Source organism: Paracoccus sp. NSM (assembly GCF_052379855.1).
Taxonomy (GTDB): Bacteria; Pseudomonadota; Alphaproteobacteria; order Rhodobacterales; family Rhodobacteraceae; genus Paracoccus.
Window position 1 is genome coordinate 1 of record NZ_JBQTCG010000013.1, and the last position, 55390, is coordinate 55390.

Below are 55390 nucleotides of genomic sequence, written 5' to 3' on the forward strand. Positions count from 1 at the left end.
AAATCGGTGCGCAATCGGCCCGAAAATTCATCGACGAGCTCTGGAAGATTTGGCGTTGGTTTGGCATCGGAGTTCTTGGTCTTCGCACTTTCGATGCGACCGGTTCTACCCAAGCGCTTGTATTTGGCATCGGCATGACCGCAATCGGTGTGGCAGCTCTCGCGAGCTGGATATTTGGCAGTATCACACCCGGCGTCACTGATAAGGGACGAACATCTGGCGTCCTGCTCAGTGTCGCACTCGGATTTGGGATATTTGTCTCATCAATCTACTTCGCCATCCAGCTTTGGGCCATGGTGGCAATGTTGGCGATACCCGTGCTGTCATCGCAATAGCCTGCGACCAAGGAATCGAGAAACGGATTAGCATCGCTCCATTGGCGGTGCCTTTTTTGTGCTTTCCGTCAACTACGCTTGTCAAAATGGACAGAACTTCTGCCACAAATGGACAAAACGGCGTCACTCATATTGATCCTTATTTAATAATTTCAAATACTTACCGCATTTCGAATGGACAAGTTATCCGTCACCCAACACCTCTGGAAATGATCGAAACACACCGCTGAGGCGCGCCTAGGGCGCCCGCATCAGCGTGATGCGCGGCTTGCCGCCCTTGGTCAGCAGAACCTCTCCGTCAGGCCCGGCGACGATGCTATCGACGGCCTCCAGCGCGGCGAAGAATCCGCTTTCCGCGCTCATCCTTTCATCATCCAGACAGGCCATGCGCGTGGCCCCCGCCGGGCCGATCCGCAGGGTGGCGGCGTCCTGATTGAAGTTGGCGAACCAGCGGTTGCACGGCGCCTGACCGGCCAGACGCCCGGGCTCGACCACTTCCAGCGTTACGCCTTCGGGGGCGGGCTGACCGTCGATGGCGGTGACGGCGAAGCTGTGGCCCGCTTCCAGCGCGAAGGGCGCGGGATCAGAGATCCGGCAGGCAGGCAGGGCGGCGATGGCGACCAGAAGCGGCAGGGACAGGCGGGACATGGCAAACCTCGATACGGGGACCGCGCCCGCAGGATGCCCCGCCTTGGCCTATGCCGCAAGGCGCGAGAACAGTTGCAAAACACCCGCGCCCGCTAGACATTCGTCCCAAACCACGGAGCATGCCATGTCCAGCCTGACCGACCGCAAGAACGCCGCCATCTCTCGCGGGGTGGGGATGACCACCCAGATCTATGCCGAGCGCGCCGAAAACGCCGAGATCTGGGACAAGGACGGCAACCGCTATATCGACTTTGCCGCGGGCATCGCCGTCGTGAATACCGGCCACCGCCATCCCCGCATCGTCGAGGCCGTGCGCGCCCAGCTGGACCGCTTCACCCATACCTGCCATCAGGTCGTGCCCTACGAGAATTACGTCTCGTTGGCGGAACGGCTGAACGCGCTGGTGCCGGGGGATTTCCCGAAAAAGACGATCTTTGCCACGACCGGCGCCGAGGCGGTCGAGAACGCGATCAAGATCGCCCGCTACCACACCCGCCGCCCCGGCATCATCAGCTTCGCGGGCGGTTTCCACGGGCGCACCTTCATGGGCATGGCGCTGACCGGCAAGGTCCAGCCCTACAAAGCGGGCTTCGGGCCGATGATGCCCGATATCTGGCACCTGCCCTTTCCGAACCCGCTGCACGGCGTTTCGGCCGAGGATTCGATGAAGGCGCTGCACCAGCTGTTCAAGGCCGATCTGGAACCCGCCCGCGTCGCCGCGATCATCGTCGAGCCGGTTCAGGGCGAGGGCGGCTTTTACGAGGCGCCCGCCAGTTTCATGGCGGAATTGCGCGGCCTTTGCGACGCGCATGGGATGCTGCTGATCGCGGACGAGGTGCAGACCGGCTTTGCCCGCACCGGCAAGCTGTTCGCGATGCAGCACCACAACGTCGAGGCCGATCTGGTCACGATGGCCAAGGGTCTGGGCGGCGGCCTGCCGATCAGCGCCGTGACCGGCCGGGCCGAGGTGATGGACGCGCCCCATCCCGGCGGGCTGGGCGGCACCTATGCCGGCAATCCGCTGGCGGTCGCGGCCGCCCATGCCGTGCTGGACGTGATCGAGGACGAGGGCCTCTGCGAACGCGCCACGCGCCTTGGCAACCGGCTGAAGCAGCGTCTGGCGGGCATCCGCGACGTCGTGCCGGAAATCGTGGACATCCGCGGCCCCGGCTTCATGAACGCGGTCGAATTCAACCTGCCCGGCACCGACAGCCCCGCCCCCGATTTCGCCTCCCGCGTCCGCGAAGAGGCGCTGGCGCGCGGCCTGATCCTGCTGACCTGCGGCGTTCATGGCAATGTGATCCGCTTTCTGGCGCCGTTGACCATCCCCGATCCTGTCTTTGACGAGGCGCTGGACGTGCTGGAAGCCTCGCTGATCGCGGCACGCAACTAGGCGCGACTGGTAAAGCTTGGTCGGGCGACATAGATGTGCCCTCGGGTTTCAGAAAGGGCGCGGCATGGCTGCCATCATCGAGATCGACCGGCTTTCCAAACAATATGGCAGCGGCACCAAGGCGCTGGACGATGTCAGCATGTCCATCGACGAGGGCGAGATCATCGCCCTCTTGGGGCCGAACGGCGCGGGCAAGACCACGATGATCTCGATCATCTGCGGGCTTGTGGTGCCGACCGGCGGCACGGTCCGGGTCGGCGGCCATGACATCCGCACCGACTGGCGCGCCGCGCGCCGCCTGATCGGGCTGGTCCCGCAGGAAATCGCGCTGGAGCCGTTCGAGAAGGTGATGAACTGCGTCCGCTTCACGCGCGGCCTCTACGGCATGCCGCCCGACGACGCCTATATCGAACGCATCCTGCGGGCCCTGTCGCTGTGGGACAAGCGCGATGCCGCCACGCGCGAATTGTCGGGCGGCATGAAGCGCCGCGTCCTGATCGCCAAGGCACTGGCCCATCAGCCGCGCGTCCTGTTCCTGGACGAGCCGACGGCGGGCGTCGATGTCGCGCTGCGCCGCGAGATGTGGGAGGTCGTGGCCGATCTGCGCCGCGAGGGCGTGACGATCATTCTGACCACCCATTACCTGGAAGAGGCCGAGCAGATGGCCGACCGCATCGGCGTCATCGCCAAGGGGCGTCTGCTGCTGGTCCGCCCGACTGCCGAACTGATCGGCGAGTTCGGCCGCAAGACGCTGACGATCGAACTGGACCAGCCGCTTGCGGCCATTCCCGCCGATCTGGCGGGCCGTGGTCTGACCCTGTCGGATGACGGCAGGCAGCTGGGCTTCGACTACGACACACGCGCCGACCGCACCGGCATCGCCCGCCTTCTGGGGGATCTGGCGGCAGAGGGGATCAGCGTGCGCGACGTCTCGACCCGGCAATCCAGCCTCGAGGACGTGTTCCTCTCGCTTGTTTCGGAGGATGCGGCATGACCGGCATCAACTGGCGCGGGGTGGGCGCGATCTTCCACCACGAGATGATGCGCTTCTTCCGCACGATCTGGCAGTCTCTGGCCTCGCCCGTGCTGTCCACGGTGCTGTATTTCGTGGTCTTCGGCGCGGCCATCGGCGGGCGCATCCAGTCGGTCGAGGGGGTCGAATACGGCGCCTTCATCGTGCCGGGCCTGATGATGCTGACCGTCCTTCAGCAATCGGTCAGCAATGCCAGCTTCGGCATCTACTTCCCGAAGTTCAGCGGCACGATCTACGAATACCTCGTCTCGCCCGTGGGCTGGGTCGAGGTCACGATGGGCTTCGTCGGTGCCGCCGCCGCCAAGGCGCTGCTGATCGCGCTTGTGATCCTGCTGACCAGCTTTGCCTTTGTCGGCGTCCATATCCTGCACCCGTTCTGGATGCTGGCCTTCCTGACCCTGTCCGCGCTTGGCTTCAGCCTTCTGGGCTTCATCATCGGGCTTTGGGCCAAGTCCTTCGAACAGCTTCAGATCGTGCCGATGATGGTCATCATGCCGCTGGTCTTTCTGGGCGGGGCCTTCTACTCGGCCAGCATGCTGCCTCCGTTCTGGGAAGCCGTGGCCAAGCTGAACCCGGTCCTCTACCTGATTTCGGGGGTGCGCTGGTCGTTCTTCGGGTTGGCCGATGTGCCGGTGGGCGTGTCGCTGGCGGCGGTCGGGCTGATGGTGGTGATCTGCCTTGCGATCATCCGCTGGATCTTTGCGACCGGCTGGCGGCTGCGCGACTAGTTGCCGCGCGTGCGCTGCTGGTGCGTGGCGAGGCTGTCGCAGAGCCGCGTCTGCGGGTCCAGCCGCACATAATCGCGCGCCGAGATCACCTGCATGTTGATCGACCGGTTCCAGCCTCCGAACCAGCGGTCGCGGATGCCGTTGCGATAGGTGCTGCCCATGATCTGGTCCACATGCGGCGGAATGATCCGCGTGCCGGGCAGCCGGGGCGCGTGAAAGCCGACGCGCGCATGCGGCCCCAGGCAGGCATTCGGCAGCGTGATCAGCATCGTGCAGGCCGACCGGCAATAGCCGCGGATACGCACCTCGCGGCCGCTGCGGCCCAGATCCTCGCGCGTTTGCAGCATCTGGACGACATTGCCGCCCCGGTGGTTCCAGACGTCGATATAGGGTCCGTTGCGCTGGATGCCCGAAGGTTGGGCAAGGGCCGGGCCGGTTAGAACGCCAAGCGACAGGACAAGGGCGAGGATGCGTGTCATGGCGCGATCATGGTGCCGGACGCGCCGGGGGTGAAATCACGTTCCGGCGACGTCGGGACCCTTGCGTGCCTCGTTGCGTTAAGCCCCGACACAACGGAGAAATGCCATGTTCCGCCTGATCAAGCTGTTTGCGATCTTCAAGCTGTTCCAACGCGCGCGCAAGGGGCGCCGCCGCTAGTTCAAAGCGTCGATATGGCTTTTCCCGCGCGGGCGAATCGCTTATCTGCGGCGGATGCAGCAGAACCCGCCCGATCTTCGCCCCGATCTAGCCCGCGCCCGCATCCCGGATGACCGCCGCGAGGGTCAGCCGACTATCGGCATGGTCAGCCTTGGCTGCCCCAAGGCGCTGGTCGACAGCGAACGCATCCTGACGCGCCTGCGGGCCGAGGGCTACGCGATCAGCGCCGATTATCAAGGCGCGGATGCGGTGATCGTGAACACCTGCGGTTTCCTCGACAGCGCCAAGGCCGAAAGCCTCGATGCCATCGGCGAGGCGCTGCGCGAGAACGGCCGCGTCATCGTGACCGGTTGCCTGGGGGCCGAGCCCGACTACATCACCGGCGCGCATCCCAAGGTGCTGGCGGTGACGGGGCCCCATCAATATGAACAGGTTCTGGACGCAGTTCATGGCGCGGTCCCGCCCCGGCCCGATCCGTTCATCGACCTTCTGCCGGCCTCGGGCGTCAGCCTGACGCCGCGCCATTACAGCTATCTGAAGATCTCCGAGGGCTGCAATCACAAGTGCAAGTTCTGCATCATCCCCGACATGCGCGGCCGTCTGGTCAGCCGTCCGGCCCATGCGATCCTGCGCGAGGCTGAAAAGCTGGTGCAGGCCGGGGTGCGCGAGCTTCTGGTGATCTCTCAGGACACCAGCGCCTATGGGCTTGACCTGAAACACGCGACCGACCGGGGGCATCGCGCCCATATCACCGATCTGGCCCGCGATCTGGGCAGTCTGGGCGCCTGGGTGCGGTTGCACTATGTCTATCCCTATCCGCATGTGCGCGACCTGATCCCGCTGATGGCTGATGGGCTGGTGCTGCCCTACATGGACATCCCGTTCCAGCACGCCCACCCGGACGTTCTGAAGCGCATGGCCCGACCGGCGGCTGCGGCGAAAACGCTGGACGAGATCGCCGCCTGGCGCGCGATCTGCCCCGAGATCACGCTGCGTTCGACCTTCATCGTCGGCTACCCCGGCGAGACCGAGGCCGAGTTTCAGACCCTGCTGGACTGGCTGGACGAGGCGCAGCTGGACCGCGTCGGCGCCTTCCAATACGAAAACGTCAAGGGCGCCCGCGCCAATGACCTGCCCGACCATGTCGCACCCGAGGTCAAGCAGGACCGCTATGACCGCTTCATGGAAAAGGCACAGGCGATCAGCGCCGCGAAACTGGCCGCCAAGGTAGGCCAGCGCCTTCAGGTCATCGTGGACGAGGTCGATCAGGACGGCGCCACCTGCCGCACCAAGGCCGACGCCCCCGAAATCGATGGCAACCTCTTTATCGATGAGGGGTTTGACGGCCTGAAACCCGGCGATATGCTGTCCGTGATTGTGGACGAGGCAGGCGAATATGACCTCTGGGGACGACGCGACTGACGCCACGATGGCGCGGCTTCTGACGGTGCTGGCGATCAGCCCGGCCTTCGACCCCGAGGGCAAGCCCAGAAAACCCGGCGCGCTGTGCATCGGCGCGCAAAAGGCCGGGACCAGCTGGCTGGCGCAGATGTTGGGCCAGCATCCGCAGGTCTGGATCCCGCCCTTCAAGGAGGTGCAGTATTTCAACCACCTGCACATTCCCGAACACCGGCGCTGGATCGGCTGGCATTACCGCAACAAGCCGCAGGAGATCCGCGACCGCCACCAGATGCGAAAGGTCGATCTGGAACCGGCGCTGGACGAATACCTGACCGCGATCACCAGCGGCAAGATGTTCCACAACCAATGGTACAAGCGTGTCTTCGCGCCCGCGCCCGAACACGCGATCCCGATGGATTTCACGCCCGAATACTCGACCCTCCCCGAAGAGGGCGTGGACGCGGTGGCGCAATTCCTGCCGAGGGCCAAGGTGATCTACCTGATCCGCCACCCCGTCGATCGGGCCGTGTCGCAATTGCGCATGAACCTGCGCCGCGAGAAACGCAATCCCGCGACGCTGAACGAATGGATGGCCGAGATCGCCAATCCGGTCCTGTTCGACCGGGGCGATTACGCGACCTATCTGCCGCGCTGGCTGGCGCGCTATCCCGACATGCTGGTCCTGCCCTTCGGCCGCATCGCCAGCAATCCCGGCGCCGTCATGGACGCGGTCGAGGCCCATCTGGGCATCGGCCCCTGTTTCTACACCAACATGAACCAGAAGGTCTTTGCGAACGCCCCGGGCCTCATGCCCCCGCCCGAGGCGGTCGAAGCGCTGGAGGAACGGATGGCCCCCCAGATCCGCGCGATCCGGCAGATCCTGGGCGACGATTTCGCCGCCGATCTCCGCTGACCTTTTCCCGGCCGCCGGAATCGCCTAAAAGACGCCAAATTCACAGGAGTTCCCGATGGCGTCCTATCAGTTCGTCTACCACATGGACGGCGTGTCCAAGACCTATCCCGGCGGCAAGAAGGTGTTCGAGAATATCCGCCTGAACTTTCTGCCCGGCGTCAAGATCGGCGTCGTGGGCGTCAACGGCGCGGGGAAATCGACCCTGCTGCGCGTGATGGCGGGCTGGGACAAGGATTTCACCGGCGAGGCCTGGGCCGCCAAAGGCGCGACCGTCGGCTATCTGCCGCAAGAGCCTCAGCTTGACGAAAGCCTCGATGTGCGCGGCAACGTGATGCTGGGCGTCGCGGCGAAGAAGGCCATTCTGGATCGCTACAACGATCTGGCGATGAACTACTCGGACGAGACCGCCGACGAGATGGCCGCCCTGCAGGACCAGATCGACGCCGAGAACCTCTGGGATCTGGACAGCCAGATCGACGTCGCGATGGAGGCCCTGCGCTGCCCGCCCGACGATGCCGACGTGACGACCCTGTCGGGCGGTGAACGCCGCCGCGTCGCGCTGTGCAAGCTGCTGCTGGAAGCGCCCGACATGCTGCTTCTGGACGAACCGACCAACCACCTCGACGCGGAAACCATCGCCTGGCTGCAAAAGCACCTGATCGAATATCAGGGCACGATCCTGACGGTGACGCACGACCGCTATTTCCTCGACGACATCACCAGCTGGATCCTCGAACTGGATCGCGGCCGTGGCATCCCCTACGAGGGGAATTACTCGGCCTGGCTGGAACAGAAGGCCAAGCGGCTGGAGCAGGAAGCCCGCGAGGACAAGTCCAAGCAGAAGGTTCTGGAACGCGAACTGGAATGGATCCGCGCCGGCGCCAAGGCCCGGCAGGCCAAGTCCAAGGCCCGGATCAACGCCTATAACGAGATGGCCAGCCAGTCCGAACGTGAAAAGCTGGCGCGCGCCCAGATCATCATCCCGAACGGCGAGCGTCTCGGCAACAAGGTGATCGAGGTCGAGGGCCTGAAAAAGGCCATGGGCGACAAGCTTCTGATCGAGGATCTGACCTTCAGCCTGCCGCCCGGCGGCATCGTCGGCGTGATCGGTCCGAACGGCGCGGGCAAGTCCACGCTGTTCCGCATGCTGACCGGCAACGAGACGCCGGATGCCGGCACGATCACCTTCGGCGACACGGTACAACTGTCCTATGTGGACCAGTCGCGCGACGCGCTGGACCCCAATGCCACGGTGTGGGAGGAAATCAGCGGCGGCGCCGAGCAGATCGTTCTGGGCGACGCGCAGATGAACAGCCGGGCCTATTGCTCGGCCTTCAACTTCAAGGGCGGCGACCAGCAGAAGAAGGTCGGCCAGCTTTCGGGCGGGGAACGCAACCGCGTCCACATGGCCAAGCTGCTGAAGTCGGGCGGAAACGTTCTGCTGCTGGACGAACCGACCAACGATCTTGACGTGGAAACGCTGCAGGCGCTGGAGGCCGCGCTGGAAGACTTCGCGGGCTGCGCGGTCATCATCTCGCACGACCGCTTCTTCCTCGACCGTCTCTGCACGCATATTCTGGCGTTCGAAGGCGATGCCCATGTCGAATGGTTCGAGGGCAACTTCCAGGCCTACGAGGAAGACAAGATCCGTCGCCTCGGCCCGGATTCGGTCGAACCGAAGCGCGTGAAATACAAGAAATTCACCCGCTGAACCGCAGCGCGACAAACGGAAACGCCGCCCCGAAGGGCGGCGTTTTGCGTTTCGGGGCGGATGATCCCCGACTTATTCGGGCACCACGCGGACCGCACCCTTGGCGGCGCTGGTCGTCATCGAGGCATAGGCGCGCAGCGCCGTGGTGATCTTGCGCTTGCGCGGCTTGGCGGGCTTCCAGCCCAGGGCCTCGCGCGCGGCGCGGCGGGCGGCCAGCGTGGCGTCATCCACGACCAGTTCGATGGTGCGGTTCGGAATGTCGATGCGGATCAGGTCGCCCTGCTCGACCAGACCGATCGTGCCGCCTTCGGCCGCCTCGGGCGAGACATGGCCGATCGACAGGCCCGACGAGCCGCCCGAGAAGCGGCCGTCCGTCACCAGCGCGCAGGCGGCGCCCAGGCCCTTGGATTTCAGGTAGCTGGTCGGATACAGCATCTCTTGCATACCGGGACCGCCGCGCGGGCCTTCGTATCGGATCAGAACGACCTCGCCGGGCTTGACCTTGCCGGTCAGAATGGCGCTGACGCTGTCATCCTGGCTTTCGAAGATATGCGCCGGCCCCTCGAAGGTCAGGACCGATTCATCGACCCCCGCCGTCTTCACGATACAGCCATCCTCGGCCAGGTTGCCATACAGCACCGCGAGGCCGCCATCCTTGCTGAAGGCGTGTTCGGCGCTGCGGATCACGCCCTTCTCGCGGTCGAGGTCAACGCTCTCATAGCGGCGATCCTGCGAGAATGCTGTCTGCGTCCGCACGCCGCCCGGTGCCGCGCTGAAGAAATGATGAACCTCGGCATCGTCGCTGCGCTTGATGTCCCATTTCGCCAGCGCCTCGCCCATGCTGGGCGAATGGACGCAAGGCACGTCGGTATGCAGCAGGCCCGCGCGGTCCAGCTCGCCCAGGATCGCCATGATGCCGCCCGCGCGGTGGACATCCTCCATGTGGACATCCGATTTGGCGGGCGCGACCTTGCACAGGACAGGCACCTTGCGCGACAGGCGGTCGATGTCGGACATGGTGAAATCGACGCCCGCCTCATGCGCAGCGGCCAGCAGGTGCAGGACGGTATTGGTCGAACCGCCCATCGCGATGTCCAGCGTGATCGCGTTCTCGAAGGCGCGGAAGCTGGCCACGCTGCGCGGCAGGACCGAGGCGTCGTCGCCCTCGTAATAGCGTTTCGCCAGATCGACGATCAGACGACCGGCGCGCAGGAACAGCTGCTTGCGGTCGGCATGGGTCGCCAGGGTCGAGCCGTTGCCCGGCAGCGACAGGCCAAGCGCCTCGGTCAGGCAGTTCATCGAATTGGCCGTGAACATCCCCGAACAGGAACCGCAGGTCGGGCAGGCTTCCTGCTCGATGGCGGACACGTCCTCGTCACTGACCGAATCATCGGCGGCAGCGACCATCGCATCGACCAGGTCCAGCGCCTTGACGGTGCCGTCCTTCAGCACGACCTTGCCCGCCTCCATCGGCCCGCCCGAGACGAAGACGACCGGAATGTTCAGACGCAGCGCCGCCATCAGCATGCCCGGCGTGATCTTGTCGCAATTGCTGATGCAGACCATCGCGTCGGCGCAATGGGCGTTGACCATGTATTCCACGCTGTCGGCGATGATCTCGCGCGAGGGCAGCGAATAGAGCATCCCATCATGGCCCATCGCGATCCCGTCATCGACGGCGATGGTGTTGAATTCCTTGGCGATACCGCCTGCGGCCTCGACCTCGCGGGCGACCATCTGGCCCAGATCCTTCAGGTGGACATGGCCCGGCACGAACTGGGTGAAGCTGTTGACGATGGCGATGATCGGCTTGCCGAAATCGCTGTCCTTCACGCCTGTCGCGCGCCACAAGCCACGCGCGCCGGCCATGTTGCGGCCATGGGTGGTGGTGCGGGAACGATAGGCGGGCATGGGTCATCTCCTGTTGCTGGCAGTCGCGTTTAGCATCCATTTCAGCGGAAGGAAATTGCCCTCAGGCGGCTATTCACGATGTTTTATGTCGCCCATGCAACAATGCGGCATCGCGCGCCCTGCGGGGGGTCCGGGGGGTGCAGCCCCCCGGGGCTTCGCGGGACGCAAAAGGCCCGCTTTCGGTCAGCGCAACCCCAGACCCGCGCGCATCATGAGCCGCCGGACAGGCGCCACGCCGTAAAGCCCGCCCAGTGCCGCCGCGCGCAGGTCGCGCAAGGGGCGCAGGCTGGCCTGGCTCGCGCGGTTCAGCGCGTCGATGCCCAGCAGACGGGCCATCGCCTCGGGGCGGCGTGCGCGCTCATAGCGCGCGAGCGCCGCCGCATTGCCCGGATCGCTGCGGTTCAGCTCTACCAGCAGCGCCAGATCGGCAAGGCTCATGTTCAGCCCCTGCGCGCCGATGGGCGGGACGACATGCGCGGCCTCGGCGATCAGCGCGGTGCGCGGCGCGGTGAAGCGGTCGGCGATCTGGCTGATGATCGGCCATTCCGTCAGCCGGGTGGCCAGCCGCAGATGCCCCAGCACCCCGGCCGAGCGCGCGTTCAGTTCGGCCTCGAACGCCTCGGGCGGCAGGGCGCGCAGGCGGGCGGTCTCGCGGCCGTTCTCCATCCAGACGACGGCGGAGCAGGGGCGCCCCTCGCGGTCGGGCAGCGGCACCAGCGTAAACGGCCCGCCCGAGCGATGCACCTCGGTCGAGACGTTGTTGTGCGGGAATTCATGCGCCACCGCGAAGGCCAGCGCCTTCTGGCCATAGCGCAGCCGCCGCGCGCCGATGCCAAGCGCCTGCCGCACCGGCGAATCGCGGCCATCCGCCCCGATCAGCAGGCGCGCGCGCAGCCGTCGGCCATCCGACAGGGTGACGATCGCCCCCTCGTCGCGGGTCAGGACCGAGGCCGTGCCGATGCGCGACTGAAACCGCACGCATTGCAGCGATTCCAGCCGCGCGACAATCTCGCGGCGCAACAGCCAGTTCGGAAGGTTCCAGCCAAAGGGCTGATCGCCGATCTCGGCCGCGTCGAAGTCGCGGGTCAGCCGTGCGCGGGGCTCGGCGCCGCCCGCATCGACGATCCGCATCACCTGCAGGGGCGTGGCATGGGGCGCCAGCCGGTCCCATAGCCCGATCCGCTGCAACAGCGTGACCGAGGGCGTCAGGATCGCGGTGGTCCGCAGATCGGCGCCCTCGTCGGCCTCGTTCGTCACCGGCGGGGCCGGGTCTATGCAGAGGGTCGAGAAACCCTCGGCCCCGAAGGCCGCCGCAGCGATCAGCCCGGCAATGCCGCCGCCCGACACAAGGATATCGACATCTTCGAAGACTGGTGCGGGCAAGGTGGGCTCCTGTCGTCAATTCCCGGCGGTGAAGGCCAGCATGACGCCAAAGACCAGGAAAGTCGCCACCAGCCCGAAAATCCCCAACCCCGCAGCGCCGAACAGCGCGATGCAGGCCGCGACAAGCGCGCCCAGAACGGCCAGAACCGCCAGAATCAGGCCAAAAGCGGCGCGGTTGGAAAGATCGGTGTTGTCATGCGCAGTCATTGCTTCGGTATCCTCGAACAAGTTGCGCGCGTTCCGGTTCCAGTTAGCCCGTCGCAGGACCGGTTGCAATGCGACCAAGGAACGCGGCCAGATCGTCGGTCTGGTGCTGGACATGGGCGGGCGCGGGCGTGCCCCGCAGGATCGGCTCGGGGCCGTCGAAGCCCTGCCCGACCAGAACCGTCCGCATCCCAAGCGCGTGCGGCACGGCCAGATTGCGGGGATCATCCTCGAAAAAGGCTGCCTCGCGCGGGTTGATCCGGGCGGCGTCCAGAACGCTGTGAAAGGCCTCGGGGCGCGGCTTGGGGCGGAAATTGGTTTCCTCGATGCCATAGACGGCCTCGAACAGGTCGCTTTCCAGCCCTCGCGCGGCCAGAACGCGGCGGGCATAGGCCGCGTCGCCATTGGTGTGGATGATCCGCCGCCCCGGCAGGGCCGCGATGGCATCGGCCAAAGCCGCATCCGGGCGCAGCACCGAAAAGTCGATGTCGTGCACGTCGCTGAGGTAATGGCCCGGATCGACCCGGTGTTCGGCCATCAGCCCCGCCAGCGTCGTGCCATGCAGCCGCCAGTATTCCGCGCGCAGCCGGTCGGCATCGCCCTCGGGCACGCCAAGGACGCGCATCATGTAGGCCGTCATCCGCCGCTCGATCTGGGCGAAAAGCTGGGCCTCGGGCGGGTAGAGCGTATTGTCCAGATCGAAGATCCAGACGCGAACATGCGAAAAATCCATTTGCCCGACATAACGCCGCGCCGCCGCGCTTGCAATTCGCGCCGCCGCGGCCAATCGTGGCGCGATGAAGGACGCCTATTCCCTGATCCTGACCGCGATCGAAAGCGGCACCTATCGCCCCGGCGACCGGCTGGTCGAATCCGAGCTGGCCGACCGTTTCGGCGTCAGCCGCACGCCTGTGCGCGAGGCGCTGCAACGGCTGGAAACGCAGGCCATGCTGGTCCGCGACGGGCGCAGCCTGATCATCGCCTCGCTGGATCACAACCAGCTGGCCGAGCTTTACGTCGTGCGCGCCGAGCTTGAGGCGCTGGCCGCCCGCCTTGCCGCCCGCCATGCCAGCCCCGAAGAGGTGCGCGTCCTCAGCCAGATGGTCGAGGAAGACCGCCAGAACCAGCACGACCCCGAGGCTCTGGCCCGGTCGAACCGGCGCTTTCACCGACAGATCCATCTGGCCTCGCATAACCGCTATCTGGTGCAGCAGCTTGATCTGGTCCATCGCAGCATGGCGCTGATGGAAAAGACCTCGCTGGCCGCCGAGGGACGCAGCGCGGCGGCCCTGTCCGAACATGCCCGCATCGTCGATGCGATCGCCTCGGGCGACGGGGCGGCCGCGGACAAGGCGCTGCGGCAGCATATCTCGATGGCGTGGGAGACGCGGCTGAAGCTGGAAGCCCAGGCCCATGGCTAGGGCGTGATCCGGCTGATCCAGACCGAGGCCGATCTGGCCGAAGGCGCCGCCCATCTGGCGCGCATCTGTCCGGTCTGGGCCAAGGCCCTGCCCCTGATCGATCCCCTGCCGCTGCGCCGCCGCGAGGCCGGTTTCGCCGCGATGGCCGATGCGATCATCGGACAGCAGATATCGGTCGCGGCGGCGGCCTCGATCCGGGCGCGACTGGAGACGGCGGGGCTGATGTCCGAGGCCGCGATCCGCGCCGCCACGCCCGACGACCTGCGCGCGGCGGGCCTGTCGCGCCCCAAGGCGCGCTATCTGGCCGCCATCGCCGAGGCCGGGCTGGATTGGGACGGGCTGTCCGCCCTGCCAGATGACGAGGCCATTGCCCGGCTGACCGCCCTGCCCGGTGTGGGCGTCTGGACCGCCGAGATCTACCTGAAATTCGCGCTTGGCCGCGCCGATGTCTTCGCGGCGGGCGATCTGGCCCTGCAAGAGGGGGCGCGGCTGCTTTACACCCTGCCCGAACGGCCCGGCCCCACCGCGCTACGGGTGCTGGCCGAACCGTGGCGGCCCTGGCGGGCGGTTGCGGCGCGGGGGCTCTGGGCCTATTACCGGCTGGCCAAAGGCCGCGAGGGAGTGACATGACCGACCGACTGACATCCGCCCGCAAGGGTCCGCAACAGGCGGATTCGGCGGTGATCTTCCTGCACGGCTATGGTGCGGATGGCGACGACCTGCTGGGTCTGGCCGATCCGCTGGCGCCGCATCTGCCGCGCACGGCCTTCTTTGCGCCGAACGCGCCCGAGCCCTGCCGGAACAATCCGATGGGCTATCAGTGGTTTCCGATCCCCTGGCTCGACGGTTCGTCCGAGGGGGACGCGCGATCCTCGATGATGCGCTCGGTGGGGATGCTGGACGCCTATATCGACAGCGTGCTCAAGGATGAGGGGCTGCCCGCGAACCGTCTGGTGCTGGTCGGGTTCAGCCAGGGCACGATGATGGCGCTGCATGTCGCGCCGCGCCGCGACAAGGAAGTAGCCGGGATCGTCGGCTTCTCGGGGCGGCTTCTGTCGCCCGAGACGCTGGAGACCGAGGCTCTTGTCAAGCCGCCCGTCCTGCTGGTTCACGGCGACGAGGATCAGATGGTCCCGTTCGAGGATATGGGCCTGGCCGGAAACGCGCTGATGGCCGCAGGCTTCACGGTCTATGGCCATGTGATGAAGGGAACCGGTCACGGCATCTCGCCCGACGGGCTGTCCGTGGCCCTGGCCTTCATCCGCGACCGCCTCGGCGCCTGACAGCCGGCTTGCCATCGCCAGGGCCCGCCCTGCCGGAACGCTGATTGCCGCATTTTCGGGCAGGGCGCGTCATGGCGCTGTTACCTGATGCGGCTATCTGTCCAAGGGGCGGCTATAGATGCAGAGGCTTGCCAGATGGCTTGCACGAGATATAGTCGAGCCATGGATCTGAGGGATGCCCCCGGCCGATCTGCGGGGCAGGCAGGACGGGCGATATGCTGGACGACCATCATCAGACAGAGTTCCGCACCCAGTTCGTGCGAGAGCCAGCCGCGCTGCGTCATCACCCGGCACTGGTCCTGAATGCCGATTACCGCCCGCTGAGCTACTACCCGCTGTCCCTGTGGCCCTGGCAAGAGGCGATCAAGGCCGTCTTTCTGGACCGGGTCAGCATCATCGCCGAATATGACGAGGTGGTGCGAAGTCAGAGGCAGGTGTTCCGGATCCCCTCGGTCGTCGTTCTGAAGGATTATGTCAGACCCCAGAAGCGCGTGGCATTCACGCGCTTCAATCTTTTTCTGCGGGACGAATTCTGCTGCCAGTATTGCGGGGCCAAGGGTGACCTGACCTTTGACCATGTCGTGCCACGCTCGCGCGGGGGTGTGACCAGCTGGGAAAACGTGGTGGCCGCCTGTTCGCCCTGCAACCTGAAAAAGGCCAATCGCAGCCTGCGCCATTCGGGCATGAGCCTGCGCCGCAAGCCGCGCCAGCCCCTGCCCGAGGAAATGCACGCGGTGGGGCGGCGCTTTCCGCCGAACCACCTGCATGACAGCTGGATGGATTACCTCTACTGGGATGCCGAGCTGGAAAGCTGATCAGGCATGCGGGTCGCGATGGTCACGCGGCCCCAGATGCAGGACCAGCGCGGCGCCAAGCGCGACCAGAGCCAGAACCGCCAGCGGCACGCCCGAGGCGAAGGTCGCCCAGAGGGTCAACCCGGCGGCCAGGATGACCATGGCGATCAGCAGAAGGAAATGCGGCAGCGGCATGGGCGACTCCTCTCCTTGGGCTCAATATGAGCTTCGACGAGGGGTTTGAAAAGACCATGCGACAAATGCGCGATATCCTGCCCGAAAGATGATCAGAGCAGGCCCGCATGCTCCATCGCGGCATCAATCTGGCGGCGCACCCCGTCGCTGAGCGGCGTCAGCGGCAGGCGCACCCGTTCATTGCACAGGCCCAGCCGCGACATCGCGTATTTCGCCCCGACCAGCCCCGGTTCAAGGAAGATCGCGTGATGCAGCGGCATCAGACGGTCCTGGTATTCCAGCGCGGTGCGGTAATCGCCGCGCAAGGTCGCCTCCTGGAACAGGGCGCAGAGACGCGGCGCGACATTCGCGGTCACGCTGATGCACCCCACCCCGCCATGCGCGTTGAAGCCAAGCGCGGTCGCATCCTCGCCCGACAGCTGCACGAAATCCGGGCCGCAGGTCATGCGTTGCAGGCTCACACGCTCCAGCTTGCCGGTCGCGTCCTTGACGCCGATGATCGTGGGCAGCTGCGCCAGCACGCCCATCGTCTCGGGGGTCATGTCCACGACCGAACGGCCGGGAATGTTGTAGATCACGATCGGCAGGTCGCAGGCTTCGGTCAGGGCGGTGTAATGCGCGATCAGACCGGCCTGCGTCGGCTTGTTGTAATAGGGCGTGACGACCAGCCCGGCATCGGCGCCGACGCTGGCGGCGTGCTGCAACAGCCCGATCCCCTCGCGGGTCGAGTTCGACCCCGCCCCCGCGATCACCGGGATGCGGCCATCGACGGCGCGCACGACTTCCTCGATGACCAGGCGGTGTTCGTCATGGGTCAGGGTCGGGCTTTCGCCGGTGGTGCCGACCGGCACGATGCCGTGGCTGCCCTGGTCGAGATGCCATTCGACCAGCTTCACCAGCGCGTCCAGATCCAGCTCGCCGTCCGGGGTGAACGGCGTGACGAGGGCTGGCATAGACCCTTTGAACATGACACGCTCCTTGGTGGAAGATCGGTTTGGTTGCGCCGCTCTCACTAGCGGGGGGCGCGGCACTTGCCAAGGATGTGTATTGCATCGGCGGGCTTTGGCCGCGACACAGGGCGGTGATGCGACTTCTGCGTGACATGATGCTGGCCGCGATGCTGGCGACCCTGCCGCTGGCCGCCCCCGTGCGGGCCGAGGAACCGGGCGCGATGGCGCTGGCGCTGGCCGCAGCCGATGCCCGCGACTGGACGACGGCACGCGCCGCCGCCGCACGCGCGGGACCGCTGGCCGAGGCGCTGATCGGCTGGCAGGCCCTGCGCGCGGGCCATGGCGATTTCAGCGATTTCCTGGACTTCGTCGCCCGCAATCCCGACTGGCCCGGCCTTGACCAGATCCGCCAGCGCGGCGACGCCAAGCTACGCCCGCTGACCCCGGACGAGGCCGCGATCTGGTTCGCCGACCGCCAGCCCGCCAGTCTGCGCGCCCACGAGGCGCTGATCGCCGCCCTGCCCCCCGCCGAGGCCCGGGCCGAGCGCGCGCGCTTTTTCACCGAAACCACGCTGGATGCCGCCGACGAGGCCGCGCTGCTGACAGCCCACCCCGATACGCTGGCCCCCCTGATCCCCGCGCGGATCACGCGGATGCTGGACCGCCGCCAATGGGAACAGGCCGAACGCCTGCTGGAAAGCCTGCCCGAAGAGGACCGCGCCCTGCCCGCCGCCCGCATCGCCCTGCAAGCCGGGCGCGAGGGGGTGGACACGCTTATCCTGGCCCTGTCCGACGAGGCGCGGGCCGATCCCGGCCTGACGATGGACCGTTATCTGTGGCGCGTCGGCGCGCGGATGCACGAGGGCGCGCAGGCCCTGATGCTGGAGGCCTCGACCAGCGCCGAGGCGCTGCGCGATCCGGCGCAATGGGCCTCGATGCGGGTGGATTACACGCGGCTGGCGATGCGGAACGGCGACTGGCAGCGGGCGCTTGATCTGGCCGCGCCGCATTTCCTGACGCCCGACAACCGCCACTATGCCGACCTGGAGTGGCTGGCGGGCTGGGCGGCCCTGAAGACCGGCGATCCGACCCGAGCGCTGGACCATTTCCGCCATCTGGAAACCGTGGTCGGCAGCGCGATCAGCCTGGCGCGGGCGCATTACTGGCAGGGCCGCGCACATGAGGCGCTGGACGACCCGGCCGAGGCCGAGGCCGCCTTTCGCCGCGCCGCCGAATGGCCGGGCGTCTATTACGGCCAGCTTGCCGCCGAACGCGTGGGCGTCACCCTGCCCCCGGACTACGCCATCCCCGGCCCCGCCCATGACAGCCTGCCCGATTGGCGCGGCGCGGCGCTGGCCGATAATGCGGTCTATCGCGCGGGCCTGTGGCTTTTGGGAACCGGCCGCGTCACCGAGGCGCAGCGCTTCTTCCTGCATCTGGCGCAAAGCGCCGCGCCCGAGGACATCGCCCGCATGTCGCGCCTGATGTACGAGGCGGGCTATCCCTGGCACGGGCTGCGGCTGGCCAAGCAATCGGCCAATCAGGGCGTGATCTGGCCGGTCGCGCATTTCCCCCTGACCGGGCTAGAGACCGAGGATCTGGGCCCACCCCCCGAACTGGTCATGGCCATTGCGCGGCAGGAATCCGAATTCAACCACACGGCCTCCAGCCCCGCCGGCGCGCAGGGTCTGATGCAGGTCATGCCGGCGACCGCCGAACAGGTCGCCCGCCAGCTTGGCCTGCCCTATGATCCGGCGCGGCTGTCCGGGGACGCGGCCTATAATGCGCGGATCGGGTCGCAATATCTCATGGATCTGGCGGACCGCTTCGGCCCATCGGTCGCGCTGATCGCGGCGGGCTACAATGCCGGTCCGGGCCGCCCGGCGCGCTGGATCGGCGATTTCGGCGATATCCGCAGGGATGCCGACCCGGTCGAGTGGGTCGAACTGATCCCCTTTGACGAGACGCGCAACTACGTCATGCGCGTGGCCGAGGCGCTGCCGATCTATCGTTCGCGCATCCACGGTCGCCCCGCGCCCATCGTGCCGCGTTGGGATCTGTCGGGCGGGGGCATGATGCCGCCGCCGCCGCTGCGGCTGACGCTGGCCCTGTCGGCGCGGCCCGTGCCGAACCCGGCGCGGCTTATCGGCCCGCCGCTGCCGCCCGATTGGCCTGCCGTGATCTCAGCCGCTGCCGAAGCAGAGTGAAGATCCCCGCCGCGACCACGATCACCGTGCCGACGACGACATTCGGGCGCAGGCTTTCGGCAAAGACCAGCACGCCGATGATGCTGACCCAGACAAGCTGCGTATAGGCGAAGGGCTGCAGGACCGAGGCCTCGGCCATCTCGTAGCTGCGGATCATCAGGTAATGCGAGGTCATCCCGCAGACACAGAGCAGCCCCATCCAGACCCAGTCCATCGGCGCCAGCCATTGCCATTCCCAGATCCCGGCCAGCGTGATCGCCACCGCCCCCGCGATGCCCGTCCAGAAGAAGCTGACGATCGCCGGATCATCGCGCGAGACATGCCGCGTCAGCAGGCCATACAGCGCGAACAGCAGCGCGGCGATCAGGGGCAGCAGCGCCTCGATCGTCAGGACGCCGCCGCCGGGGTTCAGGATCACCAGGATCCCCGCAAAGCCGATGCCGATGGCGCTCCAACGGCGCCAGCCGACGCGCTCGCCCAGAACCGGGCCGCTCAGCGCTGCGACCAGCAAGGGATAGACGGCAAAGACGGCGTGAGTCTCGATCAGGCCCAGGCGCACGAAGGCCTCGACCATGACCATCACCTCGAAGGCCAGGATCACGCCGCGCGCGATCTGGGTCAGCGGGCGCTTGGTGCGGATCGCCCGGCGCAGCCCGCCCGGCTGGCGCGCGACCAGCGCGATCACAAAGACCGCAAAGACCCAGTAGCGGATCATCACGATCAGGACGGGCGGATACTCGCCCCCCAGAATGCGCGAGAACAGGTCCTGAAGCGCGAAGATGAAGCTGACCGCGCACATCAGGATGATCGCCAGACCGGTGCGGTCGCGCGGCGGCTGTGTCACCGGAGGGATCGGAGGCGGTGCCGAGGCCGTGGCGGCCGATGCGGCATAGGGCGGGTGGGATCGGTCGTCGGACATAAGCGCGCCTTTGGGGTCGCGCCCGGTCTGCGCCCCGCCTGCCCCAAGGTCAAGCCGCGCGCCGCCTTGCACGTCATGCAAGGCGGCGCCTGTTGCGGCTTAGTCGCGGGCTCGGATGATCTTGGCGAAAGGCTCAAGCAGGGTCGGGTTCGCGGCGATGATGCGGCCCGATTCCAGCGGATTGTCACCCTCGCGGATGCCTTGGACGAAACCGCCCGCCTCGCGCACCATCAGGATGCCGGCAGCCACGTCCCAGGGCTTGGTGCCGCGTTCCCAGTAACCGTCGAACCGGCCCGAGGCGACATAGGCCAGGTTCAGCGCTGCCGAACCGAAGCCGCGCACACCGGCGGCGGCGGGCATCAGTTGCGCCAGATCCTGGATCATCGCGGGCAAGGGGCCGGTTCCGGAATGGGGAATCCCCGTCGCAAAGACCGAATCGGCCAGCCGCGTGCGTCCCGAGACGCGCAGCCGCTGGTCGTTCATGAAGGCCCCGCCGCCCTTTTCGGCCACGAACAATTCGTCCTTGGCGGCATCGAAGATGACGGCGGCGACGATCTCGCCCTTGTGTTCCAGCGCGATGCTGACGGCCCAATGCGGCAGGCCGTGCAGGAAGTTCGTCGTGCCGTCCAGCGGATCGACCAGCCAGCGGCGGGTGGGGTCCTCGCCATCCTCGGCGCCGGTCTCTTCGCCCAGCCAGCCATAGCTGGGGCGGGCGCCGCGCAGTTCTTCCTTGATCAGACGCTCGGCCTCGCGGTCGGCGCGGGTGACGAAATCGCCGGCGCCCTTGACGCTGACCTGCAGGTTCTCGACCTCGCGGAAATCCTTGACGAGGGCGCGCCCGGCCTTGCGGGCGGCCTTGATCATGACGTTCAGATTGGCGCTTGCCATCACTTGCTCCGGGAATAGGGGTTGGGCGCGTCATAGGGCAGGCGCGCCGGAAAGCCAAGCGGCGCGTCCCGCCCTAGCTGGCGGCGCCGCGCAGCATCCGCAAAGGCTCGGTCCGCGACAGGCGCAGGACATGCGCCATGTAGGGCTGCGCCAGATCACCGGTCCGCACCGCCGCGTAAAGCCTGCGCCGGATGCCCTGCGGCCCAAGCGGCAGCAGCGCCAGTTCCGGGTTGGCCGCCTCGCGCCGCAGCACCCAGTCGGGCATCACCGCCACCCCGCGCCCCGAGGCGACCAGCATCAGCGCCACAGCGGTCAGCTCGACCGTGCGCTGGCGGGCGGGCTCGATCCCCGCGGGGGTCAAGAACTGGCTGAACACGTCCAGCCGCGCGCGGTCCATCGGATAGGTGATAAGCGTCTCGGCCGCCAGATCGGCGGGGTCAGCGTAGCCCTTGGCGACCAGCGGATGCCCGGCAGGCACGACCAGCGTCGGCGCGTAATCGAACAGCGCCTGAAAGGTCACGTCGGGCAGATCCTCGGGGTCGGAAGAGATGACCAGATCGACCTCTTCGCGCACAAGGGCGGGCAGCGCGCCGAAGGCGAGGCGCTGGCGGATATCGACATCCACATCCGGCCAGGCGCGGCGAAAGATGTCCAGAACCGGCAGAAGCCAGTCGAAACAGGCATGGCACTCCATCGCGATGTGCAGCCGCCCGATCCGGCCCGCCTCGACGCCCTTGAACTCGGCCTCGGTGGCGGCGACCAGCGGCAGGACCTGCTCGGCCAGACGCAGAAGGCGCATCCCCGCAGCCGACAGCCGCATCGGCTTGGCGCGGCGGACGAACAACTCGACCCCGGCCTGTTCCTCCAGCGCCTTGATCTGATGGGACAGCGCGCTCTGCGTGATGTTCAGCACCTCGGCCGCGCGGGCCAGACCGCCCTGTTCGTGGATCGCATGGACGGTGCGCAGATGCCGTAATTCGAGATGCATGATGAGCGGAACTCAGGTTGATCTTGAGGATTATGAATTTGTCTCACGCCGCGCCGCGTGGCACAAGAGGTGCCAACAGAAAGGAACTGTCATGTCCGCGCCGAGAATCAGCTTCGAGTTCTTCCCGCCCAAGACGCTGGAGGCATCGTTCAAGCTGTGGGAAACCGCCCGCGCGCTGGCGCCGCTGGCGCCCGATTTCGTCTCGGTCACTTATGGCGCGGGCGGTACGACCCGCAAGCTGACCCATGAGGCCGTGACCACGATCAACCGCCAGTTCGGGCTGGAGGTCGCCGCGCATCTGACCTGCGTCGAGGCCACCCGCGCCGAAACGCTGGAGATCGTGCAATCCTATGCCGATGCCGGCATCCGCGAGATCGTCGCCCTGCGCGGCGACGCGCCCAAGGGCGCCGAGCGCTTCACCCCCCATCCCGACGGTTTCGCCCATTCGATCGAACTGATCGAGGCCATCGCCGCGCGCGGCGACATGACGATCCGCGTCGGCGCCTATCCCGAGCCGCATCCCGACAGCACCGGGTCCGATGCCGACATCGCCTGGCTCAAGCGCAAGATCGATGCGGGCGCCAGCAGCGCGATCACGCAGTTCTTCTTTGAGCCGGACACGTTCTTCCGCTTCCGCGACCGCTGCGTGGCGGCGGGGATCGAAGCGCCGATCATCCCGGGCATCCTGCCGGTGCAAAGCTGGGCCGGCACCAAGCGTTTCGCCGCGACCTGCAACACGACCGTCCCCGACTGGGCGGAACAGGCGTTCCAGCTGGCCGCGCTGGACGGCCCCGAGGCTGAACGCGCGCTGGCCACCGGCCTTTGCGTCGATCTGTGCGAGAAGCTGATCGCGGGCGGCGTGGACCGGCTGCATTTCTACACGCTGAACCGCCCGGAACTGACCCGCGATGTCTGCGCCGCGCTTGGCGTGCGCCCGGCGGGCGGGCTGGAAGCCGTCGCCTGAAGCGGCCTCAGGCGGGGCGGGCGGCCCTGCGGCGGCGGATGCGATGCGTCCGGTCGGCGGCTTCCGACAGATCGCCCGTCAGCAGCGCGGGGCCAGGATAGGGGACAGGAACCGTCGCGTGCAGGCTTTCGGTCGAATAGCGCCCGACCATGCGCGGGGCGCGGGCCAGAAACAGCTTGCCCCACCGCCGCCAGGACCCGATCGGGGGCGCGGTGGCATCAAACGGAAACAGCGCCTGCCAATCGGGCGGCAACGGCAATCCAAGCGCCTGCGCCCGTTCCAGCATCCAGACCAGCGGGATGTTCGCCAAGGGGCGCGCGGGCTCGAACCCTGACAATTGGCCGCCGATATCGGGATGGGCGCCGCGGAACCAGACCTGCTCGATCCGTCCCGCCGCATGATCGTCATCCCACAGCAGCGGCGCAAAGGCCGCCCGCGTCTCGTCCAGCGCCAGCGCCTGAAAGCCGTGCTCGATCCCCTGGCCCAGATGCGCGTCATGAAAGCGGAAACGCGGCTCGGACAGCATCCACAGAAGCGGCAGGCGCAGGCCAAGTGCCATCACCGTGTCGAAGCAACCCAGCATCCGGATCGGCGCGGCATCGTGGCAGCGCCGCCGGAACGCCGCCATCACCTTGGCCGCGCCGCCATTGCGATAAAGGTGCCAGGCCAGCCGGATATTGCGCTCGGTCGCGTGTTCGGGGCGCAAAAGCCCGACCCGGTCGATCATCCCCGCAAGGCTTCGCAGCGCAAAGGCGCCCCGCGAATAGCCCAGCATGAAGATCGGGTGCCCCGGACGCCAGCCCGAGGCCAGCCAGCCATAAGCCTCGGTGATGCGAGCCTCCAGGATGCGCCCCGCTGCCAGTTCGGGCAGCGTGCGCCAGCGATTCCATTGCTGGCCCATCCCGTAATGGATGCGCAAACGCCCCGGCGCGGGCGGCAGGCCCAGCTGCCCCGTCACCAGCCGGTGGATGCGCCCGATCGAACTGCGCTGCCCGTCAAGCAGCGAGGCGAAGGTGCCGTCCATCAGCACAAGATGGGTCGTCGGAAAGGTCACGGTCATGCGCCAAGCCTAGCACAGGACCGTAACCGAACCCTTAGCGCAAAGGCATAAGTCCTAGTCCAGACGCATGACGGTCGCGTGACCCATCAGCCCGAAGCCGTTGAACCGCGTATTCGTCACCGTCGAATAGGCGCCCGCACCGTGGAAGATAACGAAATCGCCCTCGGCCACGTCTTCGGGCAGGCTCAGCTCGCCCGGCAGGCGGTCCACCGAATCGCAGGTCGGTCCGAAGATCACCCGGCCGCCCCGGTCGCCCTGGCGCGGTCGGCCTTGGGGGTCGAGAACCTCGATCCGGTCGATATTGCCGATGATCGGCAGCTCGGCCAGCCCGCCATAGGTGCCGTCGTTCAGGAAGACATGCGCCCCGTCGCGCACGCCCTTGACCCGCGTGATCAGCGAGAACGCATCCGCGACCAGGCCGCGGCCCGGCTCGCAGACCAGTTCGGGCGCGTCGGTGCCGAACATCTCGGTCGTGGTCTCTCCGATTTCGCGGAAGATGGCGTCAAGGTCCGGCTCGACCCCGACGACGCGGTGCGAGGGGAAGCCCCCGCCCACGTTAAGCCTTTTGGCGCGCAGCCCGGCCATGTCGCAGATCTCGCGGGCGACGCGGATATAGCTTTCCCACGCGATCGGGTCGGTGCATTGCGTGCCCGGATGGAAGGTCAACGAGGCGACGTAGCCACGTTCCGCCACGCGGCGCAGGATCTCGGCGGCCAGTTCGGGCGAGGCGCCGAACTTCGAGCCGAAATCATAGGCAGCCCCCAGAACCGGCAGCTTGAAGCGGGGCGAGATCTCGACGCCCTCGCCCTCGACCGTCAGGGGGACCTGCTCGAACAGCTTGTCCAGTTCCGACAGGCTGTCCACCGACCAGGCACGGATGCCCGCCGCCACGCCCTGCGCGATCTCGGCGCGCGAACGGACAGGATTGTGGTAATGACGCGCGGCGCGCGGCGCGAGGCGGCCGATCAGGTCGATCTCGAAGGGCGAGGCCACGTCAAAGCCACGGATGCCCGCCGCGACAAGGTTCTGGATCACGGCCTCTTCGGGGTTCGACTTGACCGCGTAGGTCACAAAGCCCGGAAACCCCTCAAGAAACTGGCGGGCGCGATCCTGCAGCACCGTCGGCGCAAAGACCATCAGCGGATGTTCGGGCGCAAGGCGCCGGACGATGTCGGCGGGATTGTCCCAGACGGTCTTGTGCTGTCCCATGGCAGTTCCTTTCGCGCGCAAGGGTGGCAGGGTCGGGTGAAAACCCAGAATGGCGCGTATGGGTTTCGATTTCACCGATGAAAAGGATAGATTTGCGCGTCCCACCAGATAATATGCCGGGATTCATGTCATTCTGACGAAGGCTGCCCCTTTTGGACGATCTTGACCGCGCGATCATCGCGCAACTCTCGACCGATGCCCGCATGTCCGTGGCGGTTCTGGCCCGCAAGCTGCGCGTCGCGCGATCCACCCTGCAGGCCCGGCTGGAACGGCTGGAGGCCAACGGCACCATCGCGGGCTACACCCTGCGTCTGGGCGAGGCCGCGCGCACCGGCCGCATCCGCGCCACCGTGCTCTTGGGGATCGAGCCGCGCAGCCTGCCCGGCATCCTGTCGCGGCTGAAGGTCATGCCCCAGATCGAGCGCATTCACACGACCAGCGGCCGGGTCGATCTGCTGCTGCAACTGGCCACGGCCTCGACGGCGGAACTGGACGACACGCTGGACCGGATCGGCGCCATCGATGGGGTGCGCTCGTCGGAAAGCCTGATCCACCTGTCGTCCAAGCTGGACCGCGCGCCGTGACGACCGGCTAACATCTATCGGGTTGCCTTCCCGGTCATGGGGGCCGACCATCCCCCCATCACGACAGGAGGCGACCATGACCTATTACACCGGCTTCGTGCTGCCCGTCCTTGCGGAAAACAAGCAGGCCTATGCCGACCACGCCACCGCCAGCTGGCCCATGTTCAAGCGCCTCGGCGCGCTGCGCATGGTCGAATGCTGGGGCGAGGACGTGCCGCGCGGCGAACAGACCGACTTCTACCGCGCCACCAACGCGCGCGAGGGCGAGGTGCCGATGTTCTCGTGGATCGAATGGCCAGACCGCGAGACCGCCGATGCCGCCTGGGTCAAGATCATGGAGGACACCGAAGCCTTCCGCATGACCGACATGCCCTTTGACGGGATGCGGATGTTCTGGGGCGGGTTCTCGCCTCTGGTGGACGAACGCTAGGCCCCGCGCGACAGCGCTTGGCCTTTTCCGCCGCTTTCGCTAATCCCGTCCGCGACAGATGGGGATTTCGCGATGACGATGGACAAGAGCTTTGAGGCAGGGGCCGCCGAGGCCCGGATCAGCGCCGAATGGGAACGGACGAACGCCTTCGCCGCCGGGGCCAATGCCCGGCGGTCCGAGACCTTCACCGTGATGATCCCGCCCCCCAACGTCACCGGCAGCCTGCATATCGGCCACGCGCTGAACAACACGCTGCAGGACATCCTGGTCCGCTGGCACCGGATGCGCGGCTTCGACACGCTTTGGCAGCCCGGCCAGGACCATGCGGGCATCGCCACCCAGATGGTCGTCGAACGCAAGCTGGCCGCCGAGGGCAAGCCCCCGCGCCGCGACTGGGACCGCAAGGATTTCGTGGACGAGATCTGGAAGTGGAAGCAGGAATCCGGCGGTACGATCATCAACCAGTTGAAGCGCCTGGGCGCGTCCTGCGACTGGTCGCGCAACGCCTTCACCATGTCGGGTGCCCCCGGTGCGCCTGCGGGCGAAGATGGCAATTTCCACGACGCGGTGATCCGGGTCTTCGTGGACCTCTACAACAAGGGCATCATCTATCGCGGCAAGCGGCTGGTGAACTGGGACCCCCATTTCGAGACCGCGATCAGCGATCTCGAGGTCGAGAACCGCGAGGTTCCCGGCCATATGTGGCATTTCAAGTATCCGCTCGCCGGCGGCGAGACCTATGAATATGTCGAACGCGACGCGGACGGAAACGTCACCCTGCGCGAGACTCGCGACTATATCAGCATCGCCACGACCCGCCCCGAGACGATGCTGGGCGACGGCGCGGTGGCCGTGCATCCCTCGGACGCGCGCTATGCTCCGATCATCGGCAAGCTGGTCGAAATCCCCGTCGGCCCCAAGGAACACCGCCGCCTGATCCCGATCATCGCCGACGAATACCCCGACCCCGATTTCGGGTCGGGCGCGGTCAAGATCACCGGCGCGCATGATTTCAACGATTACGGCGTGGCGATGCGCAACGGCATCCCGCTGTATACGCTGATGGACACCAAGGCGCAGATGCGCACCGATGGCCTGTCCTATGCCGAAAGCGCCGCCATCGCGACCCGCGCGGCGGCGGGCGAGGATGTGGGCGATGTGTCGGCCGTGAACCTCGTCCCCGAGGACCTGCGCGGCCTGGACCGGCTGGAGGCCCGCAAGCGCGTGATCGAGCAGGTCACGTCCGAGGGTCTGGCCGTCACTTATCTGCACAAGGAGATCGAACCCGAGACCGGCGCCGAACACATGGAGCGCCGCCCGGTCATCGATTCGAAACCCATCATGCAGCCCTTCGGCGATCGTTCGGGCGTGGTGATCGAGCCGATGCTGACCGACCAGTGGTTCGTGGACACCAGGCGCATCGTCGAACCCGCACTGGAGGCCGTGCGATCGGGCCGCACCGAAATCCTGCCCGAGCAGCACAAGAAGGTCTATTTCAGCTGGCTCGAGAACATCGAGCCCTGGACCATCAGCCGCCAGCTGTGGTGGGGCCACCAGATCCCGGTCTGGTACGACGAAGAAGGCAACCAGTATTGCGCCGCCACCGAGGCCGAGGCGCAGGCCATGGCGCCGGGCAAGGCTCTGACGCGTGACCCTGACGTGCTGGACACCTGGTTTTCGTCTGGCCTCTGGCCCATCGGCACGCTCGGCTGGCCCGAGCCGACCGAGGAGCTGAAAAAGTATTTCCCGACCGACGTGCTGGTCACGGGCTTCGACATCATCTTCTTCTGGGTCGCCCGGATGATGATGATGCAGCTGGAGGTCGTGGGCGATGTGCCGTTCAGGACCGTCTATGTCCACGGGCTGGTGCGCGACGAAAAGGGCGCCAAGATGTCCAAGTCCAAGGGCAACGTGATCGACCCGCTGACACTGGTGGATGCCTATGGCGCGGATGCGCTGCGCTTCACGCTGACCAGCATGGCCGCGATGGGGCGCGACCCCAAGCTTGGGCCGAAGCATGTCGAGGTGAACCGCAACTTCGTCACCAAGATCTGGAACGCGACCCGTTTCGCCCAGATGAACGGCGTGCGGGGCGGCGGTGCCCGGCCTCAGCCCGCGCATACCGTGAACCGCTGGATCATCGGGGAAACCGCGCGCATCCTGATGGCAACGGACGAGGCGCTGGCCTCGTATCGCTTCAACGACGCGGCGTCGGGGCTTTTCGCCTTTGTCTGGGGCAAGGTCTGCGACTGGTATGTGGAATTCGCCAAGCCGCTGTTTGACGGCGATCATGCTGACGAGACGCGCGCCACGATGGGCTGGGTGCTGGATCAGTGCTTTGCCATGCTGCATCCGATCATGCCCTTCGTGACCGAAGAGTTGTGGGCGCTGACCGCCGACCGCGACCGGATGCTGGTCCATGGCGACTGGCCCGAACTGGGTGCGGACCTGATCGACGCCGACGCGGATCGCCAGATGAACTGGGTGATCGCGCTGATCGAGGGCGTGCGCTCGGCCCGCGCGCAGATGGGCGTGCCGGCGGGGGCCCGGCTGGATCTGGTCGTGACCGAGGCGGATGATGCCGCGCGCGCGGCTCTGGCCGCCAACGGTCCGCTGATCGAGCGGCTGGCGCGCGTCAATGCGCCGGTGGACGGCGCGGCGGGCAAGGGGATGATCGCGGTGTCGGTGCAGGGGGCAAGTTTCGCGCTGCCCATCGGGGACGTGATCGACGTGTCGGCCGAAACGGCGCGGTTGCAGAAGGCCGTGCAGAAGTCCGGCAAGGATGCCGAGGGTTTGCAGAAGCGTCTGTCGAACCCGAAATTCGTCGAGAATGCCGAGGCCGAGGTGATCGACGAGACGCGCGAGAAGCTGGCCGCGCTGGAGGATGACATCGCGCGGCTTGAGGCGGCCTTGGCGCAGCTGGCGGCGATGTGAGCCTGCGCCGCTGGATGCGCCCGGCCTTGCGGGCGGGTGCCTCCGGCGGGGATATTTAAGTGAAGAAGAAGATGGGGCGCGGTCTGGCTGCGCCCCTCAGGCCCGAGTGATCGTGGCCAGCGCCCGGGGCAATACCTGTTCCAGCACATCGAGTTCGTGCAGGGGCGCGGCGCTGATGCGGATGCAGCGGTCGAGAGGTGCTACGCCGGGCATGCGGGCAAAGACGCCTTCGGTTGCCAGCGCGGCGATCAGGGCGCGGGCATGGGCGCCGTCGCGATGCGTGTCCAGCGCCACGAAATTGGTGGCCGATGGCAGCGCGGTCAGGCCGTTGGCAGCGCCTATCGACGCGATGCGGTCGCGGGCGGCGGCGACTTCGGCCACGACATGGGCGAGCCAGCCCTGATCGGCCAGCGCGGCCAGCGCCCCGGCCTGCGCGATCCGGTTCACGCCGAAATGGTTGCGGATGCGGTCGAACCCCGCAATCAGGTCTGGCGCGCCGAGTGCATAGCCGATCCGCGCGCCGGCCAACCCGTAGCCCTTGGAGAAGGTGCGCATCCGGATCACCCGGGGATCGTCCGCGGCGATGGCGGGGATGGCCGAGGCGGGGGCGAATTCGGCATAGGCCTGGTCCAGCACCAGCAGGCAATCGGGGGGCAGGCGGTCCAGCATCGCCTCGATCACGGCGCCGTCGTGCCAGCTGCCCATCGGATTGTCGGGATTGGCCAGATAGATCAGCCTTGCGCCGGTGGCATGGGCGCTGTCCAGCAGGGCCTCGGGGTCTTCGGCGTCGTCGCGATAGGGGACCTTGTGCAGAACGCCTCCGAAGCCCGAGACGTGATAGTTGAAGGTGGGATAGGCCCCGTCCGAGGTCACCACCGCATTGCCCGGCGCGATCATCAGCCGGACCAGATTGCCCAGAAGCCCGTCGATCCCCTCGCCCACCATGATGTTCTCGGGCGCGACCCGGTGATGGGCGGCCAGCGCATGGGTCAGGTCATGGCTGGTCGCATCGCCGTATTTCCAGATCTGGCCCACTGCCTCGCGCATGGCACGGGCGGCCAGCGGGCTGGGGCCGAAGGCGCTTTCATTCGCGCCCAGACGGGCGGCGAAGGGCGCGCCGCGCTGGCGCTCCAGTGTTTCGGGGCCGACGAAGGGCACGGTGGCGGGCAGGCCCGCGGGCAGGGGTGCGAAGCGCATCAGAAGGCGCGGAAGGTCATCGTGGTCAGGGTCCGGCTGATATGCGGGATGTCGAACAGCCGATCCGAGAGGAAGCGGCCGACATCCTCATCCTCGGGGATGTAGACCTTGGCGATCAGGTCGTAATCGCCCGAGGTCGAGAAAAGCTCGGAGACCACCTCGCGGTCATAGATGGCTTCGGCGACCTGATAGGTCTTGCCGGGCTCGCAGCGGAACTGGACGAAGACGGCGCGCATGGAACCTCCTGTTGGCGGGGCAGGTTAGACCGGGGCGGCGGCGGCGGTCCAGTCCCCCCGCGCATGGCCCCGCCAGAAGCGCCGCATCAGCAGGATCGCCGCGACCGTCAACCCGACGCAGAGGCCCAGCCACAGCCCCGCCGGGCCAAGGCCAAGCGGAAAGGCCAGCGCCCAGGCGGCGGGCATGCCGACGACCCAGTAGCTGAAGCCCGCGATCCACATCGGCACCTGCGTGTCCTGCACGCCGCGCAGGAAGCCAAGCGCGATCACCTGGAAGGCGTCGGTCAGTTGGAACAGCGCGGCATACATCAGCAGCATCGCGCCAAGCGCCACGATGGCGCCCGCCTGCGGATCGGCGGGGTCGAGATAGAGCCTGACCAGCGGCTCGGCGAAAAGCAGGTAGATCGCGATGGCGAAGACCGCGAACATCAGCGACAGGCCGATCACGGTCAGCGCCGCGTCGCGCATCCAGTCCCGGTCGCCGCGTCCCATCGCCTGCCCCACGCGCACCGTCGCCGCGTTCGACAGGCCCATATGCGCCATGAAGGTGATCGAGGTGATCTGCAGCGCGATCCCGTGCGCGGCCAGTTCCGCCGTGCCGATCCAGCCCATCATGATGTTCGAGGCGACGAACAGCCCGCCCTCGGCCACCATGGTCAGCCCGATGGGCCAGCCGATCCGGGCCACCTGCGCCATCGCCTGCCAGTCGGGCCGCCAGAAGCGCTGGAACAGGTGATAGCGCCGCGCCTTGGGTAGCCAGCGCGCATAGGCGATCAGCAGGACAAGCTGGCTGGCCTGCACCACCACGCTGGCGGTGGCCGCACCGCGCACGCCAAGCTCGGGCGCGCCCAGATTGCCGAAGATCAGCACCCAGTTCAAAAACAGGTTCAGCGGCAGCCCCGCCAGCGTCACCCACATGACGACCTGCGTGCGCTCCAGCGCGGCCAGATAGGATGACAGCGTGACTTGCCACAGGATCAGGGCCAGTCCCCAGCCCGCGATCCGCAGGTAATCCTGCGACAGGGCCGAGACGACGGGGGTCTGTCCAAGCGCCAGCAGGATCGGTTCGGACCACCACATCAGCGGCATGACCATCCCGGCAAAGCCGACCGACAGCCACAGCGCCATGCGGGCGCCGCGGCGCACCTCGGTCTCGCGGCCGGCGGCGACATGGGCGGCGATGACGCCCATCACCCCGATGCCGAAGCCCATGCCCAGAAAGAACAGGATGTGAAAGAACGAGGTGGCGATGACCAGCGCCGCCAGAGGCTCGACCCCATACCAGCCGATCATCACCGTATCGCCCACCCCGATGGCCATGCGCGCAAGGTGGCTGCCGATCAGAGGCAGACCCAACGACAGGGTCGCAAGGACATGGGGGCGATAGCGGCTTTTCAACATGATCCGCCCATAGCCTGCGCCCGTGAACCGGGCAAGGGGGCGCCTTGCACGTCCTGCAAAATCCCGCTGCTGGCTGGCAGCCGCGCCACGATGCCCCGCTTGCCGCCCTGCACCCCATCTGCGATAGATCGCGCGACCCCTGACGCAAGAGGCCGCCATGAGCTTTCGCGCCCGCCATCTGCTGGGCATCGACCATCTCAAGCCCGACGAGATCACGACCCTTCTCGATCTGGCCGAGGATTACGTCGCCCTGAACCGCCGCACCGTGAAACATGCCGATGCGCTGGCGGGCATGACCCAGATCAACATGTTCTTCGAGAACTCGACCCGCACACAGGCCAGTTTCGAACTGGCGGGCAAGCGGCTTGGGGCGGACGTGATGAACATGGCCGTCGCGCAGTCGTCGGTGAAGAAGGGCGAGACGCTGATCGACACGGCGCTGACGCTGAACGCGATGCAGCCCGATCTGCTGGTCGTGCGCCATCCCCATTCCGGCGCCGTGAACCTGCTGGCGGAAAAGGTGAATTGCGCCGTCATCAACGCCGGCGACGGGCGGCACGAACATCCGACGCAGGCGCTGCTGGACGCGCTGACGATCCGCCGCGCCAAGGGCCGGCTGCACCGCCTGACCATCGCGATCTGCGGCGACATCGCCCATAGCCGGGTGGCGCGGTCGAACCTGATCCTGCTGGGCAAGATGGAGAACCGCATCCGCCTGATCGGCCCCGCGACCCTGATGCCCTCGGGCGTCTCCGAGATGGGGGTCGAACTGTATGAGGACATGCGCGAAGGGCTGAAGGGCGCCGATGTCGTGATGATGCTGCGCCTTCAGAAGGAGCGCATGGATGGCGGCTTCATCCCGTCCGAACGCGAGTATTTCCACCGCTTCGGGCTGGATGCCGAAAAGCTGGCCTTGGCCGCGCCGGATGCGATCGTCATGCATCCCGGCCCGATGAACCGGGGCGTCGAGATCGACGGCACCATCGCCGACGACATCAACCGCAGCGTCATCCAGGATCAGGTCGAGATGGGCGTCGCCGTCCGCATGGCGGCGCTGGACCTGCTGGCCCGCAACCTCCGCGCCGCCCGAGGCCGCGCCGCCGCAGGAGAGCCGTGATGGACCTGATCTTCCGCAATGCCCGCCTGATCGACCCCGAGGCCCAGACCGACGCCCCCGGCAGCCTGCGCGTGACCGATGGCCTGATCGCCGGACGCGGCGCCCCCGAGGAAGCCACCCCCGAAGGCGCGACCGTGATCGACTGCCGGGGCCGCGCGCTGGCGCCGGGCCTGATCGACTGGGGCGTCAAGATCGGCGAGCCGGGCGAACGGCACAAGGAAAGCTTCCGCAGCGCCGGTCAGGCGGCAGCGGCTGGCGGCGTGACCACGATCATCGCGCGCCCCGACACCACGCCCCCGATCGACACCCCCGAGGCGTTGGAATTCGTCGCCCGCCGCGCCAGCGACGCGCCGGTGAACATCCGCCACATGGCCGCCCTGACCAAGGCCCGCGAGGGGCGCGAGATGACCGAGATCGGCTTTCTGACCGATCTGGGCGCCGTGGCCTTCACCGACGGCGTGCGCGTGGTGCGCGACGCGAAACTGCTGGGCCGCTGCATGACCTATGCGCGCGGTCTGGACGCGCTGATCATGGGCCATCCGCAGGAACCCAGCCTGTCGCATGGCGCGGCGGCGACCTCGGGCAAGTTCGCCTCGCTCTACGGCATCCCCGCCGTGTCCCCCATGGCCGAGGTGATGGGCCTCGACCGCGATCTGGCGCTGGTCGCCATGACGCGCGGGCGATTCCACGCCGACCAGATCACCACCGCCGCCAGCCTGCCTGCGCTTTCGCGCGCGCGCGAGGCGGGGCTGGACGTGACCGCAGGGATCTCGATCCACCACCTGACGCTGAACGAATTCGACGTGGGCGATTACCGGACCTTCTTTCGCTTCACGCCACCCCTGCGATCCGAGGATGACCGGCAGGCGATGGTGCAGGCCGTGGCCGACGGCCTGATCGACGTGATCGCCAGCTTCCACACGCCGCAGGACGAGGAATCCAAACGCCTGCCCTTCGAGGCCGCCGCCCCCGGCGCCGTCGGCCTGCAGACGCTGCTGCCCGCCGCGCTGCGGCTTTACCATCAGGGCGGGCTGAGCCTGCCGCAACTGTTCCGGGCGATGGCGCTGAACCCCGCCCGCAGGCTTGGCCTGTCCGCGGGCCGCCTGACGGATGGCGCGCCCGCCGACCTGATCCTGTTCGATCCCGACGCGCCCTTCGTGCTGGACCGCTTCGCGCTGCTGTCAAAGTCGAAGAACACCCCCTTTGACGGCGCGCGGATGCAGGGCCGCGTGCTGGGAAGCTGGGTCGCCGGACACCCCGTTTTCGGAGAACATGCATGATCCTCTGGGCAATCTTCGGCTATCTTCTCGGCTCGGTTCCCTTCGGGCTGGTCATCGCCCGCGCCTTGGGCCTGGGCGATCTGCGCCAGATCGGATCGGGCAATATCGGCGCGACGAACGTGCTGCGGACGGGGAACAAGCCCGCCGCGCTTGCGACCCTGTTGCTGGATTCCGGCAAGGGCGCCATCGCGGTTCTGCTGGCGCGCCATTTCGGCGGCGAAAGCGCCGCGCTGGTCGCAGGGGCGGCGGCGTTTCTGGGCCATTGCTACCCGGTCTGGCTGCGCTTTCAGGGCGGCAAGGGCGTGGCGACCTTCCTAGGCACGCTGATCGCGCTGAACTGGCCGCTTGGCCTCATCGCCTGCGCGACATGGGCCGCCACCGCCGCGATCAGCCGCATCAGCAGCCTCAGCGCGCTGCTGGCCGCCGCGCTGGCGCCAGTCTTTGCCTGGGCGATGGGCCGCACCGACATCGCGGCGGCGGCAGCCTTCATGGCGATCCTGATCTTCGTGCGGCACAAGGCCAACATCGCCCGCCTTCTGGACGGGTCCGAACCCCGGATCGGCGCCGGCAGGAAACGCTAGCGGGTCGCGACCAGCACCCGGCCCGTGCGGACGGGCCGCGCGGGGGCTTCGGGCGCGGCCTCGTCCTCGACCGGCTCGTCTTGCGCGACCTTGGCCTGCGGCGCAAGCGCCTTCGCCGCGACCGGCAAGGCAATCCCCTGCCGCAGCGACACCGCGATCGAGATCAGCGCAAGGCAGGCCCCGGCCAGCAGGATCAGCACGACCAGCCCCATCAGGCCCATAAAGACCGGCAAAGGCGGGACGCCCTCGGCCGCGCGGACCAGCATGGTGACGGCCCCGATCAGGGCGATGACGCCTAATCCGAAGACAGCGGCCACAAGCCAGCCGATCCACCGCATCACATCACCCCGCATCGCTCTGCCCCGGCATTGGTTCTTTTCCCCGAGGTGCCAGCACCCGCGCCCCGGATCAAGCCGGACGCTGCTCACAGTCGCGTGCGCGCGGCAGCTGTGCCACGCTTGGGCCGTCGCGCGGGCAGGGGGGTGCGGGGGGACGGCGTCCCCCCGCCGTCGCGGGACGCAATCCGCCGTCAGTAGCTGTATTCGCCGTAGATCCGGCTCAGGTCGCCCGCCCAGTCGCCATGATAATGCGCCAGCAGATCATCCGCCGGCACGCGCCCGGTATCCACGCTCTCCTTCAGCGCGCTGAGGAAATGGGTCTCGTCTGGCACCAGCCCGCCCTGCCCCGGACGCGCCCGCGCCTTCAGCCCGGCCTCGGCGATGGCCAGAACCTCGCGCGCCAGATCGTGCATGCGGATGGCGCCGACCTCGGCCTGCAAGCCGTCCCGGCCCGCGGCGACGCGCAAGCCCTCGCGCGTTTCCGCATCCCAGCCCTTGACCAGATCCCAGGCCGCATCCAGCGCGCCCTGATCATAGGTCAGCCCGACCCACAGCGCAGGCAGCGCGCAAAGACGCCGCCACGGCCCGCCATCGGCGCCGCGCATCTCGATGTATTTCTTCACCCGCGCCTCGGGGAAGACGGTGGTCATGTGATCGGCCCAGTCCGACAGCGTCGGCACCTCGCCCGGCAGGGCGGGCAGGCGGCCATCCAGAAAATCGCGGAAGCTCTGGCCAAGCGCGTCGATATACTTGCCGTCGCGATAGACGAAATACATCGGCACATCGAGAACGTAGTCCACCCAAGCCTCGTAGCCGAACCCGTCCTCGAAGACGAAGGGCAGCATGCCCGTGCGCGCCGCATCCAGGTTCTGCCAGATATGCGCCCGCCAGGATTTCATCCCGTTGGGCTTGCCGTCCAGAAAGGGCGAGTTCGCAAACAGCGCCGTCGCCACCGGCTGCAACGCCAGCGCCACGCGCAGCTTCTGGACCATGTCGGCTTCGCTGGCGAAGTCCAGGTTCACCTGAACCGTGCAGGTCCGGTACATCATCTGCGTGCCAAGCGTGCCGACACGGCCCATGTAATCGGTCATCAACCGATAGCGGCCCTTGGGCATCATCGGCATCTCGTCCTGCGACCAGATCGGCGCGGCGCCCAGCCCGATGAAGCCCGCACCGATGTCATGGGCCACGGCCTCGACCTCGGCCAGATGGCTGTTCACCTCGTCGCAGGTCTGGTGGATCGTCTCCAGAGGTGCGCCGGACAATTCCAGCTGCCCGCCGGGTTCCAGACTGATGTTGGCGCCGTTCCGCTCCAGCCCGATCAGGTTGCCGGCCTCCAGCACCGGCGACCAGCCGAAACGGTCGCGCAGCCCCGTCAGCATCGCCGTAATCGAGACCGGCCCCTCATAGGGCAAGGGTTTCAACCCGGCGCTGTCATAGCCGAATTTCTCGTGCTCGGTCCCGATGCGCCAATCCGCCTTCGGCTTCTCGCCGCTGGCGATATAGGCGGCAAGCTGGTCACGATGCTCGATCGGGCCGCCGCCCTGCTGGGGAATTGACATGGGGGGTCTGGCCTTTCGTGGTCCCTCGGTCGGTCACAGGTGGCAAGCGCGCCGGGTCAAGTCAAGCCGCCTCGGTCGCGTCTCAGCCAAACGGCGCGCATGGTCGCATCCCCGTCGGCCACCGCCCGCAGCGCCTGCGAGACATGACCAAGATCCAGCCCCGGCAGCGCCGTGAAGGCATCGGCCAGCGCCGCGGCACCCGCCGCCTCGACCGGGATCAGCAGCGCCTCGCCGCCAAGGCTGCGCAGACGCCAGCAGGCATGGCCCTCGACCCGGATCAGCCGGATCTCGGCCAGATCGCGCAGCGCCAGCTCGGCGCCGATGGATTGCGCCCCGTAATAGCGGATCGCGCCCTCGACCACCTCGACCACGCCCTGCGCGGCGACAACCCGGCGAAAGACCAGCCGCCGTAACGCGCCGACCAGCAGCACCGCCCCCGCCAGCGCGACGATCCCGCCCAGAGCCAGCAGCACCCAGCCGCCCCGCAAGGCGAGCCAAAGCCCGGCCAGGGCAACGCCGGCAAAGCTAAGCACTTCGCCATGGACGGAAAGCCAGCGCAGAATCTCCGGGCGAATCAAGGCCGCCTCGGGGAAAGCACGCCTACCATCGCGCCAGCGAGGTCTCGTCCTCGTCCCTGGCGGCGACCCAGGCGGACGATCCGTCTCGCCGGATCTCGCGCTTCCAGAAAGGCGCGCGCGATTTCAGCCAGTCCATCAGGTAATCGGCCGCGTCAAAGGCCGCCCGACGATGCCGCGCGGCGGTCGCGACCATCATGATCGGCTCGCCCACGGCCAGCCGGCCATAACGGTGCACGACGCGCCAGCCGGTCAGGCCGAACCGCTCGGCCGCTCCATGGCCGTAATCGGTCAGGGCAGCCTCGGTCATGCCGGGATAATGCTCGATCTCCATCGCGGCCAGATCGCCGTCATCGCGCACGATGCCGACGAATGTGACCTGCGCGCCCGCGCCATCGCCCAGACCAGCCACCACCAGCGCCGGATCGAACGGCTCCGCCTGTACCCGCGCCGCCATCAGCCACCCGTCATCGGCGGAAAGATCGCGACCTCGCGCGCCCCCGCCAACGGCGCGTCCAGCCCCGCCAGCTTCTGATCAATCGCGCATCGCAGGGCCGCGTGATCCTCCAGCGCCGCCGCATGTCCGGGCGAGCGCAGGGCCAGCTCGGCCAACAGATCGCGCATCGTCGCAGCACCTGTCTCAACCCGCTCACGCGGCACCCCGACCCGCTCGCGCACCCAGGCGAAATAGAGAACATCAACCGTCATGACGCTGCTCCTTCAGATGCGGCAGAGCCTTGCGAAAATAATCCCAGCCGGTGATCGCCGTCAGCAGCGCGGCCAGCCAGATCAGCGCCAGCCCGGCATGGGTCGCCAGGGCAGCCCAGCTGCCCGACCAGACCAGCCCCGCCTCGCCCACCCGCGGAGGGCGCCCATGCTCGACAAAGGTCAGCCCGGTCCCCAGAAACAGCACCGCGATGGCCACCATCTGAAAGGTGGTCTTCCACTTGGCCAGACTGGTGACCTTCAGGCTGCGCGAGCGGTCGCCCAGATACTCGCGCAGGCCGGACACAAAAACCTCGCGGAACAGGATCACCGTCACCGGCAGGATCAGCCAGGGATTCATCCCCGAATAGCCGGTGATCACGACCAGGGCGATCACGACCATCGCCTTGTCGGCGATCGGGTCCATCGCGGCGCCGAACCGGCTCTCCTGATTCCAGGCGCGGGCCAGGTAGCCGTCGAACCAATCGGTGATGGCGGCCAGCAGAAACAGCGTCAGCGCCGCCCAATCCGCCCAGGGGCGATGAAAATACAGGAACATCAGCGGCACGCCGGGCGCCGCCAACAGCCGCATCAAGGTCAGGATATTGGGCAATGTCCAGCGCATGGCGGCAAGCTAGTCCCTGCCGCGCCTCTTGGAAAGGGGCCGTGGCGAAAAGCCCTTCTTCTTCATCCAAATATCCCGGGGGTCCGGGGGCTGGCCCCCGGCGCTTTCCTCCGGGCGCGTTCAGTCGCGGGCATTGAAATGGTCATGGACCTTCTGCGCCATCGCGGCCGAGATCCCCTCGACCGCCAGCAGATCCGGCAGCCCTGCCCGGCTGACCGCCTTTGCGCTGCCGAAATGCGCCAGCAGCGCGCGCTTGCGCGCCGCCCCGATCCCCGCGATCTCGTCCAGAGGGTTCGCCATCGCCGCCTTGGCGCGCCGCGCGCGGTGGGTGCCGATGGCCCAACGATGCGCCTCGTCGCGCAGGCGCTGCACGAAATACAGCACCGGGTCATTCATCCGCAGCGCAAAGGGGCGCGCGCCGTGGCGGTGGAACTCCTCCTTGCCGTGGTCGCGGTCCTCGCCCTTGGCGACGCCGATCATCGGAATGTCCTCGACGCCCAGCTCGGCCATGATCTCATGGACCGCCGAAACCTGCCCCGCGCCACCGTCGATCAGCAGCAGGTCGGGCCAGGCCTCGGTCTGGCGGTCGGGGTCGTCCTTGAGCAGCCGCTGGAAGCGCCGCGTCAGGACCTCTTTCATCATGCCGAAATCGTCGCCCGGCGTGATCTCGGTCCCCTTGATGTTGAACTTGCGATACTGGTTCTTCATCCAGCCCTCGGGGCCCGCCACGATCATGCCGCCGACCGCGTTCGTGCCCATGATGTGGCTGTTGTCATAGACCTCGATCCGGCGCGGGGGCGCGGGCAGGTCGAAGGCCTCGGCCAGACCCTCCAGCAGACGCAGCTGCGTCGCGCTTTCGGACATGCGGCGCGCCAGGCTCTCGCGGGCGTTGCGCAGGGCGTTCGTGACCAGATCGGATTTCTCGCCGCGCAGGGGCACGGCGACCTCGACCTTGCGGCGGGCGCGTTCCGACAGGACCTCGGCGGTCAGGTCCGGATCCTCGGGCGGGTGCGACAGCAGCACCTGCCGGGGCGGCGGCTTGTCGTCGTAGAACTGCATCAGGAAGGCCTGCATCACCTCGTCCGGGCTCTCGGCGCCGCCGAGGCGGGGATAGAAGTCGCGGTTCCCCCAGCTTTGATTGCCGCGGATGAAGAAGACCTGAACGCAGGCCTGTCCGCCCTCCATGTGCAGGGCGACGATATCGGCCTCGGCCACGCCCTTGGGGTTGATCGCCTGCACCGATTGCACGGCGGTCAGCGCCTTGATGCGGTCGCGCAGCGCGGCGGCGCGTTCATATTCCATCGCCTCGGCGGCGGCGGCCATCTCGCGCGCCAGATCAGCCTGGATCGAGGTCGTCTTGCCCTGCAGGAAACGCTCGGCATCCTCGACCAGCGAGGCGTAATCCTCATGGCTGATCCTGCCCGTGCAGGGGGCGCTGCAGCGCTTGATCTGGAACAGAAGGCAGGGCCGGGTCCGGCTTTCGAATGTGGCGTCGGTGCAGTTCCGCAGCAGGAACACGCGCTGCAACTGGGTCAGCGTGCGGTTGACCGCGCCGGCACTGGCGAAGGGGCCGTAATAATCGCCCTTTTCCGACTTGGCGCCGCGGTGCTTCTTGATCTGGGCAAAGGGGTGGGACTTGGCCACCAGGATGTTCGGAAAGCTCTTGTCGTCGCGCAGAAGCACGTTGTAGCGCGGCTTGAGCTGCTTGATCAGGTTCTGCTCCAGCAGCAGCGCCTCGGTCTCGGTGCGGGTGGTCAGGAACATCATGCTGGCGGTTTCGCGGATCATTCGCGCGATGCGCGCCGAATGACCCGAGGGCCGGGCATAATTCGACACCCGCGCCCGCAGATCGCGCGCCTTGCCGACGTAAAGCACCGCCTGCTGGGCATCCAGCATCCGATAGACGCCGGGGCTGCTGTCCAGCGTGCGAAGGTAGTCCTGAATCAGCGCGTGGCCGGTTTTCTGGGTCATGGCTCAAAGAAAGTGATTCTGGGGCGTCGCTGCAAGTTTCAAAGGGTGGGCGCAAGGCCGAACCTGTCCACGGAATCTGTGGATAATTCTGTGGGCGGCCTGTGAGGCAGAGCCGCCCGGGCCAGCAATCGTTAAGGTTTCGTGAAGATGCCTATTATTGAGGCAATAATCAAGGCCGTTGATTTTACTGGATTTTTATTTTTGTCGCGGGCGATGTCGCGGAAAATCCAGCAGAATCCGCGACATCCTCGGGGGTCTTGGTGCCCGGACCCCGGCGGGGGACAAGATATGGTGGTCGCGCTATTCCGGGCCCAGAACGTCGGGCGTCTGCCAGGCCAGATGCTGTCCGCCATCGACGCAGATCAGCTGCCCCGTCACGGCCCGCGCATCCAGGAAATAGCCTAGCGCCTGGGTGATCCCCTGCGGGTCCGCGCCCCGGTTCAGGATGGTCGCAGCGCGCTGGCGGGCGAAATGGGCGGCGCTTTGCCTTGCGCCCTGCATGGTCGGGCCGGGGCCGATTGCGTTGACCCGGATCGCGGGGGCCAGCGCCTGCGCCGCCGTGCGGGTCAGCGACCACAGACCGGCCTTGGCCAGCGAATAGGTCATGAATTCCGGCGTGGGCTTCAGGACGCGCTGATCGACCATGTTGATGGCCAGCGCCTGTGCCTGCGGCTCGGCGTTCTCATCGGTCAGGGGGGCCGGGGCCTGCGCGGCCAGCGCCTGCAACAGCTGGAACGGCGCCCGCAGGTTCGAGCCGAAATGCCGGTCCCAGCTTTCCATCGTGGCGCTGCGGATATTGTCATATTCGAAGATCGAGGCGTTGTTGATCAGCACCGTCACCGGCCCCATCGCCTGCGCGACCTGCGGCAACAGGGCGGCGGTGGCTTCGGGGTCCAGAAGGTCGGCCTGAAAGCAGGCGGCGCTGACGCCCAGGGCGCGGGCCTCGGCGGCAGTCGCCTCGGCCTCGTCCCGCGATCCGGAATAGTGGATCGCGACGTCATGGCCGCGTTCGGCCAGATACAGCGCCATGGCGCGGCCCAGCCGCCGCGCACCCCCGGTGATCAGCGCGACGCTCACAGCAGCACCCAGGCATAGGCGGCATAGGCCGCAAGGAACAGCGCCCCGGTCACACGCCCGATGGTCAGCGCGCGGAACAGGAACGGCGCCAGCAGGGCCGAGCTGGCCAGCATCACCCACAGGTCGAACCGCATCAGTTCGGAGGGGATCGGCAGCGGCGCGAACAGCGCGGTGACGCCCAGGATCGACAGGATGTTGAAGATGTTCGAGCCGACCACATTGCCAAGCGCCATGTCCGACCGCCCCCGCAAGGCCGCCGCGACCGAAGCCGCCAGTTCCGGCAGCGAGGTCCCGATGGCGACCAGCGTCAGGCCGATCACGACCTCGGTCACGCCAAAGGCGCGCGCGATGTCGGTGGCGCCGCGCACCAGCAGGTCGGCCCCGACCGGCAGCAGCACCAGGCCAAGGACCAGCCACAGGATGATCTGCTTCCAGCGGGCGCCAAGGGCCGCGCCCTCGATTTCCTCCACGTCCTCGGGGCGGGCGGTGGACAGCTGGCGCCAGATGATCAGCGCCAGCACCGCCAGCAGCACCATGCCGTCGATCCGCCCGAGCGATCCGAAATAAGCCAGCCCGATCAGCAGGACCGAGGCCGCCATCATCATCGTCCAGCTTTCGCGCAGGTCATGACCGCGCGTCACGATGGGCGAAAAGATCGCCGTCGCGCCAAGGATCACCAGCACATTGGCGATGTTCGACCCCACCACATTGCCAAGCGCCAGATCGGTCGCCCCGCGCCATGCGGCGGACAGCGACACGATCATCTCGGGCGCCGAGGTGCCGAAGGCGACCACCGTCAGACCAACCACCAGCGGCGTGATGCCAAGGCGCAGCGACAGGTTCACCGCCCCCTTGACCAGCATGTCGCCACCAAACACCAGCAGGGCAAGGCCCGCCACCACGAACAGGATGTCAACGATCACGACGAATTCCCAGATAACGCGCAAGGGCCCTGCGAAAGGCGGGGCCGCGCAGGACGGCCATGACCACCATGACCAGCAAGAAGATCAGAACGACGCGAATGCTCATCCGCGGGCGCCGAAACGTTGAAAGGCCAGACGATCCTCGGCCGCGTCGATCAGCGTCTCGGCCGACAGGCCAAGGCGGCGGAACAGCGGGCGGCGCAGGCCGTGCACCTCGAACCGGGCCTTGTCGCCGTAAAGCGCGCGCATCTTTGGCACCAGATGGGCGATGCCGTCGGCCAGCCCCAGCTCGACCGATTGACGGCCCGCCCAGAATTCGCCGGTGAAGAGGTCGCGCCCCTCGGCCAGTCGCCCGCCGCGCCGTGCGGTGACGTGATCCTTGAAGGCCTGGTGAATCGGCTCAAGGATCGCGTGCAGGCGGGCGACATCCTCGGGGCTTTGCGGGCGGAACGGGTCCAGCGTCGATTTCGACCGACCGGCCGTGTGGACGCGCCGCTCGATGCCCCATTTGTCGATCAGCTCGTGAAAGCCGAAGCCCGCCGAGATCACCCCGATCGAGCCCAGGATCGAGCTGTCATCCGCCCAGATCCGGTCCGCCGCGCAGGCCAGCCAGTAGCCGCCCGAGGCCGCTACATCCTCGACGAAGGCGTGAACCGGGATCTCGGTCTCATCGGCAAGGCGCCGGATGCGCGCCGCGATCAGCGAGGATTGCACCGGCGATCCGCCGGGCGAATTGATCGCCAGCGCCACGGCCGCGGGCTTGCCGCGGCGAAAGGCGCGCTCGATCACGGGGGCGAGGGCGGCGTCGTTCAGCCCTCCGCCACGGCCCGCGCCGCCGATGGTGCCGGACAGGCGGATCACCGCGATACGCGGCGGCTTGGACAGAAGGCGGGACAGGATCGGGATGCGCATGGACCCCATCTAGGCGCGCCCGCGCGCGGCGACAAGATGGCCACGGAACAGGGCCGCGCCCTCAGCCCTCACGGATCGTATCGCCGGGCATGAAGGTGGGCGTCAGCGCGATCACGCGGCCCTCGGGGGCGGGGTCCTTGCCCGCGACCAGCCGCGCCGCGCGGCGGCCCACATCGACCCGGCGGGCATCGGTCGTGGCCAGCCGGACGGGCAGCCCGTCCAGCAGATCGACCCCGTTGAAGCCCGCAAGCCCGATCCGGCCCGGAATGTCATAGCCTTTGTCCAGACAGTAAAGCAGCCCGCCCGCACCAATCATGTCGTTGGAATAATACAGAAAATCCAGATCCGGCGCGCGCGTCAGGATGCGTTCGGTCAGTTCGCGCCCCTTCAGCAGCGACGAGCCGCCCTGATAATATTCGCGCGCCTCCAGCGGCACGCCGGCGGCCAGCAGCCCCTCTTCGAAACCGGCAAGGCGTTTGCGGGCGCGGTGATCCTCGGGCATGTGGGTGCCGACAAAGCCGATGCGGCGATAGCCCGCAGCCAAGATGCGCGCCGCCATCTCGCGGCCCGCCCGGATATGCGAGATGCCGACCAGCGTGTCGATCCCCTCGCCATCGACATCCATGATTTCGACGACCGGAATCCCGGCATTTTCCAGCATCGCGCGCGAGGCCTTGCTGTGTTCCAGCCCCGCAAGGATCACCCCCGAGGGGCGCCAGGACAGCATATCATACAGCACCATCTCCTCTCGCGCGGGCGAGTAGTTGGTGACGCCGATCACGGGCTGCAGCCCGGTATCGTCCAGTTCCGCCGAGATCCCGCCCAGCACGTCGGGAAAGACGAGGTTCGACAGCGAGGGGATGACCACCGCGACCAGATTGACGCGCTGGCTGGCCAGCCCGCCCGCGATCTTGTTCGGGACATAGCCAAGCGCCTTGGCCGCCGTCAGCACCTTTTCGCGCGTGGCCGCCGAGACATCGCCCCGGTTCCGCAGGACGCGGCTGACGGTCATTTCCGAGACGCCCGACGCCTCGGACACATCGCGAAGGGTCAGGGGGCGGCGGGGGCGGATCGGGTTCATCGGGGGGCCGGGGCAAGGGTCATGATCCGCGAATGTTAGCGGAGCACACTCGCCGCCACAACGCCCATCGCGGGCCGCGCCGAACGGATCGGCCCGGCGCGCAACGGGGTGTTGCGGCGGCGTGCGTTGCGCGGTGGCGGGCGGGGGGCACGCGGATGCGCCGGGCCAGCATTTGCTGGGGTTTTCGGCCTCACCACGCATACAGCGGGGATGCACCGGGCGTGCACAGGACGTACACCGCTTGCGGGCGGTGGGTTCAGGGTGCGTTATCGGCTTGGCTTGGGCAGCGAAATGCAGGGGGTGCCGCACCGGCCCCGAACCACCCTGTCGCATGATGCAGGACAAGTGCGGGGGCGCACGGTATACCGCTGACGGACGATGACGCCAGCTGTGGAGTTGGAGACGTGGACCTCTACATCAAGTCGCTTCGCCCGATTCAGCTTCGTCTGATCGCCGCCATCGACCGGCTTGGCAAGCTCAAGCTGGCGGCGGATGCCTGCGGCATGACGGTGCCGGCGGCTTCGCGGATGCTGTCCGAGATCGAAGGCAAGCTGGGCGTCGCGCTGTTCGAACGGGACGCCAAGGGGATGAAGCCCACGCCGCTTGGCAAGGTGCTGGGGCGGCACGCGCGCAAGGTCGTCCACGACCTGGATCAGCTGGCGCAGGACTTCGTGGCGCATCACGCCGGGACCGCCGGACTGGTCCGCATCGGCGCCGTGACCGGCGCCGCGCTTGCAGCCGTCATCCCTTCGATCCTTCAGCTCAAGCGCAAGGCGCCGCTGCTGAAAGTCTCGCTGGACGTTTCGTCATCGTCGCGGCTGATGTGGGGGTTGGAGCGCGGCGAATACGACTTTGCCATCTGTCGCCTCGAACGGGGCGTGAGCGCGGGCGATTTCGACATCTCGCCCGCGCGGGATGAAGCCGTGCTGCTGATGGTCCATAGCGGACATGAGCTGGCGCACCGGGATCATCTGCTGCTGGCCGAGGTCGCGGACTATCCCTGGACGATGCAGGAGCAGGGCGCCCCGATCCGCCGCGCCATCGAGATGGCCTTTCGCCACGAGGGCGCGGAATTGCCCCTGAACCTGATCGAGACGGCATCGGTCGTCGCGATCATGGCGCTGATCCGGGATTCGGATGTCGTCGCCGCCGTGACGCAGGAGGTCGCCGACCTGCTGCTGGCGCCGCCCTTTTCGGCCGATCTGGTGCTGCTGAAGACGCGCCATCCGATCGCGATCGAGCCGTATCACGTCCTTCGGCCGCGCGATCGCAGTCTTTCAGCCGGAGCAGAGCAGATGCTGGCCTTGGTCAAGGAGTTCCTGACCCTGCCTTCAGTTACCAAAACTGACAACACGGACCCCGATTAACTCAATTGCCTGGCAAGAGGCATCGCGCATACCGTCCCCTGGACAGATCCGAGGGAGGGACATGTGAAGGGCCGCGCAACAATCCATCGGGATTTCACCATCGCCCGCATCGACGACCGCCTGTATTCGGCGTTCATCGAGCATATGGGCCGGGCGATCTATACCGGCATCTACGAACCCGATCACCCGACCGCGAATGCGCAAGGCTTTCGCAAGGACGTGCTGGAACTGGTGCGGGCGCTGAAGATCCCGGCGATCCGTTACCCCGGCGGCAACTTCGTGTCCGCCTATAACTGGGAGGACGGGATCGGGCCAAAGGATCAGCGCCCGGTCCGGCTGGACCTTGCCTGGCGCTCGCGCGAGACGAACCAGGTCGGGATCAACGAATTCGCCGGATGGGCCAAGGATGCCGGGATCGAGATGATGCTGGCCGTCAACCTCGGGACCCGCAGCATCGAGGAGGCCCGCAACTTCGTCGAATATTGCAATCACCCCTCGGGCACCTATTGGAGCGATCTGCGCCGCCAGCATGGCGTCGCCGACCCCTACAATGTGCAGATGTGGTGCCTGGGCAACGAGATGGACGGCCCCTGGCAGATCGGCCACAAGGAGGCCAAGGAATACGGGCGCCTGGCGGACGAGACGTCCAAGGCCGTGAAGGCCTTTGGCAAGGGGATCGAGACCATCGTCTGCGGATCGTCCAACGACCAGATGGCGACCTATCCCGAATGGGAACGGCAGGTGCTGGACGAGTGCTACGAGAACGTCGATTACATCTCGCTGCACAAGTATTTCGGCAATTCCAGCCACAACACGCTGAACTACTTTGCCAAGATCGACGAGACGGGGCGCTACATCCAGGCCATCGGCGGGGTGATCGACTTCATCAAGGCCAAGAAGCGCGCCAAGAACGACGTCTATATCTGTTTCGACGAATGGAACGTCTGGTATCACAACCGCGAGCAGGACAGCCGCAACTGGCGCGAGTGGGACTGGCCCGAGGCGCCCGAGCTGCTGGAGGAGGATTACAACCTTGAGGACGCGCTGCTGGTCGGCGGGCTGTTGAACGAGTTCATCCGCCGCTCGGACCGGGTCAAGATCGCGGCGATCGCGCAGCTGGTGAATGTCATTGCGCCGATCCGGGCGGAAAAGGGCGGCAAGGCCTGGGCGACCTCGATCTACTTCCCCTACCAGTTCGCCAGCCTCCATGGGCGCGGCACGGCGCTGAATGTGGCGGTGGACGGTCCGCGCTATGACGCGGATGCGGCGCAGGATGTCAGCTATCTGGACATCGCGGCGGTGCGCGCGGCGGATGGCAGGACGGTGACGATCTTTGCCATCAACCGCAGCCCGGACGAGCCGATGGAGCTGGACCTGGCGCTGAACGGCTTTCCGAACGCGACCCTGATCGACCATCAGGTGCTGGGCGGCGACGGCACCGGCGCGCGCGAGGCGAATACCAGCGCCAATCCCGACCGGATCAGGCCGCGCAAGGGCGACAGGCTGTCGGTCTCGGACGGCGCCATCACGGCAGAGCTGCCGCCCTTGTCCTATCACCTGATCCGTCTGGCTGTGGAATGACATGGCAAGCGCGGGGCAGGACATGACCATGACCGCGACGGGCGTCCAGCTTGAGGCGGTGAAGAAGGCCTTTGGCGCGGTCGAGGTGATCCGCGGCGTGGATATCCGCATCGACAAGGGAGAGTTCGCCGTGTTCATCGGCCCCTCGGGTTGCGGCAAGTCCACGCTGCTGCGGATGATCGCGGGGCTTGAGGACACCACATCGGGGGCGATCCGGATCGGCGCGCGCGATGTGACGGACGAGGACCCGTCGAGGCGCGGCGTGGCGATGGTCTTTCAGTCCTACGCGCTCTATCCGCATCTGACGGTGTTCGAGAACATGGCCTTCAGCCTGCGCCTCGCGCGCGAGAAAAAGGACGTGGTGAAGCGAAAGGTCGAGGACGCGGCCCGCATCCTGCGGCTGACCGACCAGTTGCAGCTGAAGCCCGGCCAGCTGTCGGGCGGCCAGCGCCAGCGCGTCGCCATCGGCCGCGCCATCGTCCGCGCGCCCGAGGTGTTCCTGTTCGACGAGCCGCTGTCGAACCTGGATGCCGAGCTGCGCGTGCAGATGCGGCTGGAACTGGCGCGCCTGCACAAGGCGCTTGGCGCGACGATGATCTATGTGACGCATGACCAGGTCGAGGCGATGACGCTGGCCGACAAGATCTTTGTGCTGCAGGGCGGGCACGTCCAGCAGTCGGGCAATCCGCTGGACCTCTACGAGGACCCCTCGAACCGCTTCGTCGCGGGTTTCATCGGTTCTCCGGCGATGAACTTCTTTCAGGCGACGGTGGTCGCGCATGACGCAGCCGGGATCGTCCTGCGCCTGAAGGATCAGGGCGATCTGGATCTGCCGGTGGCCGTCGCCGCCCGGCCCGCCACCGGATCGACCGTCACCATCGGCATCCGCCCCGAGCATCTGGCGCTGACCGACGGCCCGGGCCTGCGCGTGGCGGTGGACGTGGCCGAGGAACTGGGCGGGGTCTCCTACCAGCATGGCGCGCTTGAAGGCGGCGCGGCGGTCGTCTTTCAGCAGGACGGCATCCGGCACGGGATGCGCGGGACGGTTCAGAATGTCGCGCCCGAGCGTGGGCGCATCTACCTGTTCGACAGCAGCGGAGAACGGCTGCGCTGATCATCCACACCATTTCTGTCTTCTGGAGGAGGAGAAACAAAATGACGGGCATCATCAGAAAACTGGCAGCCGGCACCGCCCTGGCCATCGGCCTTTCCGGCCCCGCAATGGCGCAGGTGCAGCTTGAATGGTGGGATTTCCTTGCCGGCGGCGACGGCGTCAGGATGAAGGCGCTGATCGACCGCTTCAACGAAGAGCATCCCGACATCAACATCACGGCGACCACGTCGGAATGGGGGCTGCCCTTCTACACCAAGGTGCGGACCGCCGTTGCCGTCGGCCAAGGCCCCGACATCATGACCTATCACCTGTCGCGCCTGCCGCTGGCGATGCAGGAGGGCACGCTGTCGCCGATCACCGACGATGATCTTGAGGTGGCGGGCCTGTCGAAGGACGATTTCATCGCCTCGGCCGCCGAGGCGGCGACCAGCGATGACGGGCAGCTGATGGCCGTGCCCTTCGACATTCACGCCATCGTCGCCTATTACAACCGCACCGCGCTGGAAGGGACCGAGTGGCTGGACGAGAACGGGATGCTGACCGGGCTCGATTCGGTCGAGGACATGACCGCGCTGCTGAGCTGGGCCAAGGAAAACGGGTTCTCGGACCCGCTGAGCTTTCAGACCGAGGGCGGCGGCGGCACCTGGCGGATGTTCTACACCCTTCTGCGCCAGCAGGACGGCGAGCTGATCACCGATGGCGAGGTGCTGGCCGGCGACAACCTGGACAAGGCGGTCCGCGCCATCGAGATCATGGCCGAGTGGCGCAGCGCCGGCCTGATCCCCGAGCAGGCGGCCTATCCGGCCTCGGTCGCGCTGTTCCAGGGCGGCCGCGCCGTTCTGCACATCAACGGCGTGTGGGAGGTGCCGACCTTCAAGGACGCGGCCGAAGCCGGCACGCTTGGCTTTGAATGGTTCGCCAACGAGGTCCCGACGCTTCTGGACCAGCCCGCGACATGGGCCGACAGCCATGCGCTGGCCATCCCGAACGATGCCAATATCACGCCCGAGGAACGCGAGGCGGCGCTGACCGCGATCGGCTGGATGCAGCGAAACTCTTTGGCCTGGGCCGATGCGGGCCATATCCCCGCCTATCTTCCGACCGTCGAGTCCGAGGAATACCAGGCGCTACAGCCGAACGCGACCTATGCCTCGCTGCGCGAAAACGCGGCCTTCGATCCCCGCTCGACCATCGCCGGGGTCGCCTCGCCGCTTTACAACGCGATCGACAATATCGTGGCCCCCGCGGTGCACGGCTTCATGGCGCCCCAGGACGCGGGCGAGCAGATGAAGCAGGAACTGCAATCGCTGCTGGACTGACATTCCGGGCCGGGGGCGCCGCGTCCCCGGCCCTCTGACGTGAAAGGCCCCCATGTCACGCATCAGACGCAGGCAGCGCGAAATACGCTCGGCGATCATTCTCGTCGCACCGTTCATGGTCATCTTCGCGGTGTTCTTTCTGTATCCGACGATCAAGGTCGTGATGCTCAGCTTCACCAACGCGCCGCTGATCGGCCAAGGTGAATGGGTGGGCCTTGACAACTACGCGAAACTGCTGACGGACCGGCTGTTTCGGACCTCGCTGTGGAACAACCTCTATTTCGTGTTGCTGACGGTCATCCCGACCACGGTGATCGCGCTGCTGATCGCGCTGGCGGTCGGCAGGCTTCGCGGGCGGTTGCAGGCGCTGGTGCTGACGCTGTTCTTTCTGCCCTATATCCTGCCCGTATCGGTCGTGACGCTGATCTGGGCGTGGATGCTGGATTTCCAGTTCGGCATCCTGCAGCCCCTGATCGCGGCCGTGACAGGCCGCCCGATCGCCGTGTTCCGCGACCCGCACTGGGTCATGCCCATGATCGCGGTCGTGACCGTCTGGTGGACCAACGGCTTCAACGTGCTTCTGTTCATCGCCGGATTGCGCAACATCCCGCAGGACCTTTACGAGGCCGCCGCGCTGGACGGCGCAACACCTTGGCAGCGCTTTCGCCGGATCACCTGGCCGCTTCTGTGGCCCGTCACGACGCTGGTCCTGACGCTGCAACTGATCCTGCAACTCAAACTTTTCGACCAGGTCTACCTGTTATCCAGCGGCGGGCCGTTCAACCAATCCTATGTCGTCCTGCTGCAGATGTATCGCGAGGCCTTCCAGATGAACAACGGAGGCTATGCCTCGGCCGTGGCGATGACGCTTTTCGTGATCATCGTGATCCTCTCTGTCCTGCAATTCCAGATCCTCAAGATCCGAGGCCGCAGATGACCGCCAGACGCGCCCGCAACATCGCCTTTGTCACGCTGGTCCTGATCGCCGCGTTCATCTGGATCTTTCCGCTCTACTGGGCGCTGACGACCTCGCTGCGCACGGAATCGCGGATCGTGTCCGACGCGGGCGTGCTGATGGACGAGGTGAACCTGGCCTCTTACATCTCGGTCCTGCAGACCTCGCAGCTGCCGCGCTGGTACCTGAACTCGGTCGGAACGTCGCTGATCATCACGATCGCCGTCCTCGTCACCGGGATGATGTGCGCCTATGCGCTGTCGCAACTGCGCTTTCCGGGGCGCAAGCTGCTTTATCTGCTGATCGTCGCCAGCTTCATGGTGCCGATCCCGGCGCTTTATGTCGCGCAGTTCATCCTGATGAACGATCTGGGCCTCGTGAACAGCTGGGGCGGGATCATCATGCCGCAGCTGGTCGTTCCGGTCGTGATCATCGTCTACAAGCAGTTCTTCGACGCCATCCCCCGCGAGATGCGCGAGGCGGTCCTGCTGGACGGCGGCGGAGAATTCACGCTGCTGTTCAAGCTGTACCTGCCGCTGAACTGGGGCATCACCGCCGCGCTGGCGATCATCACCTTCATCAGCGCTTGGAACAACTTTTTCTGGCCGTTCCTGATCGCCAGCAGCGAAAGCATGATGACCATCCCCGTCGGCATCACGCAGGTCTATGACACGTTCGGCATCGCCTATGGCCGGATCATGGCGCTGGCGCTTCTTGCAGCGGCGCCTGTCGTGCTGGCCTATCTGGTGTTCCAGAAGCGCGTGACCGAAGCGGTGATGATCTCGGCCGGGGTGAAAGGCTAGCGGAAAGGGCCGTCTGATGGCTGGGCACGGCGGGATCGTGCCCCCCGAAAGCCGCTTTGCCGTTCAGGCGGGATCGGCGATCGGGCAGTCCCCCTCGCATATCAGAGGCCCTTGCAGGCGCAAAAAGCCCCGCCATGCGGACATGGCGGGGAGGTGGTCCCGGCCCTCGGGGCGCGGGACTGGCGAAACGAATGCAGGCAGGATCAGTTCGGGCGGGGGGCGTCGCCCTCCAGTTCGGCGCGGATCTGCTGGCGCAGGATGTCCAGCGGGATCATTTTCCCCTCGCGCCGGAAGTGCCAGTAGGTCCAGCCGTTGCAGGAGGGCGCGCCCTCCAAAGCCGCGCCGACCTGATGGATCGAGCCCTTCACGTCATTGCCGATCAGCGAGCCATCGGCGCGGACCTTGGCCTTGTGGCGGTTGCCGATGGAGTAGAGTTCCTCGCCCGGACGCAGCATGCCGCGCTCGATCACCTGACCAAAGGGGATGCGCGGCTCGGCGCGTTTGGCGCGGGTCGTGGCCAGGGCCTCGGCGTCCAGCGGGCGGACGCGCGACAGGCGGCGGGCGGCGACCTCGCGGTAAGCCTCTTCGCGCTCGATCCCGATATAGTCGCGGCCCAGCATCTTGGCGACCGCGCCGGTGGTGCCGGTGCCGAAGAACGGGTCCAGCACCACGTCGCCGGGATTGGTCGTGCCGATGATGACCCGGTGCAGCAGGCTTTCGGGCTTTTGCGTCGGATGGGCTTTTTCGCCCGCCGCGTCCTTCAGCCGCTCGCCGCCATTGCAGATGGGCAGAACCCAGTCCGAGCGCATCTGCGTGCCCTCGTTCAGCGATTTCAGCGCCTCGTAGTTGAAGGTGTATTTCGACGATTCCGATTTCGCGGCCCAGATCAGCGTCTCATGCGCGTTGGTCAGGCGCTTGCCGCGGAAATTCGGCATCGGGTTCGATTTGCGCCAGATCACGTCGTTCATGATCCAGAAGCCCTGGTTCTGGATCTCGGCGCCGACGCGGAAGATGTTGTGATAGCTGCCGATCACCCAGATCGCGCCGTTCGGTTTCAGCAGCCGGCGCGCGGCGGCCAGCCAGTCGCGGGTGAAGGCATCGTAGCTGGCGAAGCTGGAGAACTGGTCCCAGTGATCGTCCACCGCATCGACGCGGCTGTTGTCGGGCCGGTGCAGGTCGCCCTTGAGCTGCAGGTTATAGGGCGGGTCGGCAAAGATCAGGTCCACGCTGCCCTCGGGCAGGCTGTTCATGATCTCGATGCAGTCGCCGCCCAGGATCTGGTTCAGCGGCAAGGGTCGCACGGGGACCGCGCGTTTTTGGGTGGTTTTCGTCATGCTCTGCCTCTGGGGTCGCCGGCTTTTTTGCCGGTCTGATCTGCCCCCAAGGATGATTCAGAGCCGATTCGGCGTCAATTTCTTTTTTGAATCAGTCACTTACTGATGAGGCTTTACACAAGATATTGTGGACGGGTGCGAAAGAGCGCCTATGATGTGGGGTTACACCAAGATCTAGCAGCGCCTGTTTATGCGCGGGCGTGGGATAACCGGCATTCGCCTCCCAGCCATAGCCGGGGTGCTGTTGCGCCAAATCCACCATGATGCGGTCGCGCATCAGCTTGGCCAGGATCGAGGCGGCGGCGATGGACAGGCTGCGGCCGTCGCCCTTGACGATCGCCTCGCCGGGGCAATCCAGCCCGGCGGGCAGACGGTTGCCGTCGATCAGCGCAATACAGGGGCGCTGGCGCAGCCCGGCAAGGGCGCGGCACATGGCGGCGTGGCTGGCATGATAGATGTTGAGGGCGTCGATCTCGGCCACGTCCACATGGGCGACGGACCAGTCGCAATGGGCCATGATCCATTCGCCCAGCACCTCGCGCCGGGCGGCGGTCAGCTTCTTGCTGTCATCAAGGCCTAGGGGCAGAACGCCATCGGGCAGGATCACGGCGGCGGCGGTGACGGGACCGGCCAAGGGGCCGCGCCCGACCTCGTCCACCCCGGCGATCAGGCGCGCACCACGGGCGCGGGCGGCGTTCTCAAAGGACAGGTCGGGCATCAGGCGGTGATCCGGACGGGGGGGATGGTGACTTCCTCAAGGTTCACGCCCGCGCCCTCGCGGTCGATCACGAGGAAATCGGCGGGGCGGTCCAGCGGCGTCAGGACACCGTGCCATGTGCCCGCCCGCAGGTTCACGCCAACGCCGGACGGGACCAGAAAGGCGCGCAAGGGGCCGGGGCGCCCCCCGTCGTCCGGGGCCACGACCGAAAGCCACGCATCCGGCCCCATCGGCATGAAGGCCTGAGAGCCAAGCGGGTGACGCTCCAGCAGGTCGCAATCATAGGGCAGGCTGACCGGGTCGCTGCGGAAGATCGAGATGATCGCCTCGCCGCCCGCGCGTTCGACGGTGGCCAGCGCGTGATGCCGTTCGCAGCGGCCCGCATTGATCATGCGGTCGGGGGCGGGTTTCGGGGCCAGCACCTCGCCAAAGGGGGCAAAGGCGGCGGCGGTCAGGGGTTCGATGCGGATCGTGCTCATGGCGCCTGTCTAGCGCGCGGCGGCCAGCCCGTCGAGGATCAGCCGCATCAGCGCGCGCCTTGCGTCGGGGTCGCGCAGGTGCCGCACCTCGGCGCGGGCGCGGGCGGATATCGCCTGACATTCGGCGGGGTTGGCGCGCGCCCAGTCCAGTTTCTCGGGCAGGTCGGTCAGGTAGCGGGCGACGGGGATGTAATGCTGCCATGGCTGGAAGCGGCCCGAGTAAAACACCTGCCAGCCGTCATCCTCGGCGAACAGGACGCCGTTCTGATCCAGCCCCGAGATGAAGTTCGAGCCGTGGTCATAACCCGTCATGCAGAGCTGATAGCGAAAGCGCCGGAAGCCCTGCGGCCCCATGCGCGGGCGGCAATAGGGCGCCAGCAGCGGGTCATCCGCAAAGCGGCGAAAGGCGGGGGCCATGACGATGCCGATGTCGAAATCGGGGTCGTCGATGAAACGGCGGATGAAGGCCATGCGGTTGGTGCGGCAGAGCCCCTCCCACGCGGCCGTGCGGGCCTCGGGGTTCCGGGCCTCGTCCAGGCGGGCCAGCCAGACATGGCTGGCGGGGCCGGGCTTCACGCCCTCGCGCATTTCCGAGCCCGAGATCATGCCGCGCCAGATCAGCCGGTCCTCTTTCTGCGACCAAGGGATGTCGTCGGCGGGGCTGGCGGCGTCGAAGCCCGGCATGCCGATCGTGTGCTGGTCGGGCAAGGGCCAGAGAACCGCATTCACCGCCCCCGCGCGGCGGTTGTGGCACAGGACGGGTTCGCTGACGGGATCGCCTTGGGGGCTGCCCATCCAGCGGCTGTCCTCCATGTCGATCCAGACGGGATCGCGGCGGCCAAGGCGCAGGATGTCGTTGATCACGCCCTCGGCCCGGACCAGCTTGAAATGCCGCCCGTCGCGGGCCAGCGCCAGCGGCCCGGCGCCATCGGGCTGGGACACCGCGAATTGACGCGGCGCGCCCGCGCGGTCGATCACCGGGGCCAGATCCGCGCC

The 55390-nt window shown here is 66.9% G+C and carries 56 protein-coding genes (1 of these 56 cut by a window edge); 25 read left to right on the top strand and 31 right to left on the bottom strand.

Going from position 1 to position 55390, the window contains the following annotated elements:
* On the top strand, positions 1 to 335 hold a 335-nt coding region (locus ACTZWU_RS14545), incomplete at its 5' end, for a hypothetical protein (RefSeq protein WP_444738082.1).
* A 237-nt stretch (positions 336 to 572) separates the two neighbouring features.
* On the opposite strand, the gene ACTZWU_RS14550 is transcribed toward ACTZWU_RS14545, so the two are convergent.
* Positions 573 to 983, bottom strand: a complete 411-nt coding sequence (locus ACTZWU_RS14550; protein ID WP_444738083.1) for an META domain-containing protein — start codon at positions 981 to 983, stop codon at positions 573 to 575.
* Between the two features lie 124 nt (positions 984 to 1107).
* Between ACTZWU_RS14550 and ACTZWU_RS14555 the strand changes: the two genes are divergently transcribed.
* The 3 genes from ACTZWU_RS14555 to ACTZWU_RS14565 all read left to right on the top strand — a co-directional run bounded on the left by ACTZWU_RS14555 (position 1108) and on the right by ACTZWU_RS14565 (position 4137).
* Positions 1108 to 2376: a 4-aminobutyrate--2-oxoglutarate transaminase gene (locus ACTZWU_RS14555; RefSeq protein ID WP_444738084.1), complete on the top strand. Its 1269-nt coding sequence runs from the start codon at positions 1108 to 1110 to the stop codon at positions 2374 to 2376.
* Between the two features lie 64 nt (positions 2377 to 2440).
* Positions 2441 to 3370, top strand: a complete 930-nt coding sequence (locus ACTZWU_RS14560) for an ABC transporter ATP-binding protein (RefSeq protein WP_444738085.1) — start codon at positions 2441 to 2443, stop codon at positions 3368 to 3370.
* Positions 3371 to 3375: 5 nt separating this feature from the next.
* The gene (locus ACTZWU_RS14565; protein ID WP_304617448.1) at positions 3376 to 4137 is read left to right on the top strand and encodes an ABC transporter permease; all 762 of its coding nucleotides are present in this window, start codon (positions 3376 to 3378) and stop codon (positions 4135 to 4137) included.
* On the opposite strand, the gene ACTZWU_RS14570 is transcribed toward ACTZWU_RS14565, so the two are convergent.
* The gene (locus tag ACTZWU_RS14570) at positions 4134 to 4616 is read right to left on the bottom strand and encodes a hypothetical protein (protein ID WP_444738086.1); all 483 of its coding nucleotides are present in this window, start codon (positions 4614 to 4616) and stop codon (positions 4134 to 4136) included. The genes ACTZWU_RS14565 and ACTZWU_RS14570 overlap by 4 nt on opposite strands.
* Before the next feature lie 232 nt (positions 4617 to 4848).
* On the opposite strand from ACTZWU_RS14570, the gene rimO reads away from it, so the two are divergent.
* From rimO to ettA, 3 genes are read left to right on the top strand one after another with little or no spacing between them, the layout of a single operon-like run.
* Positions 4849 to 6216, top strand: a complete 1368-nt coding sequence (gene rimO, locus ACTZWU_RS14575) for a 30S ribosomal protein S12 methylthiotransferase RimO (protein ID WP_444738087.1) — start codon at positions 4849 to 4851, stop codon at positions 6214 to 6216.
* Positions 6191 to 7108 carry a sulfotransferase family protein gene (locus ACTZWU_RS14580; RefSeq protein WP_444738088.1) on the top strand — a complete coding sequence of 306 codons (918 nt, stop codon included), beginning with the start codon at positions 6191 to 6193 and terminating at the stop codon, positions 7106 to 7108. The genes rimO and ACTZWU_RS14580 overlap by 26 nt, the downstream gene beginning before the upstream one ends.
* A gap of 55 nt (positions 7109 to 7163) precedes the next feature.
* Positions 7164 to 8819 (top strand): energy-dependent translational throttle protein EttA, encoded by a 1656-nt coding sequence (gene ettA / locus ACTZWU_RS14585; RefSeq protein WP_444738089.1) that lies wholly within the window; start codon positions 7164 to 7166, stop codon positions 8817 to 8819.
* Between the two features lie 72 nt (positions 8820 to 8891).
* Here ettA and ilvD read toward each other — a convergent pair whose 3' ends face one another.
* From ilvD to ACTZWU_RS14605, 4 genes are all read right to left on the bottom strand, one after another.
* Positions 8892 to 10730 (bottom strand): dihydroxy-acid dehydratase, encoded by a 1839-nt coding sequence (gene ilvD, locus ACTZWU_RS14590; protein ID WP_444738090.1) that lies wholly within the window; start codon positions 10728 to 10730, stop codon positions 8892 to 8894.
* 183 nt (positions 10731 to 10913) lie between these two features.
* Complete coding sequence (locus ACTZWU_RS14595) at positions 10914 to 12113, bottom strand: UbiH/UbiF family hydroxylase (RefSeq protein ID WP_444738091.1); 1200 nt, start codon at positions 12111 to 12113, stop codon at positions 10914 to 10916.
* Positions 12114 to 12128: 15 nt separating this feature from the next.
* Complete coding sequence (locus ACTZWU_RS14600) at positions 12129 to 12320, bottom strand: hypothetical protein (RefSeq protein WP_444738092.1); 192 nt, start codon at positions 12318 to 12320, stop codon at positions 12129 to 12131.
* A 43-nt stretch (positions 12321 to 12363) separates the two neighbouring features.
* Positions 12364 to 13050: a pyrimidine 5'-nucleotidase gene (locus ACTZWU_RS14605; RefSeq protein WP_444738093.1), complete on the bottom strand. Its 687-nt coding sequence runs from the start codon at positions 13048 to 13050 to the stop codon at positions 12364 to 12366.
* 64 nt (positions 13051 to 13114) lie between these two features.
* Here ACTZWU_RS14605 and ACTZWU_RS14610 point away from each other — a divergent pair, with 64 nt between their 5' ends.
* From ACTZWU_RS14610 to ACTZWU_RS14625, 4 genes are all read left to right on the top strand, one after another.
* Positions 13115 to 13738: a GntR family transcriptional regulator gene (locus tag ACTZWU_RS14610; RefSeq protein WP_444738094.1), complete on the top strand. Its 624-nt coding sequence runs from the start codon at positions 13115 to 13117 to the stop codon at positions 13736 to 13738.
* Between the two features lie 3 nt (positions 13739 to 13741).
* On the top strand, positions 13742 to 14368 hold the full coding sequence (locus ACTZWU_RS14615) for a DNA-3-methyladenine glycosylase family protein (protein ID WP_444738095.1): 627 nt from the start codon (positions 13742 to 13744) through the stop codon (positions 14366 to 14368).
* Entirely contained in the window at positions 14365 to 15021 is a 657-nt protein-coding gene (locus ACTZWU_RS14620; protein WP_444738096.1) for an alpha/beta hydrolase, read from the top strand. Before ACTZWU_RS14615 ends, ACTZWU_RS14620 begins: the two co-directional genes overlap by 4 nt.
* 215 nt (positions 15022 to 15236) lie before the next feature.
* Complete coding sequence (locus ACTZWU_RS14625; RefSeq protein WP_444738097.1) at positions 15237 to 15836, top strand: HNH endonuclease; 600 nt, start codon at positions 15237 to 15239, stop codon at positions 15834 to 15836.
* Here ACTZWU_RS14625 and ACTZWU_RS14630 read toward each other — a convergent pair whose 3' ends face one another.
* The gene (locus ACTZWU_RS14630) at positions 15837 to 16010 is read right to left on the bottom strand and encodes a hypothetical protein (RefSeq protein ID WP_444738098.1); all 174 of its coding nucleotides are present in this window, start codon (positions 16008 to 16010) and stop codon (positions 15837 to 15839) included. It lies immediately after the preceding gene.
* A 92-nt stretch (positions 16011 to 16102) separates the two neighbouring features.
* Positions 16103 to 16978 carry a 4-hydroxy-tetrahydrodipicolinate synthase gene (gene dapA, locus ACTZWU_RS14635; protein ID WP_444738099.1) on the bottom strand — a complete coding sequence of 292 codons (876 nt, stop codon included), beginning with the start codon at positions 16976 to 16978 and terminating at the stop codon, positions 16103 to 16105.
* 116 nt (positions 16979 to 17094) lie between these two features.
* Here dapA and ACTZWU_RS14640 point away from each other — a divergent pair, with 116 nt between their 5' ends.
* Positions 17095 to 19167, top strand: coding sequence for a lytic transglycosylase domain-containing protein (locus ACTZWU_RS14640; RefSeq protein ID WP_444738100.1), 2073 nt, complete (start codon positions 17095 to 17097; stop codon positions 19165 to 19167).
* Here the strand turns inward: ACTZWU_RS14640 and ACTZWU_RS14645 are convergent.
* The 3 genes from ACTZWU_RS14645 to ACTZWU_RS14655 form a co-directional block, all read right to left on the bottom strand.
* Entirely contained in the window at positions 19103 to 20086 is a 984-nt protein-coding gene (locus ACTZWU_RS14645; protein WP_444738101.1) for a DMT family transporter, read from the bottom strand. The two genes, ACTZWU_RS14640 and ACTZWU_RS14645, sit on opposite strands and share 65 nt — an antisense overlap.
* Before the next feature lie 99 nt (positions 20087 to 20185).
* The gene (locus ACTZWU_RS14650) at positions 20186 to 20977 is read right to left on the bottom strand and encodes an inositol monophosphatase family protein (RefSeq protein WP_444738102.1); all 792 of its coding nucleotides are present in this window, start codon (positions 20975 to 20977) and stop codon (positions 20186 to 20188) included.
* A gap of 70 nt (positions 20978 to 21047) precedes the next feature.
* On the bottom strand, positions 21048 to 21962 hold the full coding sequence (locus ACTZWU_RS14655) for a LysR family transcriptional regulator (protein WP_444738103.1): 915 nt from the start codon (positions 21960 to 21962) through the stop codon (positions 21048 to 21050).
* A 91-nt stretch (positions 21963 to 22053) separates the two neighbouring features.
* Here ACTZWU_RS14655 and metF point away from each other — a divergent pair, with 91 nt between their 5' ends.
* Positions 22054 to 22926: a methylenetetrahydrofolate reductase [NAD(P)H] gene (gene metF / locus ACTZWU_RS14660; RefSeq protein ID WP_444738104.1), complete on the top strand. Its 873-nt coding sequence runs from the start codon at positions 22054 to 22056 to the stop codon at positions 22924 to 22926.
* A gap of 7 nt (positions 22927 to 22933) precedes the next feature.
* On the opposite strand, the gene ACTZWU_RS14665 is transcribed toward metF, so the two are convergent.
* Together ACTZWU_RS14665 and ACTZWU_RS14670 are read right to left on the bottom strand one after the other, a co-directional pair.
* Positions 22934 to 23986: a DUF2235 domain-containing protein gene (locus ACTZWU_RS14665; protein ID WP_444738105.1), complete on the bottom strand. Its 1053-nt coding sequence runs from the start codon at positions 23984 to 23986 to the stop codon at positions 22934 to 22936.
* Between the two features lie 54 nt (positions 23987 to 24040).
* On the bottom strand, positions 24041 to 25195 hold the full coding sequence (locus ACTZWU_RS14670) for a type III PLP-dependent enzyme (protein WP_444738106.1): 1155 nt from the start codon (positions 25193 to 25195) through the stop codon (positions 24041 to 24043).
* A gap of 152 nt (positions 25196 to 25347) precedes the next feature.
* Between ACTZWU_RS14670 and ACTZWU_RS14675 the strand changes: the two genes are divergently transcribed.
* The 3 genes from ACTZWU_RS14675 (at position 25348) to ACTZWU_RS14685 (ending at position 29143) form a co-directional block, all read left to right on the top strand.
* Positions 25348 to 25779: an Lrp/AsnC family transcriptional regulator gene (locus ACTZWU_RS14675; protein WP_304616716.1), complete on the top strand. Its 432-nt coding sequence runs from the start codon at positions 25348 to 25350 to the stop codon at positions 25777 to 25779.
* 76 nt (positions 25780 to 25855) lie between these two features.
* Complete coding sequence (locus tag ACTZWU_RS14680) at positions 25856 to 26209, top strand: DUF1428 domain-containing protein (protein ID WP_444738107.1); 354 nt, start codon at positions 25856 to 25858, stop codon at positions 26207 to 26209.
* A gap of 72 nt (positions 26210 to 26281) precedes the next feature.
* A complete protein-coding gene (locus ACTZWU_RS14685) occupies positions 26282 to 29143 on the top strand; it encodes a valine--tRNA ligase (RefSeq protein WP_444738108.1) in 2862 nt (953 codons plus the stop codon).
* A 96-nt stretch (positions 29144 to 29239) separates the two neighbouring features.
* On the opposite strand, the gene ACTZWU_RS14690 is transcribed toward ACTZWU_RS14685, so the two are convergent.
* Genes ACTZWU_RS14690 through ACTZWU_RS14700 form a run of 3 tightly spaced genes read right to left on the bottom strand, consistent with a single transcriptional unit; the run spans position 29240 to position 31977 of the window.
* The gene (locus ACTZWU_RS14690; protein ID WP_444738109.1) at positions 29240 to 30340 is read right to left on the bottom strand and encodes a pyridoxal phosphate-dependent aminotransferase; all 1101 of its coding nucleotides are present in this window, start codon (positions 30338 to 30340) and stop codon (positions 29240 to 29242) included.
* On the bottom strand, positions 30340 to 30576 hold the full coding sequence (locus ACTZWU_RS14695) for an Lrp/AsnC ligand binding domain-containing protein (RefSeq protein WP_022707276.1): 237 nt from the start codon (positions 30574 to 30576) through the stop codon (positions 30340 to 30342). The genes ACTZWU_RS14690 and ACTZWU_RS14695 overlap by 1 nt, the downstream gene beginning before the upstream one ends.
* 24 nt (positions 30577 to 30600) lie before the next feature.
* Positions 30601 to 31977 carry an MATE family efflux transporter gene (locus tag ACTZWU_RS14700; RefSeq protein WP_444738110.1) on the bottom strand — a complete coding sequence of 459 codons (1377 nt, stop codon included), beginning with the start codon at positions 31975 to 31977 and terminating at the stop codon, positions 30601 to 30603.
* 157 nt (positions 31978 to 32134) lie between these two features.
* Between ACTZWU_RS14700 and ACTZWU_RS14705 the strand changes: the two genes are divergently transcribed.
* Genes ACTZWU_RS14705 through plsY form a run of 3 tightly spaced genes read left to right on the top strand, consistent with a single transcriptional unit; the run spans position 32135 to position 34955 of the window.
* The gene (locus tag ACTZWU_RS14705; RefSeq protein ID WP_444738111.1) at positions 32135 to 33094 is read left to right on the top strand and encodes an aspartate carbamoyltransferase catalytic subunit; all 960 of its coding nucleotides are present in this window, start codon (positions 32135 to 32137) and stop codon (positions 33092 to 33094) included.
* On the top strand, positions 33094 to 34374 hold the full coding sequence (pyrC, locus tag ACTZWU_RS14710; RefSeq protein WP_444738112.1) for a dihydroorotase: 1281 nt from the start codon (positions 33094 to 33096) through the stop codon (positions 34372 to 34374). The genes ACTZWU_RS14705 and pyrC overlap by 1 nt, the downstream gene beginning before the upstream one ends.
* Positions 34371 to 34955, top strand: a complete 585-nt coding sequence (gene plsY, locus ACTZWU_RS14715; protein ID WP_444738113.1) for a glycerol-3-phosphate 1-O-acyltransferase PlsY — start codon at positions 34371 to 34373, stop codon at positions 34953 to 34955. Before pyrC ends, plsY begins: the two co-directional genes overlap by 4 nt.
* Here the strand turns inward: plsY and ACTZWU_RS14720 are convergent.
* From ACTZWU_RS14720 to ACTZWU_RS14770, 11 genes are all read right to left on the bottom strand, one after another.
* Positions 34952 to 35308, bottom strand: coding sequence for a hypothetical protein (locus tag ACTZWU_RS14720; RefSeq protein ID WP_444738114.1), 357 nt, complete (start codon positions 35306 to 35308; stop codon positions 34952 to 34954). The genes plsY and ACTZWU_RS14720 overlap by 4 nt on opposite strands.
* Positions 35309 to 35484: 176 nt before the next feature.
* Positions 35485 to 36855 carry a glutamate--cysteine ligase gene (locus ACTZWU_RS14725; protein WP_444738115.1) on the bottom strand — a complete coding sequence of 457 codons (1371 nt, stop codon included), beginning with the start codon at positions 36853 to 36855 and terminating at the stop codon, positions 35485 to 35487.
* Between the two features lie 56 nt (positions 36856 to 36911).
* Positions 36912 to 37433, bottom strand: coding sequence for a hypothetical protein (locus tag ACTZWU_RS14730; protein WP_444738116.1), 522 nt, complete (start codon positions 37431 to 37433; stop codon positions 36912 to 36914).
* A 22-nt stretch (positions 37434 to 37455) separates the two neighbouring features.
* Entirely contained in the window at positions 37456 to 37887 is a 432-nt protein-coding gene (locus tag ACTZWU_RS14735) for a molybdenum cofactor biosynthesis protein MoaE (RefSeq protein ID WP_444738117.1), read from the bottom strand.
* Complete coding sequence (gene moaD / locus ACTZWU_RS14740; RefSeq protein ID WP_444738118.1) at positions 37887 to 38138, bottom strand: molybdopterin converting factor subunit 1; 252 nt, start codon at positions 38136 to 38138, stop codon at positions 37887 to 37889. The genes ACTZWU_RS14735 and moaD overlap by 1 nt, the downstream gene beginning before the upstream one ends.
* Positions 38128 to 38760: a CDP-diacylglycerol--glycerol-3-phosphate 3-phosphatidyltransferase gene (gene pgsA / locus ACTZWU_RS14745; protein WP_444738119.1), complete on the bottom strand. Its 633-nt coding sequence runs from the start codon at positions 38758 to 38760 to the stop codon at positions 38128 to 38130. Before pgsA ends, moaD begins: the two co-directional genes overlap by 11 nt.
* 120 nt (positions 38761 to 38880) lie before the next feature.
* Complete coding sequence (gene uvrC / locus ACTZWU_RS14750; protein ID WP_444738120.1) at positions 38881 to 40731, bottom strand: excinuclease ABC subunit UvrC; 1851 nt, start codon at positions 40729 to 40731, stop codon at positions 38881 to 38883.
* Between the two features lie 300 nt (positions 40732 to 41031).
* Positions 41032 to 41808: an SDR family oxidoreductase gene (locus ACTZWU_RS14755; protein ID WP_444738121.1), complete on the bottom strand. Its 777-nt coding sequence runs from the start codon at positions 41806 to 41808 to the stop codon at positions 41032 to 41034.
* Entirely contained in the window at positions 41805 to 42731 is a 927-nt protein-coding gene (locus ACTZWU_RS14760; protein WP_444738122.1) for a calcium/sodium antiporter, read from the bottom strand. The genes ACTZWU_RS14755 and ACTZWU_RS14760 overlap by 4 nt, the downstream gene beginning before the upstream one ends.
* Positions 42732 to 42833: 102 nt before the next feature.
* Entirely contained in the window at positions 42834 to 43643 is an 810-nt protein-coding gene (locus ACTZWU_RS14765; RefSeq protein ID WP_444738123.1) for a S49 family peptidase, read from the bottom strand.
* A gap of 61 nt (positions 43644 to 43704) precedes the next feature.
* Positions 43705 to 44724, bottom strand: a complete 1020-nt coding sequence (locus ACTZWU_RS14770) for a LacI family DNA-binding transcriptional regulator (RefSeq protein WP_444738124.1) — start codon at positions 44722 to 44724, stop codon at positions 43705 to 43707.
* Positions 44725 to 45128: 404 nt separating this feature from the next.
* On the opposite strand from ACTZWU_RS14770, the gene ACTZWU_RS14775 reads away from it, so the two are divergent.
* The 6 genes from ACTZWU_RS14775 (at position 45129) to ACTZWU_RS14800 (ending at position 51863) form a co-directional block, all read left to right on the top strand.
* Entirely contained in the window at positions 45129 to 46091 is a 963-nt protein-coding gene (locus tag ACTZWU_RS14775) for a LysR family transcriptional regulator (RefSeq protein WP_444738125.1), read from the top strand.
* Between the two features lie 63 nt (positions 46092 to 46154).
* A complete protein-coding gene (gene arfA / locus ACTZWU_RS14780; RefSeq protein WP_444738126.1) occupies positions 46155 to 47672 on the top strand; it encodes an arabinosylfuranosidase ArfA in 1518 nt (505 codons plus the stop codon).
* A gap of 28 nt (positions 47673 to 47700) precedes the next feature.
* The gene (locus ACTZWU_RS14785) at positions 47701 to 48786 is read left to right on the top strand and encodes an ABC transporter ATP-binding protein (RefSeq protein WP_444738127.1); all 1086 of its coding nucleotides are present in this window, start codon (positions 47701 to 47703) and stop codon (positions 48784 to 48786) included.
* 41 nt (positions 48787 to 48827) lie between these two features.
* Positions 48828 to 50105, top strand: a complete 1278-nt coding sequence (locus ACTZWU_RS14790; RefSeq protein WP_444738128.1) for an extracellular solute-binding protein — start codon at positions 48828 to 48830, stop codon at positions 50103 to 50105.
* A 52-nt stretch (positions 50106 to 50157) separates the two neighbouring features.
* Positions 50158 to 51042 (top strand): carbohydrate ABC transporter permease, encoded by an 885-nt coding sequence (locus tag ACTZWU_RS14795; RefSeq protein ID WP_444738129.1) that lies wholly within the window; start codon positions 50158 to 50160, stop codon positions 51040 to 51042.
* Entirely contained in the window at positions 51039 to 51863 is an 825-nt protein-coding gene (locus ACTZWU_RS14800; protein ID WP_444738130.1) for a carbohydrate ABC transporter permease, read from the top strand. The genes ACTZWU_RS14795 and ACTZWU_RS14800 overlap by 4 nt, the downstream gene beginning before the upstream one ends.
* Positions 51864 to 52066: 203 nt before the next feature.
* Here the strand turns inward: ACTZWU_RS14800 and ACTZWU_RS14805 are convergent, their stop codons facing one another.
* The 4 genes from ACTZWU_RS14805 to ACTZWU_RS14820 all read right to left on the bottom strand — a co-directional run.
* The gene (locus tag ACTZWU_RS14805; protein WP_444738131.1) at positions 52067 to 53197 is read right to left on the bottom strand and encodes a site-specific DNA-methyltransferase; all 1131 of its coding nucleotides are present in this window, start codon (positions 53195 to 53197) and stop codon (positions 52067 to 52069) included.
* Positions 53198 to 53288: 91 nt separating this feature from the next.
* Entirely contained in the window at positions 53289 to 53915 is a 627-nt protein-coding gene (locus tag ACTZWU_RS14810) for a ribonuclease HII (protein ID WP_444738132.1), read from the bottom strand.
* The gene (locus ACTZWU_RS14815) at positions 53915 to 54394 is read right to left on the bottom strand and encodes an ureidoglycolate lyase (protein ID WP_444738133.1); all 480 of its coding nucleotides are present in this window, start codon (positions 54392 to 54394) and stop codon (positions 53915 to 53917) included. The genes ACTZWU_RS14810 and ACTZWU_RS14815 overlap by 1 nt, the downstream gene beginning before the upstream one ends.
* Before the next feature lie 9 nt (positions 54395 to 54403).
* A protein-coding gene (locus tag ACTZWU_RS14820) for a glycosyl transferase family 90 (protein WP_444738134.1) crosses the window boundary here: on the bottom strand, positions 54404 to 55390 show its 3' portion. It continues 723 nt past the right edge of the window; only the last 987 of its 1710 coding nucleotides appear in the window; its start codon lies beyond the right edge, outside the window; its stop codon occupies positions 54404 to 54406.

Excerpts from the sequence above, each read along its gene's own strand:
- ACTZWU_RS14795 (WP_444738129.1), top strand. The coding sequence starts at position 50,158 with ATGTCACGCATCAGACGCAGGCAGCGCGAAATACGCTCGGCGATCATT.
- pyrC (WP_444738112.1), top strand. The coding sequence starts at position 33,094 with ATGGACCTGATCTTCCGCAATGCCCGCCTGATCGACCCCGAGGCCCAG.
- ACTZWU_RS14600 (WP_444738092.1), bottom strand. The coding sequence starts at position 12,320 with ATGACTGCGCATGACAACACCGATCTTTCCAACCGCGCCGCTTTTGGC.
- ACTZWU_RS14640 (WP_444738100.1), top strand. The coding sequence starts at position 17,095 with ATGCGACTTCTGCGTGACATGATGCTGGCCGCGATGCTGGCGACCCTG.
- ACTZWU_RS14655 (WP_444738103.1), bottom strand. The coding sequence starts at position 21,962 with ATGCATCTCGAATTACGGCATCTGCGCACCGTCCATGCGATCCACGAA.
- ACTZWU_RS14625 (WP_444738097.1), top strand. The coding sequence starts at position 15,237 with ATGCTGGACGACCATCATCAGACAGAGTTCCGCACCCAGTTCGTGCGA.
- ACTZWU_RS14725 (WP_444738115.1), bottom strand. The coding sequence starts at position 36,855 with ATGTCAATTCCCCAGCAGGGCGGCGGCCCGATCGAGCATCGTGACCAG.
- ACTZWU_RS14720 (WP_444738114.1), bottom strand. The coding sequence starts at position 35,308 with ATGCGGGGTGATGTGATGCGGTGGATCGGCTGGCTTGTGGCCGCTGTC.
- ACTZWU_RS14605 (WP_444738093.1), bottom strand. The coding sequence starts at position 13,050 with ATGGATTTTTCGCATGTTCGCGTCTGGATCTTCGATCTGGACAATACG.
- ACTZWU_RS14645 (WP_444738101.1), bottom strand. The coding sequence starts at position 20,086 with ATGTCCGACGACCGATCCCACCCGCCCTATGCCGCATCGGCCGCCACG.
- ACTZWU_RS14810 (WP_444738132.1), bottom strand. The coding sequence starts at position 53,915 with ATGCCCGACCTGTCCTTTGAGAACGCCGCCCGCGCCCGTGGTGCGCGC.
- rimO (WP_444738087.1), top strand. The coding sequence starts at position 4,849 with ATGCAGCAGAACCCGCCCGATCTTCGCCCCGATCTAGCCCGCGCCCGC.
- ACTZWU_RS14765 (WP_444738123.1), bottom strand. The coding sequence starts at position 43,643 with ATGCGCATCCCGATCCTGTCCCGCCTTCTGTCCAAGCCGCCGCGTATC.
- ACTZWU_RS14555 (WP_444738084.1), top strand. The coding sequence starts at position 1,108 with ATGTCCAGCCTGACCGACCGCAAGAACGCCGCCATCTCTCGCGGGGTG.
- ACTZWU_RS14685 (WP_444738108.1), top strand. The coding sequence starts at position 26,282 with ATGACGATGGACAAGAGCTTTGAGGCAGGGGCCGCCGAGGCCCGGATC.
- uvrC (WP_444738120.1), bottom strand. The coding sequence starts at position 40,731 with ATGACCCAGAAAACCGGCCACGCGCTGATTCAGGACTACCTTCGCACG.
- ACTZWU_RS14705 (WP_444738111.1), top strand. The coding sequence starts at position 32,135 with ATGAGCTTTCGCGCCCGCCATCTGCTGGGCATCGACCATCTCAAGCCC.
- ACTZWU_RS14570 (WP_444738086.1), bottom strand. The coding sequence starts at position 4,616 with ATGACACGCATCCTCGCCCTTGTCCTGTCGCTTGGCGTTCTAACCGGC.
- ACTZWU_RS14690 (WP_444738109.1), bottom strand. The coding sequence starts at position 30,340 with ATGCGCTTCGCACCCCTGCCCGCGGGCCTGCCCGCCACCGTGCCCTTC.
- ACTZWU_RS14735 (WP_444738117.1), bottom strand. The coding sequence starts at position 37,887 with ATGGCGGCGCGGGTACAGGCGGAGCCGTTCGATCCGGCGCTGGTGGTG.
- ettA (WP_444738089.1), top strand. The coding sequence starts at position 7,164 with ATGGCGTCCTATCAGTTCGTCTACCACATGGACGGCGTGTCCAAGACC.
- ACTZWU_RS14560 (WP_444738085.1), top strand. The coding sequence starts at position 2,441 with ATGGCTGCCATCATCGAGATCGACCGGCTTTCCAAACAATATGGCAGC.
- ACTZWU_RS14580 (WP_444738088.1), top strand. The coding sequence starts at position 6,191 with ATGACCTCTGGGGACGACGCGACTGACGCCACGATGGCGCGGCTTCTG.
- ACTZWU_RS14815 (WP_444738133.1), bottom strand. The coding sequence starts at position 54,394 with ATGAGCACGATCCGCATCGAACCCCTGACCGCCGCCGCCTTTGCCCCC.
- ACTZWU_RS14785 (WP_444738127.1), top strand. The coding sequence starts at position 47,701 with ATGACCGCGACGGGCGTCCAGCTTGAGGCGGTGAAGAAGGCCTTTGGC.
- metF (WP_444738104.1), top strand. The coding sequence starts at position 22,054 with ATGTCCGCGCCGAGAATCAGCTTCGAGTTCTTCCCGCCCAAGACGCTG.
- dapA (WP_444738099.1), bottom strand. The coding sequence starts at position 16,978 with ATGTTCAAAGGGTCTATGCCAGCCCTCGTCACGCCGTTCACCCCGGAC.
- ilvD (WP_444738090.1), bottom strand. The coding sequence starts at position 10,730 with ATGCCCGCCTATCGTTCCCGCACCACCACCCATGGCCGCAACATGGCC.
- ACTZWU_RS14630 (WP_444738098.1), bottom strand. The coding sequence starts at position 16,010 with ATGCCGCTGCCGCATTTCCTTCTGCTGATCGCCATGGTCATCCTGGCC.
- ACTZWU_RS14770 (WP_444738124.1), bottom strand. The coding sequence starts at position 44,724 with ATGAACCCGATCCGCCCCCGCCGCCCCCTGACCCTTCGCGATGTGTCC.
- ACTZWU_RS14665 (WP_444738105.1), bottom strand. The coding sequence starts at position 23,986 with ATGACCGTGACCTTTCCGACGACCCATCTTGTGCTGATGGACGGCACC.
- ACTZWU_RS14680 (WP_444738107.1), top strand. The coding sequence starts at position 25,856 with ATGACCTATTACACCGGCTTCGTGCTGCCCGTCCTTGCGGAAAACAAG.
- ACTZWU_RS14700 (WP_444738110.1), bottom strand. The coding sequence starts at position 31,977 with ATGTTGAAAAGCCGCTATCGCCCCCATGTCCTTGCGACCCTGTCGTTG.
- pgsA (WP_444738119.1), bottom strand. The coding sequence starts at position 38,760 with ATGCGCTGGACATTGCCCAATATCCTGACCTTGATGCGGCTGTTGGCG.
- ACTZWU_RS14790 (WP_444738128.1), top strand. The coding sequence starts at position 48,828 with ATGACGGGCATCATCAGAAAACTGGCAGCCGGCACCGCCCTGGCCATC.
- moaD (WP_444738118.1), bottom strand. The coding sequence starts at position 38,138 with ATGACGGTTGATGTTCTCTATTTCGCCTGGGTGCGCGAGCGGGTCGGG.
- plsY (WP_444738113.1), top strand. The coding sequence starts at position 34,371 with ATGATCCTCTGGGCAATCTTCGGCTATCTTCTCGGCTCGGTTCCCTTC.
- ACTZWU_RS14805 (WP_444738131.1), bottom strand. The coding sequence starts at position 53,197 with ATGACGAAAACCACCCAAAAACGCGCGGTCCCCGTGCGACCCTTGCCG.
- ACTZWU_RS14620 (WP_444738096.1), top strand. The coding sequence starts at position 14,365 with ATGACCGACCGACTGACATCCGCCCGCAAGGGTCCGCAACAGGCGGAT.
- ACTZWU_RS14610 (WP_444738094.1), top strand. The coding sequence starts at position 13,115 with ATGAAGGACGCCTATTCCCTGATCCTGACCGCGATCGAAAGCGGCACC.
- ACTZWU_RS14550 (WP_444738083.1), bottom strand. The coding sequence starts at position 983 with ATGTCCCGCCTGTCCCTGCCGCTTCTGGTCGCCATCGCCGCCCTGCCT.
- ACTZWU_RS14800 (WP_444738130.1), top strand. The coding sequence starts at position 51,039 with ATGACCGCCAGACGCGCCCGCAACATCGCCTTTGTCACGCTGGTCCTG.
- ACTZWU_RS14695 (WP_022707276.1), bottom strand. The coding sequence starts at position 30,576 with ATGCGCGCCGTCTTCGTCCAGTTCCGCTGCGAGCCCGGCAAGACCTAT.
- ACTZWU_RS14670 (WP_444738106.1), bottom strand. The coding sequence starts at position 25,195 with ATGGGACAGCACAAGACCGTCTGGGACAATCCCGCCGACATCGTCCGG.